The sequence below is a fragment of the Pseudomonas allii genome, from assembly GCF_055380095.1.
In genome coordinates this window covers 4446599-4503096 of record NZ_AP039450.1, presented here as the reverse complement: position 1 = coordinate 4503096, position 56498 = coordinate 4446599, and the positions used below count along the sequence as shown (strand labels likewise).

53 protein-coding genes, 9 tRNA genes and 3 pseudogenes (2 of these 65 running past the window's edge) are annotated in these 56498 nt (G+C 59.3%); 50 read left to right on the top strand and 15 right to left on the bottom strand.

Annotation, left to right across the window (positions count from 1 at the left end):
• From uvrB to ACZ445_RS20485, 12 genes are all read left to right on the top strand, one after another.
• On the top strand, positions 1-450 hold the 3' portion of the coding sequence (uvrB, locus tag ACZ445_RS20540; protein WP_028617131.1) for an excinuclease ABC subunit UvrB. It extends 1566 nt beyond the left edge of the window; 450 of the gene's 2016 nt are visible here — the last part of the coding sequence; its start codon lies off the left edge, out of view; it ends in the stop codon at positions 448-450.
• 175 nt (positions 451-625) lie between these two features.
• Positions 626-2107, top strand: a complete 1482-nt coding sequence (gltX, locus tag ACZ445_RS20535) for a glutamate--tRNA ligase (protein ID WP_058427800.1) — start codon at positions 626-628, stop codon at positions 2105-2107.
• A 147-nt stretch (positions 2108-2254) separates the two neighbouring features.
• Positions 2255-2330, top strand: a tRNA-Ala gene (locus ACZ445_RS20530).
• 78 nt (positions 2331-2408) lie between these two features.
• Positions 2409-2484, top strand: a tRNA-Glu gene (locus ACZ445_RS20525).
• Positions 2485-2534: 50 nt separating this feature from the next.
• A tRNA-Ala gene (locus ACZ445_RS20520) sits at positions 2535-2610 on the top strand.
• Between the two features lie 77 nt (positions 2611-2687).
• Positions 2688-2763 (top strand) — tRNA-Glu (locus ACZ445_RS20515).
• A gap of 181 nt (positions 2764-2944) precedes the next feature.
• Positions 2945-3484, top strand: a complete 540-nt coding sequence (locus ACZ445_RS20510; protein WP_058426896.1) for a TetR/AcrR family transcriptional regulator — start codon at positions 2945-2947, stop codon at positions 3482-3484.
• A 14-nt stretch (positions 3485-3498) separates the two neighbouring features.
• Positions 3499-4332, top strand: coding sequence for an alpha/beta hydrolase (locus ACZ445_RS20505; protein ID WP_058426895.1), 834 nt, complete (start codon positions 3499-3501; stop codon positions 4330-4332).
• A gap of 40 nt (positions 4333-4372) precedes the next feature.
• A complete protein-coding gene (locus ACZ445_RS20500) occupies positions 4373-4807 on the top strand; it encodes an acyl-CoA thioesterase (RefSeq protein WP_058426894.1) in 435 nt (144 codons plus the stop codon).
• A 55-nt stretch (positions 4808-4862) separates the two neighbouring features.
• A complete protein-coding gene (locus ACZ445_RS20495; RefSeq protein WP_179029469.1) occupies positions 4863-5822 on the top strand; it encodes a tRNA dihydrouridine synthase in 960 nt (319 codons plus the stop codon).
• 555 nt (positions 5823-6377) lie between these two features.
• Positions 6378-7604: a hypothetical protein gene (locus ACZ445_RS20490; protein WP_058426892.1), complete on the top strand. Its 1227-nt coding sequence runs from the start codon at positions 6378-6380 to the stop codon at positions 7602-7604.
• A 134-nt stretch (positions 7605-7738) separates the two neighbouring features.
• Positions 7739-9037, top strand: coding sequence for a hypothetical protein (locus tag ACZ445_RS20485; RefSeq protein WP_058426891.1), 1299 nt, complete (start codon positions 7739-7741; stop codon positions 9035-9037).
• A gap of 3 nt (positions 9038-9040) precedes the next feature.
• Here ACZ445_RS20485 and ACZ445_RS20480 read toward each other — a convergent pair whose 3' ends face one another.
• Both ACZ445_RS20480 and ACZ445_RS20475 read right to left on the bottom strand, forming a co-directional pair.
• Entirely contained in the window at positions 9041-12319 is a 3279-nt protein-coding gene (locus tag ACZ445_RS20480) for an EAL domain-containing protein (protein WP_058426890.1), read from the bottom strand.
• A gap of 66 nt (positions 12320-12385) precedes the next feature.
• Positions 12386-13276: a LysR family transcriptional regulator gene (locus tag ACZ445_RS20475; protein ID WP_058426889.1), complete on the bottom strand. Its 891-nt coding sequence runs from the start codon at positions 13274-13276 to the stop codon at positions 12386-12388.
• 140 nt (positions 13277-13416) lie between these two features.
• Here ACZ445_RS20475 and leuC point away from each other — a divergent pair, with 140 nt between their 5' ends.
• The 19 genes from leuC (at position 13417) to ACZ445_RS20380 (ending at position 32283) form a co-directional block, all read left to right on the top strand.
• Positions 13417-14835, top strand: a complete 1419-nt coding sequence (gene leuC / locus ACZ445_RS20470) for a 3-isopropylmalate dehydratase large subunit (protein ID WP_058426888.1) — start codon at positions 13417-13419, stop codon at positions 14833-14835.
• Between the two features lie 10 nt (positions 14836-14845).
• A complete protein-coding gene (leuD, locus tag ACZ445_RS20465) occupies positions 14846-15490 on the top strand; it encodes a 3-isopropylmalate dehydratase small subunit (protein WP_058426887.1) in 645 nt (214 codons plus the stop codon).
• Between the two features lie 128 nt (positions 15491-15618).
• Complete coding sequence (locus ACZ445_RS20460) at positions 15619-16383, top strand: class I SAM-dependent methyltransferase (RefSeq protein WP_058426886.1); 765 nt, start codon at positions 15619-15621, stop codon at positions 16381-16383.
• A 53-nt stretch (positions 16384-16436) separates the two neighbouring features.
• Entirely contained in the window at positions 16437-17519 is a 1083-nt protein-coding gene (leuB, locus tag ACZ445_RS20455) for a 3-isopropylmalate dehydrogenase (protein ID WP_017530190.1), read from the top strand.
• Between the two features lie 64 nt (positions 17520-17583).
• The gene (gene asd, locus ACZ445_RS20450; protein WP_058426885.1) at positions 17584-18696 is read left to right on the top strand and encodes an aspartate-semialdehyde dehydrogenase; all 1113 of its coding nucleotides are present in this window, start codon (positions 17584-17586) and stop codon (positions 18694-18696) included.
• A gap of 239 nt (positions 18697-18935) precedes the next feature.
• A complete protein-coding gene (locus tag ACZ445_RS20445) occupies positions 18936-19946 on the top strand; it encodes an aspartate-semialdehyde dehydrogenase (RefSeq protein WP_058426884.1) in 1011 nt (336 codons plus the stop codon).
• Between the two features lie 162 nt (positions 19947-20108).
• Positions 20109-22658 (top strand): FimV/HubP family polar landmark protein, encoded by a 2550-nt coding sequence (locus tag ACZ445_RS20440; protein WP_058426883.1) that lies wholly within the window; start codon positions 20109-20111, stop codon positions 22656-22658.
• A gap of 141 nt (positions 22659-22799) precedes the next feature.
• Positions 22800-23624: a tRNA pseudouridine(38-40) synthase TruA gene (truA, locus tag ACZ445_RS20435; protein WP_058426882.1), complete on the top strand. Its 825-nt coding sequence runs from the start codon at positions 22800-22802 to the stop codon at positions 23622-23624.
• Positions 23625-23687: 63 nt separating this feature from the next.
• Positions 23688-24320: a phosphoribosylanthranilate isomerase gene (locus tag ACZ445_RS20430; RefSeq protein ID WP_058426881.1), complete on the top strand. Its 633-nt coding sequence runs from the start codon at positions 23688-23690 to the stop codon at positions 24318-24320.
• Between the two features lie 244 nt (positions 24321-24564).
• The gene (gene accD / locus ACZ445_RS20425) at positions 24565-25485 is read left to right on the top strand and encodes an acetyl-CoA carboxylase, carboxyltransferase subunit beta (protein ID WP_058426880.1); all 921 of its coding nucleotides are present in this window, start codon (positions 24565-24567) and stop codon (positions 25483-25485) included.
• On the top strand, positions 25482-26789 hold the full coding sequence (gene folC / locus ACZ445_RS20420) for a bifunctional tetrahydrofolate synthase/dihydrofolate synthase (protein ID WP_179029473.1): 1308 nt from the start codon (positions 25482-25484) through the stop codon (positions 26787-26789). Before accD ends, folC begins: the two co-directional genes overlap by 4 nt.
• The gene (locus ACZ445_RS20415; RefSeq protein WP_058426878.1) at positions 26773-27432 is read left to right on the top strand and encodes an SPOR domain-containing protein; all 660 of its coding nucleotides are present in this window, start codon (positions 26773-26775) and stop codon (positions 27430-27432) included. The genes folC and ACZ445_RS20415 overlap by 17 nt, the downstream gene beginning before the upstream one ends.
• A gap of 195 nt (positions 27433-27627) precedes the next feature.
• The gene (locus ACZ445_RS20410) at positions 27628-28185 is read left to right on the top strand and encodes a CvpA family protein (RefSeq protein ID WP_003192538.1); all 558 of its coding nucleotides are present in this window, start codon (positions 27628-27630) and stop codon (positions 28183-28185) included.
• 41 nt (positions 28186-28226) lie between these two features.
• Complete coding sequence (purF, locus tag ACZ445_RS20405) at positions 28227-29732, top strand: amidophosphoribosyltransferase (protein ID WP_058426877.1); 1506 nt, start codon at positions 28227-28229, stop codon at positions 29730-29732.
• 65 nt (positions 29733-29797) lie between these two features.
• A complete protein-coding gene (locus ACZ445_RS20400) occupies positions 29798-31009 on the top strand; it encodes an O-succinylhomoserine sulfhydrylase (RefSeq protein ID WP_078833162.1) in 1212 nt (403 codons plus the stop codon).
• An 11-nt stretch (positions 31010-31020) separates the two neighbouring features.
• On the top strand, positions 31021-31785 hold the full coding sequence (locus ACZ445_RS20395) for an SDR family oxidoreductase (RefSeq protein ID WP_310864163.1): 765 nt from the start codon (positions 31021-31023) through the stop codon (positions 31783-31785).
• A 107-nt stretch (positions 31786-31892) separates the two neighbouring features.
• A tRNA-Val gene (locus ACZ445_RS20390) sits at positions 31893-31968 on the top strand.
• A gap of 55 nt (positions 31969-32023) precedes the next feature.
• Positions 32024-32100: transfer RNA gene (locus ACZ445_RS20385), tRNA-Asp, on the top strand.
• 106 nt (positions 32101-32206) lie between these two features.
• Positions 32207-32283, top strand: a tRNA-Asp gene (locus tag ACZ445_RS20380).
• Positions 32284-32444: 161 nt separating this feature from the next.
• Here the strand turns inward: ACZ445_RS20380 and ACZ445_RS20375 are convergent.
• On the bottom strand, positions 32445-33728 hold the full coding sequence (locus ACZ445_RS20375) for an NAD(P)/FAD-dependent oxidoreductase (RefSeq protein WP_310864161.1): 1284 nt from the start codon (positions 33726-33728) through the stop codon (positions 32445-32447).
• Between the two features lie 184 nt (positions 33729-33912).
• On the opposite strand from ACZ445_RS20375, the gene ACZ445_RS20370 reads away from it, so the two are divergent.
• Positions 33913-33989, top strand: a tRNA-Val gene (locus ACZ445_RS20370).
• Positions 33990-34078: 89 nt separating this feature from the next.
• On the opposite strand, the gene ACZ445_RS20365 is transcribed toward ACZ445_RS20370, so the two are convergent.
• On the bottom strand, positions 34079-34375 hold the full coding sequence (locus ACZ445_RS20365; RefSeq protein ID WP_235595006.1) for a tyrosine-type recombinase/integrase: 297 nt from the start codon (positions 34373-34375) through the stop codon (positions 34079-34081).
• Between ACZ445_RS20365 and ACZ445_RS20360 the strand changes: the two are divergent.
• The 12 genes and pseudogenes from ACZ445_RS20360 to ACZ445_RS20305 all read left to right on the top strand — a co-directional run.
• A pseudogene (locus ACZ445_RS20360) lies at positions 34284-34948 on the top strand (phage minor tail protein L); the annotation flags it as partial. The gene ACZ445_RS20365 and the pseudogene ACZ445_RS20360 sit on opposite strands and share 92 nt — an antisense overlap.
• Positions 34949-34950: 2 nt before the next feature.
• Positions 34951-35724 carry a C40 family peptidase gene (locus ACZ445_RS20355; protein WP_058426807.1) on the top strand — a complete coding sequence of 258 codons (774 nt, stop codon included), beginning with the start codon at positions 34951-34953 and terminating at the stop codon, positions 35722-35724.
• 149 nt (positions 35725-35873) lie between these two features.
• Positions 35874-36650, top strand: a pseudogene (locus tag ACZ445_RS20350) (PAS domain-containing protein); the annotation flags it as partial.
• 99 nt (positions 36651-36749) lie between these two features.
• A complete protein-coding gene (locus ACZ445_RS20345; RefSeq protein ID WP_425274726.1) occupies positions 36750-37187 on the top strand; it encodes a methyl-accepting chemotaxis protein in 438 nt (145 codons plus the stop codon).
• Positions 37188-37427: 240 nt separating this feature from the next.
• Positions 37428-37850: pseudogene (locus ACZ445_RS20340) on the top strand (hypothetical protein).
• Between the two features lie 108 nt (positions 37851-37958).
• Complete coding sequence (locus ACZ445_RS20335; protein ID WP_058426805.1) at positions 37959-38984, top strand: IS110 family RNA-guided transposase; 1026 nt, start codon at positions 37959-37961, stop codon at positions 38982-38984.
• 279 nt (positions 38985-39263) lie between these two features.
• Complete coding sequence (locus ACZ445_RS20330; protein ID WP_058428001.1) at positions 39264-39797, top strand: glycoside hydrolase family 19 protein; 534 nt, start codon at positions 39264-39266, stop codon at positions 39795-39797.
• Complete coding sequence (locus ACZ445_RS20325; RefSeq protein ID WP_179028391.1) at positions 39794-40312, top strand: lysis system spanin subunit; 519 nt, start codon at positions 39794-39796, stop codon at positions 40310-40312. Before ACZ445_RS20330 ends, ACZ445_RS20325 begins: the two co-directional genes overlap by 4 nt.
• Positions 40313-40812: 500 nt before the next feature.
• Positions 40813-40983, top strand: a complete 171-nt coding sequence (locus ACZ445_RS20320) for a hypothetical protein (protein ID WP_160329176.1) — start codon at positions 40813-40815, stop codon at positions 40981-40983.
• A complete protein-coding gene (locus tag ACZ445_RS20315) occupies positions 40973-42304 on the top strand; it encodes an ABC transporter ATP-binding protein (protein ID WP_310864198.1) in 1332 nt (443 codons plus the stop codon). The genes ACZ445_RS20320 and ACZ445_RS20315 overlap by 11 nt, the downstream gene beginning before the upstream one ends.
• A 4-nt stretch (positions 42305-42308) precedes the next feature.
• The gene (locus tag ACZ445_RS20310; RefSeq protein WP_058426275.1) at positions 42309-43019 is read left to right on the top strand and encodes a sulfotransferase family protein; all 711 of its coding nucleotides are present in this window, start codon (positions 42309-42311) and stop codon (positions 43017-43019) included.
• Positions 43020-43481: 462 nt separating this feature from the next.
• A tRNA-OTHER gene (locus ACZ445_RS20305) sits at positions 43482-43589 on the top strand.
• A gap of 75 nt (positions 43590-43664) precedes the next feature.
• Here the strand turns inward: ACZ445_RS20305 and ACZ445_RS20300 are convergent.
• A complete protein-coding gene (locus tag ACZ445_RS20300) occupies positions 43665-43823 on the bottom strand; it encodes a hypothetical protein (RefSeq protein WP_160329175.1) in 159 nt (52 codons plus the stop codon).
• A 9-nt stretch (positions 43824-43832) separates the two neighbouring features.
• Positions 43833-44378: a DUF4410 domain-containing protein gene (locus tag ACZ445_RS20295; protein WP_179029786.1), complete on the bottom strand. Its 546-nt coding sequence runs from the start codon at positions 44376-44378 to the stop codon at positions 43833-43835.
• A gap of 340 nt (positions 44379-44718) precedes the next feature.
• Between ACZ445_RS20295 and ACZ445_RS20290 the strand changes: the two genes are divergently transcribed.
• The 3 genes from ACZ445_RS20290 to pcp are packed head-to-tail and all read left to right on the top strand — an operon-like array spanning position 44719 to position 47031.
• A complete protein-coding gene (locus tag ACZ445_RS20290; RefSeq protein WP_058426273.1) occupies positions 44719-45435 on the top strand; it encodes a DUF969 domain-containing protein in 717 nt (238 codons plus the stop codon).
• Positions 45432-46382, top strand: a complete 951-nt coding sequence (locus ACZ445_RS20285; RefSeq protein ID WP_058426272.1) for a DUF979 domain-containing protein — start codon at positions 45432-45434, stop codon at positions 46380-46382. Before ACZ445_RS20290 ends, ACZ445_RS20285 begins: the two co-directional genes overlap by 4 nt.
• A gap of 7 nt (positions 46383-46389) precedes the next feature.
• Positions 46390-47031 carry a pyroglutamyl-peptidase I gene (gene pcp / locus ACZ445_RS20280; RefSeq protein ID WP_058426271.1) on the top strand — a complete coding sequence of 214 codons (642 nt, stop codon included), beginning with the start codon at positions 46390-46392 and terminating at the stop codon, positions 47029-47031.
• A gap of 15 nt (positions 47032-47046) precedes the next feature.
• Here the strand turns inward: pcp and ACZ445_RS20275 are convergent, their stop codons facing one another.
• The 5 genes from ACZ445_RS20275 to ACZ445_RS20255 form a co-directional block, all read right to left on the bottom strand.
• Positions 47047-47271 (bottom strand): hypothetical protein, encoded by a 225-nt coding sequence (locus tag ACZ445_RS20275; protein WP_058426270.1) that lies wholly within the window; start codon positions 47269-47271, stop codon positions 47047-47049.
• 124 nt (positions 47272-47395) lie between these two features.
• On the bottom strand, positions 47396-48796 hold the full coding sequence (locus ACZ445_RS20270; RefSeq protein ID WP_310864199.1) for a heavy metal sensor histidine kinase: 1401 nt from the start codon (positions 48794-48796) through the stop codon (positions 47396-47398).
• Positions 48793-49464, bottom strand: coding sequence for a heavy metal response regulator transcription factor (locus ACZ445_RS20265; RefSeq protein ID WP_015884955.1), 672 nt, complete (start codon positions 49462-49464; stop codon positions 48793-48795). Before ACZ445_RS20265 ends, ACZ445_RS20270 begins: the two co-directional genes overlap by 4 nt.
• A gap of 42 nt (positions 49465-49506) precedes the next feature.
• A complete protein-coding gene (locus ACZ445_RS20260; protein WP_310864200.1) occupies positions 49507-49752 on the bottom strand; it encodes a DUF2790 domain-containing protein in 246 nt (81 codons plus the stop codon).
• 111 nt (positions 49753-49863) lie between these two features.
• On the bottom strand, positions 49864-50634 hold the full coding sequence (locus ACZ445_RS20255; RefSeq protein ID WP_058426268.1) for an alpha/beta fold hydrolase: 771 nt from the start codon (positions 50632-50634) through the stop codon (positions 49864-49866).
• Between the two features lie 205 nt (positions 50635-50839).
• Here ACZ445_RS20255 and ACZ445_RS20250 point away from each other — a divergent pair, with 205 nt between their 5' ends.
• Positions 50840-51517, top strand: coding sequence for an HAD-IA family hydrolase (locus tag ACZ445_RS20250; RefSeq protein WP_058426267.1), 678 nt, complete (start codon positions 50840-50842; stop codon positions 51515-51517).
• Positions 51518-52020: 503 nt separating this feature from the next.
• On the opposite strand, the gene csrA is transcribed toward ACZ445_RS20250, so the two are convergent.
• The gene (gene csrA, locus ACZ445_RS20245) at positions 52021-52215 is read right to left on the bottom strand and encodes a carbon storage regulator CsrA (RefSeq protein WP_058426265.1); all 195 of its coding nucleotides are present in this window, start codon (positions 52213-52215) and stop codon (positions 52021-52023) included.
• 263 nt (positions 52216-52478) lie between these two features.
• On the opposite strand from csrA, the gene ACZ445_RS20240 reads away from it, so the two are divergent.
• Positions 52479-52844 (top strand): hypothetical protein, encoded by a 366-nt coding sequence (locus ACZ445_RS20240; RefSeq protein WP_058426264.1) that lies wholly within the window; start codon positions 52479-52481, stop codon positions 52842-52844.
• A 31-nt stretch (positions 52845-52875) separates the two neighbouring features.
• Here ACZ445_RS20240 and ACZ445_RS20235 read toward each other — a convergent pair whose 3' ends face one another.
• The 3 genes from ACZ445_RS20235 to ACZ445_RS20225 all read right to left on the bottom strand — a co-directional run bounded on the left by ACZ445_RS20235 (position 52876) and on the right by ACZ445_RS20225 (position 55083).
• Entirely contained in the window at positions 52876-53565 is a 690-nt protein-coding gene (locus ACZ445_RS20235; RefSeq protein WP_058426263.1) for an endonuclease, read from the bottom strand.
• A 4-nt stretch (positions 53566-53569) separates the two neighbouring features.
• Positions 53570-53821, bottom strand: coding sequence for a DUF1654 domain-containing protein (locus ACZ445_RS20230; protein WP_081049315.1), 252 nt, complete (start codon positions 53819-53821; stop codon positions 53570-53572).
• A gap of 173 nt (positions 53822-53994) precedes the next feature.
• Positions 53995-55083, bottom strand: coding sequence for an asparaginase (locus ACZ445_RS20225; protein WP_058426261.1), 1089 nt, complete (start codon positions 55081-55083; stop codon positions 53995-53997).
• A 554-nt stretch (positions 55084-55637) separates the two neighbouring features.
• Here ACZ445_RS20225 and ACZ445_RS20220 point away from each other — a divergent pair.
• A protein-coding gene (locus tag ACZ445_RS20220) for a sugar ABC transporter substrate-binding protein (RefSeq protein ID WP_058426260.1) crosses the window boundary here: on the top strand, positions 55638-56498 show its 5' portion. 96 nt of this gene lie beyond the right edge of the window; 861 of the gene's 957 nt are visible here — the first part of the coding sequence; the start codon lies at positions 55638-55640; its stop codon lies beyond the right edge, outside the window.

The window sequence follows — 56498 nt, the reverse complement described above, 5'->3', positions numbered from 1 at the left end:
AAAGAAGGCTTTTTGCGTTCCGAGCGCTCGCTGATCCAGACCATCGGCCGCGCCGCGCGTAACCTCAATGGCCGGGCGATCCTGTACGCCGACCGCATCACCGGTTCCATGGAGCGGGCGATCGGCGAGACCCAGCGCCGGCGCGACAAGCAGATCGCGTTCAACCTGGAAAATGGCATCACGCCCAAGGGCGTGTTCAAGGACGTCGCCGACATCATGGAAGGCGCCACTGTGCCGGGCTCTCGCAGCAAGAAGCGCAAGGGCATGGCCAAGGCTGCCGAGGAGAGCGCCAAGTACGAGAACGAACTGCGCTCGCCGAGTGAGATCACCAAGCGGATCCGGCAACTGGAAGAGAAGATGTACCAGTTGGCGCGGGACCTGGAGTTCGAGGCGGCGGCGCAGACGCGGGATGAGATTGGCAAGTTGCGGGAGCGCTTGCTGGCCGTTTGATTGGTGGTGGTTTCATCGGGGGCAAGCCCCCTCCCACATTTGACGGTGTTCACATATCGACTGTGGGAGGGGGCTTGCCCCGATAGCCGCGCCTCGGTTTTCCAGAAATCCCCCAGGCTGTTACCATTCGCCCCTTGTTTCAATTTTCAGTTTTATCGCCCATTCGAGACCTGCCATGACCACCGTCCGCACGCGCATCGCGCCATCGCCTACTGGGGATCCCCACGTCGGCACTGCTTACATCGCCTTGTTCAACTACTGCTTTGCCAAGCAGCACGGCGGTGAGTTCATCCTGCGGATCGAAGACACCGACCAACTGCGCTCCACCCGCGAGTCGGAACAGCAGATTTTCGACGCCTTGCGCTGGCTGGGCATTACCTGGGCGGAAGGCCCGGATGTCGGCGGTCCGCACGGCCCGTATCGCCAGAGTGAGCGCAGCGACATCTACAAGCAGTACACCCAGCAACTGGTCGACATGGGCCATGCGTTCCCGTGCTTCTGCACCGCCGAAGAACTGGACCAGATGCGCGCCGAGCAACAGGCCCGCGGCGAAACCCCGCGCTACGATGGCCGCGCGCTGCTGCTGTCGAAAGAAGAAGTGGCCCGTCGCCTGGCTGCGGGCGAGCCTCACGTGATCCGCATGAAGGTGCCGAGCGAAGGCGTGTGCGTGGTGCCGGACATGCTGCGCGGTGACGTCGAGATCCCGTGGGACCGCATGGACATGCAAGTGCTGATGAAGACCGACGGCCTGCCGACGTACTTCCTGGCGAACGTGGTCGACGACCATCTGATGGGCATCACTCACGTATTGCGCGGCGAAGAATGGCTGCCGTCGGCGCCGAAGCTGATCCTGCTCTACGAGTACTTCGGCTGGGAACAACCGCAGCTGTGCTACATGCCGCTGCTGCGTAACCCGGACAAGAGCAAGCTGTCCAAGCGCAAGAACCCGACCTCGGTGACCTTCTATGAGCGCATGGGCTTCATGCCGGAAGCGATGCTCAACTACCTGGGCCGTATGGGCTGGTCGATGCCGGACGAGCGCGAAAAGTTCTCGCTGCAGGAAATGGTCGATAATTTCGACCTGTCGCGTGTGTCGCTGGGCGGGCCGATCTTCGACATCGAGAAGCTGTCGTGGCTCAACGGCCAGTGGTTGCGCGATCTGCCGGTGGAAGAGTTCGCCAGCCGTGTGCAGCAGTGGGCGTTGAACCCTGAGTACATGATGAAGATTGCGCCGCTGGTGCAGGGCAGGGTGGAGACGTTCAGCCAGGTCGCACCGTTGGCCAGCTTCTTCTTTGCCGGGGGCGTGAACCCGGATGCCAAGTTGTTTGAATCCAAGAAACTTTCGGGTGACCAGGTTCGCCAGCTGATGCAGTTGATCCTGTGGAAGCTCGAAAGCCTGCGCCAGTGGGAGAAGGATGCGATCACTGCGACGATCCAGGCGGTGGTGGAGTCCCTCGAATTGAAGCTACGCGACGCCATGCCGCTGATGTTTGCCGCGATCACCGGGCAGGCCAGTTCGGTGTCGGTGCTTGATGCGATGGAAATCCTCGGTCCGGACCTGACCCGTTTCCGTCTGCGCCAAGCCCTTGATTTGCTTGGTGGTGTATCGAAGAAAGAAAACAAAGAGTGGGAAAAGCTGCTGGGCGCCATCGCCTGAGCAAGCGGTTGAAACGACGAAACCCCGGTTTTCCGGGGTTTCGCCGGTAAGTGATTGTTATCCCGGCAAAAAATTTTGGAAATTGTTGAAAATAAATTTGACACACTTCCAAACCGCCATTAAGATTCGCCCCGTCCTCACCGATGAGGGGCTATAGCTCAGCTGGGAGAGCGCTTGCATGGCATGCAAGAGGTCAACGGTTCGATCCCGTTTAGCTCCACCAATTTACAGGTTCAAGGTCTGGCCACACCGTCCTTGAATCGATCAGTTCTCAGCGCTGATCAGATGTACAGAAGGTTTTGTCCCCTTCGTCTAGTGGCCTAGGACACCGCCCTTTCACGGCGGTAACAGGGGTTCGAGTCCCCTAGGGGACGCCAGTTTCACAAAGCAGTTCGAAAGGGCTGCTGCGTCGCGAGACGAAAAATCAGGGGCTATAGCTCAGCTGGGAGAGCGCTTGCATGGCATGCAAGAGGTCAACGGTTCGATCCCGTTTAGCTCCACCAATTTACAGTTCCAAGGTTCCGGCCACACCGTCCTTGGATCGATCAGTCTCAGCCTGATCAGAGTACAGAAGGTTTGTGTCCCCTTCGTCTAGTGGCCTAGGACACCGCCCTTTCACGGCGGTAACAGGGGTTCGAGTCCCCTAGGGGACGCCACGATTACCCGCTCTGCGGGATTTTTAAGGGTCATTCAATTATTGAATGGCCCTTTTGTTTGTCTGGCGTTTGGCCAATTCTTTTCCCCTCCTTGCTTTTTCTTCTGACCAGCGGTCATGCCTGTCGCTTGCCAAATATTATTATGGTAATAATATTCAACCCATGAACATCGGAGGCAATGATGAGCGATAAAAAAGCGCAAACCCGCGAACGCATTTTGCAGGCCGCCAGCGCCGCGCTGATCCAGCGTGGCCCGGCTGAACCGAGTGTGGGCGAAGTGATGGGCGCGGCGGGGCTGACGGTCGGTGGTTTCTATGCGCACTTCGAAAGCAAGGATGCATTGATGCTGGAGGCCTTCACTCAGTTGCTGGCCAAGCGTCGTGCGTCGATTGATGACATGGACTCACAGCTGACCGGAGAGGAGCGCAGAAGCCTGGTGGCGGCGTTCTACCTGTCGCGCAAGCACCGCGACTCCACCGCCCAGGCCTGCCCGATTCCCGCCACGGTCGGCGAAATGAGCCGCCTGCCGGATGAGTTCCGCCAGGCACTGAATGAGCACTGTGAGCTGATGGCCGCTCAGTTGGCTGCCAGCCCCGAGGACACCGACAAAGCCCTGGCTGACATGGCGCTGATGATCGGTGGCCTGGCCCTGGCCCGCGCGTTGGGACCGGGCGAGTTGTCTGACCGTGTGTTGCGCGCCGCCAAGTCGGCCGTGCGCTAGAAGAGGGCTGCATGATGGGCACGCTCACCTGGATTCGTCGCTTCAACGGCACGCTGGGGCACCTGGCACCACAAACGGTGGCCAACCGCATGCGTCGCGCCTTCATGACGCCCCGCGACCTGCCGCTACGTGACTGGGAACTGCCGCTGCTGGCGCAATCGGAGCGCATCACCTTGCGCTTCGGCTTGTCCGCGCTGCGCTGGGGTCAGGGGCCTGCCGTGTTGTTGATGCACGGTTGGGAAGGCCGACCTACCCAGTTTGCCAGCCTGATCAGCGCATTGGTCGATAACGGCTACTCGGTGATTGCCCTTGATGGTCCTGCCCATGGCCGTTCGCCGGGGCGTGAAGCCCATGTGCTGCTGTTTGCCCGCGCCATGCTTGAAGCTGCCGCCGAGTTGCCGCCGCTGCACGCCGTGATCGGCCACTCCATGGGCGGTGCCAGTGCGATGTTGGCGGTGCAGTTGGGGCTGCGCACTGAGGCGTTGGTGAGCATTGCTGCACCCTCACGGTTTCTGGATGTATTGCGCGGCTTTACCAAGATGGTCGGGTTGCCGGCGCGGGCACGTTCGGCGTTTATCCAGGAGGTCGAGTTGACCTTCGGTATGCCGCTCAAGCACTTGGACGTGGCCCACTACCAGATGAATATCCCGGGCCTGATCGTGCACGCCGAAGACGATACCTTCGTTCCGGTCAAAGCCTCCCAGGCCATTCACGAAGCCTGGTTCGACAGTCGCCTGTTGCGCCTGGAGCAGGGCGGTCACCAGAAAGTCCTGGCCGATCCGCGCGTGATCGATGGTGTGCTGGCCTTGCTGGCCGGCGCTCGTTTACAGGAGCGGCAAACCGCCTGATACACTCTCCCCGCCGACATTAATCGACTGGGAGCAAGGCATGGGCTGGGATTTGGCAACGCCGTTTATCATCGATCTGCAGGTCGCCACTGAAGACATCGACGGCTTGGGGCACGCCAATAACGCGGTGTACGTGTCCTGGCTGGAGCGCTGCGCCTGGCGCCACTCCCAGCGGCTGGGCCTGGACCTGAGCGAATATCGCCGGCTGGACCGTGCCATGGCGGTGGTGCGCCATGAGATCGACTACCTGGCCGCCGGTTATGAAGGCGACGAGCTGCAACTGGCCACCTGGATCGTCGACTGGGACCAGCGCCTGAAAATGACCCGGCGCTTCCAGCTGGTCCGCCCCCGCGACGGCGCGACCCTGTTACGTGCGCAAACCACCTTCGTCTGCATTGAGTTGTCTTCCGGCAAGCCCAAGCGCATGCCGGCTGAATTCCTCGACGGTTATGGCCCCGCCCTGACAGGGGGTTAACGGTTGCTGTGGGAAACCCAGTAAACTGCGCCACGATTTTTGTTGAGTGTTTTCCATGCAAATTGCTTTGGCGCCCATGGAGGGGTTGGTCGACAACATCCTGCGGGACGTGCTGACCCGCGTCGGCGGTATCGACTGGTGCGTGACCGAGTTCATCCGCGTCAATGACCGCCTGCTGACCCCCGCGTATTTCCACAAACTCGCCCCGGAACTGCTGCACGGTGCCCACACTGCTGCCGGTGTGCCGCTGCGCGTGCAGTTGCTCGGCTCCGACCCGGTGTGCCTGGCGGAAAACGCTGCCCTGGCCTGTGAGCTCGGTTCGCAGGTCATCGACCTCAACTTCGGCTGCCCGGCCAAGACCGTCAACAAGTCCCGTGGCGGTGCGGTGCTGCTCAAGGAGCCGGAGTTGCTCAACCAGATCGTCGAGCACGTACGCCGTGCTGTGCCGGCGCACATCCCGGTGACGGCCAAGATGCGCCTGGGTTTCGACAGCCCGGACGGCGCCCTGGTCTGTGCCACCGCGTTGGCCGAAGGTGGTGCGGCGCATATCGTGGTGCATGCGCGTACCAAGACGGATGGCTACAAGCCGCCCGCGCACTGGGAATGGATTCCGCGGGTGCAGGATGTGGTCAAGGTGCCGGTGTTCGCCAATGGCGATATCTGGAGCGTCGAAGACTGGAAGCGTTGCCGCGAAATCAGCGGTGCCGAACACATCATGCTGGGCCGTGGCTTGGTGGCGCGCCCGGACCTGGCGCGGCAGATCGTTGCGGCGCGTGCGGGTGAGGAGGTGGTTGAAATGACCTGGGCGCAGATGCAGCCCATGCTCCAGGACTTCTGGGCCCAGTCGGTGGCGCAACTGACCGAGCGTCAGGCACCAGGTCGTTTGAAGCAATGGCTGGCGATGCTGACGCGCAACTATCCGGAAGCGGTGGAGCTGTTTACGGCCATGCGCCGGGAAACCGAGTTGGCCCAAGTGAGTCGTTTGCTCGGTATGGTGCCGGGAGACACGCAGTGAGTGACGGCGCTGAAGAATAGCGTTCATATTTAATAAGTTTACAAAAGCATCGATGAGTGGGCGCCCTTGGCGCCTTTTTTTGTGCGCTGTTTAAGTGAGTGTTCCGGGGCCTGAAGGGGAAGCGCATTCATGTTTACTGATGCTGATTGGGGGAGCGTGAATGTATGCAGTTATTTGATTGCTGCTTTAATTTTCCAAGGTAAACGCAATTTGATTTTTTTCTGATGCGTGCTTGTGCGCAATTAGCATAAGTGTTGGGTTTTGTTGGGGGTTAATGGTTTCATTGTTTTCGATTTAGGCTTGGTTGTTACCTTGTTTGTCCATGCGGCGTTCGTTGGCGCAGTGGGTTTAGAGCGTTTCCTCAAATAGCCATAGGCTAAAATCTGATTTTAAATTTTGTTTGCCTTATGTGAAGTCGGATTATTGGAACTTGATCGCGTTTTGGTCCACGAAAATAGGGACTGCGAGATGATGATTGTTTCCAGTTTTATATTAATTGCTGTCCGAGTTTCCAAATGCTTCGAGGCAGCACATAGCTAATCATGAGGTTACAAGATGTCCAATGTATCGCTTGGCACGCCTAAGGCTTTTTTTTCGGAACTCCAATCGGCAAGCCAAAGTTCTACTGGTCTGGTGAAAGATGTCGAGCGCGTCAGCACGCTCGCTACGGATCTTGGTATTAAAGGGGCTGCACGAGACGTTAATCAAACTTTAACGGGGGCAAAGGAAGTTTCCGTTAACTCTGATGCACTGGAAAAATTATTTGAGATGTTTGATCTGGTCTTCAAAGCCATGCGCAGCCTGTTGTCCGGCAGGGGATTCAGTTCTCACGCCGCGACGGTAGTACCACATGCAGCAAAGGCGGAGAGTGATGTTGAAGTGTCCGTGGAGGGCGGGTTGAATTCCAAAGGGAAGCCGTCACCTTTTGCCAGGAAAGGTGAGCAGGTCTCCGGCGGCATTGCGGACGTGAGTATCAATGCAGACCGCTCCACGCAAATTAAGATTGCTGGCGATAGTACTAAATCGACAGTCACTGTGGATAAGGAGGCTAAAGTCAGTGTGGGTGCTGACGGCGCCGTGCAAGTTAAAACCACAGGCGATAATAAAGCGGCGACAGTCACTGTGGGCAAGGACGGTAATGTCAAGGCTGACGCGAGTGGCGGCGCGCACATGAAAATCACGGGTTTTAGCAATAGTTCGTCGGCAGAGACTGTCGGAAATAGTGTTCAGGGGAAAGTTGGTGGTGACGCGCAGTTGGGCACGTCGGGTGTTGATGCCCAGGTGCAGGTTATGCCGGATGGCAGTACGCAAGTGAGCGTTACAGCTGAGGAAGGTAAAGAGTTCAGGGTACGTGTGGAGGCCGGTGTCAACGTGCGGATTAGTTCCGAGGGTTGCGGGGAGAACCAACCAGTAACAATCCGTGACATTACCCCGAGGCAGTCGACGCGTGTGGCGCTGGATACGCAGCCGGAGGCGGAAGTAAAGACCATTTCTGAGTTGAAGGCAGAGGCGAGAGTGGGTACTGAAGCCAGGGTGAATAGCGAGTCGAACGAGGAGCAAAAGGCTGAGGTAGCGGTCGGTGCAGAGCCGAAGGTACAGACGCAGGCCACTCCGGAGCAAAAGGTCGAGGTAAAGGTCGAGACTGAGCCGAAGATACAGACGCCGCACACTCCAGAGCCACAACCTTCGGACAAGGTCGATGCAGAGCCAACTGTAGAAGTGAAAACCCCCACCCCCCCTCGCAGGGTCATGAATCCTCGATTGGAAGGGGTACGGGCCTGAGCTGCAGACCAGTCTTGATGTCAGCTGGCTCGTCTTAAAAGCTTGATGAGGGATCCAGCCTCCCCGATCACAGGTGCGATTGGGGAGGGCTGGTTGGGGTTTTTCCACTCAATCAATTTGGTTTCGGAGGGTTTATGACCTTTGCTGTTTTTGCTCCTCCTGTCGGTTGGGGGAATTCACCGGACCACAGGCACGTTACCCACGCTACGGAAAAGGCGGTTGCCAAACCGACCACAAAGGGCGTCGGCTTTGAAGCTTCTCGGCGTCATTTTGGCGAGAATTTTGATACCAGCACCCATGCGGCGGTTATCAAGATGATGATGGCAACCTTTGGGTCAAGTCCGAAAGATATGTTTGCCCGATTCGCGCCGGTTGCCGGGGGGTACGCCATCACCATGAAAGACGAGTTCAAGGTGGTGATTTCCCAGCATGAACTTGAACAGACAAGCCGCGCTTCCCGCTTCACCGGTGCGGACAGTGGCGCCGTCGACAGCGCCAACGTCGCGCTTGCCGCCTATGTCAAGCGCAAGCAGATTACGGGCGGCTATCACAGTTTCGACGGCGCCTTGGCTGATACCTTGCAGGGTGAGACGACCCTGCGGTGCCTGCGGGGCATGGGCTTGTACGGGCTGTCGCAATATGTTCCGGCTCATCAGATGGTCGGGGATGGGGTGGCGGGAGTGCTTGAGACGCATAACCGAGGCAGTGCGTTTGTCCTCGGTGGGATCGTGCACGACTACACCGAAAGGCGCCGTGTTGACCGAGGTTACGGCTACCGCCTGTTCAACAGCAAACCCCGGCCCGAAACGGTTCCGCCTGTCAGCAATGACACGGTTGTTTCACAGCTGCCAGTCGGTATGAAACCCAAGGATATATGGGGCGGCTTTTATCAGGGGGCCGAGGGCAATTGCGTCACGGTATCGGCGATCAAGGCCGCGATGATGAGGTTTGGTCAGAATCCCGCAGGCATTTACAAAAACATCAGTGCTGTACTGGATGGTTTTGAGGTGATCATGCGTGACGGCTTCAAGCTGTTTCTCAGCCATGACGAGCGGCGCAAAGCTGCGCAGGGGTCGAACCTGAACGGTTCTGACCAGGCGCTCAAGGACGACGCCAACTTTTTGTACGCTGTGAGCGCCAAGCGTGCGCAACTGGAAAACAACGATATGCGTGCCGGTCGCAGTTTCGAAGACGCCATGCACTCGTTGAACGACGGAGAAGCGCCAGGCCAGGCGTTGCGCAGATTGGGGTTGATTGCCCATGTGCGGCAGAGCAGTGCGCAAGAGTTGGCCGGCGGTGCCATTGGCACTCTCGCTGACAATTTGCACTCGGTGCTGGCAATAAACGGCTCGGTGGACATGTTCGGCCAAAAGCTCGGCTTGATGTCATCGGGGTGGTCCGGTAGATCAATGTGGGCATTGAAGTTGGTGTGAGGGCTACCTCAGCAGTTGCCGGAATCCCTCGATCGGCAAGGGGCGGCTGTGCAAATAACCCTGGAACAGATGGCAGCCCAGTTTTTGCAGGAACGCCAGTTGCTCCGGGGTCTCCACGCCTTCGGCAATCACCTCCAGATTCAAACTGCGCGCCATGGCCACAATCGCACGGATGATTTCAGCGTCGTTGGGGTCATGGGTCGCGTCGCGCACAAAGGACTGGTCGATCTTCAGCGCATCCACCGGCAGCCGCTTGAGGTAAGTGAGCGATGAATAGCCGGTGCCGAAGTCGTCCATGGCAAAACTCACGCCGAGTTTTTTCAGGCGGCGCATTTTGCTGATGGTGTCGTCCAGATTCTGGATCACGATGCCTTCGGTGATCTCCAGTTTCAAAAGGCTGAACGGCAACTGATGTTGCTTGAGGCTGCGCTCCACCCGCTCCACGAAGTCGTTCTGGCGAAACTGCCGGGGGCTGATGTTCACGCACAGGCTGAAATTCAATGGGTCTACCAAGCCTTCGTGGATCAGTTGTTGAAAGGCCGCGCAGGCTTCATCCAGGATCCAGGTGCCCACCTCAAGGATCAGGCCGCTGTCTTCCAGCACCTTGATGAATTCGGAAGGCGACTGCGCGCCTAGTTGCGGGTGTTGCCAGCGCACCAGGGCTTCGGCGCCGACGATCTTGTTGCCGCGCGCGTCCACCTGGGGTTGGTAATGCACACTGAACTCGCCACGTGACAAGGCCAGGCGCAAGTCTGTCTCCATGCGCAGGCGTTCGCTGGCGGTTTTTTGCATGCTGTTGTGAAACATCTGCGTGGTGTTGCGCCCCGAATCCTTGGCGCGATACAGGGCGATATCGGCACGCTTGAGCAAGTCCGCCGGCGTGGAGCCGTGATCGGGAATCAGTGCCACGCCGATGCTTGGCGTGACCTGCAGGCGATGACCGTCCAGGAACATCGGCTCCGAGAGCAACTCACGCAAGGTGTCAGCCAACGCCTGCACCTGGCCGCTGACTTCCATGCGTGACCCTTCCAGGCCGCTGAGCAGCACCACAAACTCATCCCCCCCCAGGCGCGCCACGGTGTCTTCCATGCGCACGCTGGCTTCCAGGCGCGCGGTGACAATCTTCAACACGGTGTCGCCCACCGGATGACCGAGGGAGTCGTTGATGTGCTTGAAGTGGTCGAGGTCAAGAAACAGCAGCGCGCCGCGCAGGTTATGCCGCTTGAGCAGGGCAATCTGCTGGCTCAGGCGGTCCATCAGCAGGGCGCGGTTGGGCAGGTTGGTCAACGGGTCGTGATAGGCCAGGTGGCGGATCTGCGCCTGGGCGTTTTTCAGCAGGCTCACGTCGCGGGCGGTCAGCAACAGGCACGGGGTTTCATTCAGGGTGATGGGCTCCACCGAGACTTCCACCGCCAGCAACTCGCCGCGCTTGTTGTGCCAGAGCATTTCCAGATGATGAATGCGGCCCTTGATCTGCAACTCGGCCAGCAGCGCGGCGCGCTGGTTTTCATCGGCCCAGATGCCGATCTGATACAGCGTCAGGCCGATGGCCTCCTCGGCGCGATAGCCGGTCAGGCGGCAGAAGCCGTCGTTGACCTCCACATATCGACCGGTGTCGCGCTCAGTGATGGAAATGGCGTCGGGGCTGGAATGGAAAGCCTTGGCGAACTTCTCTTCGCTGGCCTTGAGCGCCGCTTCCGAACGCTGCTGCTGGGTGATATCGCGCAGCGTGGTGACGATGCACGGCTGGTCGCCCACTTTGATCAGGCGGCTGGAAATCACGCAGGTCAGGCTTCGGCCGCTTTTGTGATGCACCACGATCGCCACATTGTTCAATGCCTGCTCGCGGATCATCCGCTCGATACGCTGCAGGCGCTTGCTCGACTCGTCCCATAGGCCGATCTGCTCGGCACTTTTGTCGATGATCTCGGCAGCCGTCCAGCCAAAGGTCTGGGTAAACGCGGGGTTGATCTCGATAAACGCGCCGCCCTCCAGGCAGGTGACGCAGATCGGGTCCGGGCTGGCCTGGAACAGGCTGGCAAATTTCTCTTCGGAGGCGGTCAGGCGTTGTTCGCGTTCCACCTGGTCGGTGATATCCAGCAGAGTGCCGGCCATACGCAGCGGCGCGCCGTGCTCATCACGGTACAGGCGGGCACGGCTTTCGAGGTAGCGTGAACTGCCGTCTTCCATGGGCACGCGATACGTCAGCTGATAATTGCCGGCCGGGCCTTCGCGCAGGGTGCGGTAGGCGTTGCGCATGCTCTCGCGCTCGTCATTGGGCATTCCGTCAAAAAAGGCGTCGAAGAACTCATGGAACGGCTCCGGCGGCAGGCCATGCAATTGGGCGGCGCGGGCCGAGCCATAGAGCATGCCGGTGGGGATGTGCCAGTCCCAGGTGCCCAGTTGCGCCGAATCCAGGGCCAGGTCGAGGCGTTCCTGGCTGTCCTTGAGGGCCTGCTCGGCTATTTTGCGCTCTGTGGTGTCCAGGAACGTGCTGAGCAGGTAAGCCTCGCCGTCCAGCTCCACCTTTTGTGCGCTGAGGGTGCCGTCGTGGATCTGGCCGTTGCTGGCGCAGAACTGCACCTCCATGGTGATGGGTAGGCCCTTGCGTTGGGTGGCCTTGACCAGTTGCGCGCGCTGTTCGGGATGGCGCCACAGGCCCAGGTCCAGGGTGGTGCGGCCGATGGCATCGGCGAGCGGCCAGCCGAAGAGCATTTCGAAGTATTGGTTGGCCTCGCTGATCAATCCGTCGGACTGGCGGGTCAGCAGGACCATGTTCGGGCACAGGTGAAACAGCGTGGCGAAGCGTTTTTCGGAGTGACTGAGGGCGCTTTCCCGCTCGCGCTGGTGGGTGATCTCGCGGATCACCCCGATCATGCGGCGACGCCCGGCTTTGTCCGGCAGCAGGCTGCCGTTGATTTCCAGCCAGTGGAAGCTGCCGTCAGGCCATTGGATGCGGTGGTGCATGGCCTGCTCGAACGGCTCGCCCGCCAATACCGCATGAAACGCCCGTACCACCCTGGCGCGATCCGCGGGGGCCAGCAGGTCCAGATAGTCCAGGTCCTTGGGTAGCGGTTGGCGCGGGTCAAAGCCGAACAGCGCCTGGGTGCCCCGCGACCAGCTGATCCTGCCGGTGTCGATTTCCCAGCACCAGGCGCCCAGCCGGGCAGCATTGAGCGCGGCCAGCAGTTGCGGGGCACTGTCCCAGCTTTGTTCCGCCTCTTGGGGGTCCAGGGCGTAAATGCGGGGCAGGGGTGGCACGGAGTCGACGGGGTTGCGCATTATCAAAGGGCCTTGGCTCGATGGGCGTAAGGCGCGGTACAGTTCAGACCTTGAGGCCGCACGGTTTCATGCCGGTATCCCTGGCAGATCGACCTGTGCATCCAATAGGCTCATGAAAGCCCGCGCAGCATTCGACAGCGTCCTTTCGGTGTGCACGATATAGCCTAGCTGGCGACTGAGCTGTATGCCCGGCAAAGCGATGCTTGCCACCTGATCATCGAGCATGGTGCGCGGCAAGACGCTCCAGGCCAGGCCGATGGACACCATCATCTTGATCGTTTCCAGGTAGTTAGTGCTCATCGCGATATTCGGCGTGAGGCCCTGGGCCTCGAACAGCCGGCTGACAATATGGTGGGTGAAGGTGTTGCCGCCGGGGAACACCGCCGGGTGCCCGGCAATATCGGCCAGGCTGACGTGGCCGTTGCTGATCAGGCTGTGCTCCGGCGCCACCACGAAATCCAGCGGGTCGTCCCACACCGGAGTGGCACGCACCAGATGGTGGGGATCGGGTGCCAGGGTGATCACCGCCACTTCGGCACGGCCGTGGAGGATTTCCTCGTAGGCCACTTCCGAATCGAGGAACTGAATATCCAGCGCCACATTCGGGTATTCCCGGGTGAATGCGCGCAGCACCGGCGGTAAACGATGCAGGCCGATATGGTGGCTGGTGGCCAGGGTCAGGCGCCCGCTGACTTCGCCGGTGAGGTTGGTGAGGGCGCGGCGGGTGTCGTCCAGCACATTGAGGATCTGATAGGCGCGTGGCAGCAGGGCCCGTCCGGCCTCGGTCAGGCCGACTTCACGGCCCAGGCGATCGAACAGGCGCACCTTCAATTGTTGCTCCAGGCCGGCAATGCGCTTGCTGATGGCCGGCTGGGTCAGGTGCAGGCGCTCACCGGCGCCGGAGAAGCTACCGGTCTCGGCGATGGCGATAAAAGCATTGAGGTTGGCCAGGTCCATGGTTGTATTCCAGTTGGTAATCCAAAGCATAAAAAATATGAATTTGAGTTATTTAATGTAGCGCCATACCATCAGCCTCACAAGCCAAAGGGTTATTGAAAAGCCCGGCATAGAGAAATACCGCTGATGAGGACCGACTGATGGCCGGCAAAACGCTTTACGACAAGCTTTGGGATTCCCATGAAGTGAAACGGCGCGACGATGGCTCGTCGCTGATCTATATCGACCGTCACATCATCCATGAAGTGACCTCGCCCCAAGCGTTCGAAGGCCTGCGGCTGGCCGGGCGCAAGCCTTGGCGCGTCGACTCCATCATCGCCACCCCGGACCACAACGTGCCGACCACCCCTGAGCGCAAGGGCGGCATCGAAGCCATTGCCGACCAGGTGTCGCGTTTGCAGGTGCAGACCCTCGACGACTACTGCGACGAATATGGCATCACTGAATTCAAGATGAATGACGTGCGTCAAGGCATCGTGCACGTGATCGGTCCGGAGCAGGGCGCTACCTTGCCGGGCATGACCGTGGTGTGCGGCGACTCCCATACGTCCACCCACGGTGCGTTCGGCGCCTTGGCCCACGGCATCGGCACCTCTGAGGTGGAACATGTGTTCGCCACCCAGTGCCTGGTCGCCAAGAAAATGAAGAACATGTTGGTTAAAGTCGAAGGCCAGTTGCCGTTCGGCGTGACCGCCAAGGACATCGTGCTCGCAGTGATCGGCAAGATCGGCACCGCCGGCGGTAACGGCCATGCCATCGAGTTTGCCGGCAGCGCGATTCGCGACCTGTCCATCGAAGGCCGCATGACCATCTGCAACATGTCCATCGAAGCCGGTGCCCGCGTGGGCATGGTGGCGGCGGACGAAAAGACGGTTGAGTACGTCAAGGGCCGTCCATTTGCCCCACAAGGCAAGGATTGGGACGCCGCTGTCGAAGCCTGGAAAGACCTGGTCTCCGACGCCGATGCGGTGTTCGACACCGTGGTCGAGCTCGACGCTGCCCAGATCAAGCCGCAAGTCAGCTGGGGCACTTCGCCGGAGATGGTCCTTGCCGTCGACCAGAACGTGCCGGACCCGGCTCAGGAAGCTGACCTGGTCAAGCGCGGCTCCATCGAGCGCGCCTTGAAGTACATGGGCTTGAAAGCCAACCAGGCGATCACCGACATCCAGTTGGATCGCGTGTTCATCGGTTCCTGCACCAACTCGCGGATCGAAGACCTGCGCGCCGCGGCGGTGATCGCCAAGGGTCGCAAAGTGGCTTCGACCATCAAGCAAGCCATCGTGGTGCCGGGCTCGGGCCTGGTGAAAGCGCAAGCCGAGGCGGAAGGCCTGGACAAGATCTTCCTCGAAGCCGGTTTTGAATGGCGTGAGCCAGGCTGCTCGATGTGCCTGGCGATGAACCCGGACCGCCTGGAGTCGGGTGAGCATTGCGCGTCCACTTCCAACCGTAACTTCGAAGGGCGCCAGGGCGCCGGTGGGCGTACCCACCTGGTCAGCCCGGCCATGGCCGCCGCCGCTGCCGTCAACGGTCGTTTCATCGACGTTCGCGAATTGATCTGAGGAATACCCGATGCGTGCTTTTACCCAACACACCGGCCTTGTCGCCCCTTTGGATCGCGCCAACGTCGACACCGACCAGATCATCCCCAAGCAGTTCTTGAAGTCGATCAAGCGCACCGGCTTCGGCCCGAACCTGTTCGATGAGTGGCGCTACCTGGACGTGGGCTACGCCTACCAGGACAACTCCAAGCGCCCGTTGAACAAGGACTTCGTGCTCAACGCCGAGCGTTACCAGGGCGCCAGCGTCTTGCTGGCGCGGGAAAACTTCGGTTGCGGTTCCAGCCGTGAACACGCGCCGTGGGCTCTGGAAGAGTATGGCTTTCGCAGCATCATCGCGCCGAGCTATGCCGATATCTTCTTCAACAACAGCTTCAAGAACGGCTTGCTGCCGATCATCTTGAGCGATGCCGAAGTGGACGAGCTGTTCAAGCAGGTGGAAGCCGAAGAGGGCTACCAACTGACTGTCGACCTGGCCGCGCAGACTGTGACCCGTCCAGACGGCAAGGTGTATCACTTTGAAGTGGATGCGTTCCGTAAGCACTGCCTGATCAACGGCCTGGACGATATCGGCCTGACCTTGCAGGACGGCGATGCGATTGCCGCGTTTGAAGCCAGGCACCGGGCGAGCCAGCCTTGGTTGTTTCGCGATGCCTGATTGGCGGTAACCGTGCGGGCCCCATCGCGGGCAAGCCCGACTTCCACATTGGAATGCATTCCAACTGTGGGAGCTGGCTTGCCTGCGATAGCGCCAGTACCAACACCCCAAAACCCAAGGAAACCGCCATGACCACCACCGCCCACACCCAAGTCGTGCAAAAACAATTCGGCGAGCAAGCCTCCGCCTATCTGAGCAGTGCCGTGCACGCCCAGGGCACCGAGTTCGCGCTGCTCCAGGCCGAACTGGCCGGGCAGGGCGGAGCGCGACTGCTGGATTTGGGCTGCGGTGCCGGTCATGTCAGCTTCCACGTTGCGCCACTGGTCAAGGAAGTGGTCGCCTACGACCTGTCCCAACAGATGCTCGACGTGGTCGCCGCTGCTGCGACGGACCGTGGCCTGGGCAACATCCGCACCGTGAATGGCGCCGCTGAGCGTCTGCCGTTCGCCGATGGCGAGTTCGACTTCGTGTTCAGCCGCTACTCGGCCCACCACTGGAGCGACCTCGGCCTGGCCCTGCGTGAAGTGCGCAGGGTGCTCAAGCCGGGCGGCGTGGCGGCGTTCGTGGATGTCTTGTCACCGGGCAGCCCGCTGTTGGACACTTACCTGCAAACCGTCGAAGTGCTGCGCGACACCAGCCACGTGCGCGACTACGCCGCTGCCGAGTGGATGCAGCAGCTCAGCGAGTCCGGCCTGCATGTACGCACCAGCAGTCGGCAACGTCTGCGCCTGGAATACACCTCGTGGGTCGAGCGCATGCGCACGCCGCAGGTCCTGCGCGCCGCGATCCTTGAGCTGCAAAACGCGATGGGCCAGGAAGTGCGCGATTATTACGAAATTCAAGCCGACGGCACCTTCAGCACCGACGTGCTGGTGGTGTTTGCCGAACGCTGATTGATTTTTCCCGACCTGCCCACGGGCGGGTCGCTTGATGAAATGAGGAACCCATGAGCAAGCAGATTCTGATTCTCCCTGGCGACGGTATTGGTCCGGAAATCATGGCCGAAGCGGTCAAGGTGCTGGAACTGGCCAATAGCAAGTACAGCCTGGGCTTCGAACTGAGCCACGACGTGATCGGCGGCGCTGCCATCGACAAGCACGGCGTACCGCTGGCCGACGAGACCCTGGACCGCGCCCGCGCGGCCGACGCCGTGCTGCTCGGTGCTGTGGGTGGCCCGAAGTGGGACAAGATCGAACGTGACATCCGCCCTGAGCGTGGCCTGCTGAAAATTCGCGCGCAACTGGGTCTGTTCGGTAACCTGCGCCCGGCGATCCTCTATCCGCAACTGGCCGACGCCTCGAGTCTCAAGCCGGAAGTGGTGGCGGGCCTGGATATCCTGATCGTGCGAGAGCTGACCGGCGGTATCTACTTCGGCTCGCCACGCGGCGTGCGCGAGTTGGAAAATGGCGAGCGCCAAGCCTACGACACCCTGCCGTACAGCGAGAGCGAAATCCGCCGTATCGCCCGTGTCGGTTTCGACATGGCTCGCGTACGTGGCAAGAAGGTCTGCTCGGTGGACAAGGCCAACGTACTGGCCTCCAGCCAACTTTGGCGCGAAATCGTCGAAGAAGTGGCCAAGGACTACCCGGACGTCGAGCTGAGCCACATGTACGTCGACAACGCCGCCATGCAACTGGTGCGTGCACCGAAGCAGTTCGACGTGATCGTCACCGACAACCTGTTCGGCGACATCCTGTCGGACCAGGCGTCGATGCTCACAGGCTCCATCGGTATGTTGCCGTCGGCGTCTCTGGACACCAACAACAAGGGCATGTACGAGCCGTGCCACGGTTCGGCGCCGGACATCGCGGGCCAGGGCATTGCCAACCCGCTGGCGACCATTTTGTCGGTGTCGATGATGCTGCGTTACAGCTTCAACCTGAGCGATGCGGCGGATGCCATCGAGAAAGCCGTGAGCCTGGTGCTGGACCAGGGGCTGCGCACCGGTGACATCTGGTCACAGGGTTGCACCAAGGTCGGTACGCAAGAAATGGGCGACGCAGTAGTCGCCGCGCTGCGGAATCTGTAATCTCTCGGGCCCGCTTGCAGTTGTTGCTGCAAGGCGGCCCACTTTTTAACAAGGTGTAGTTGCGATGAAACGTGTAGGTCTGATCGGTTGGCGCGGTATGGTCGGTTCCGTGCTCATGCAGCGGATGCTGGAAGAGCAGGATTTCGATCTTATTGAGCCGGTGTTTTTCACCACTTCGAATGTGGGTGGCCAGGGGCCGTCCGTGGGCAAGGATATTGCTCCGCTCAAGGACGCCTACAACATTGAAGAGCTGAAAACCCTCGACGTGATTCTGACCTGTCAGGGTGGCGACTACACCAGCGAAGTCTTCCCCAAGCTGCGCGAAGCCGGCTGGCAGGGCTACTGGATCGACGCCGCCTCGAGCCTGCGCATGCAGGATGACGCGGTGATCATCCTCGACCCGGTCAACCGCAAGGTCATCGACCAGCAGTTGGATGCCGGCACCAAGAACTACGTCGGCGGCAACTGCACCGTCAGCTTGATGCTGATGGGCCTGGGCGGCTTGTTCGAAGCTGGCCTGGTCGAGTGGATGAGTGCCATGACCTATCAGGCGGCCTCGGGTGCCGGCGCGCAGAACATGCGTGAGCTGATCAAGCAGATGGGCGCGACCCACGCCGCCGTCGCCGATCAACTGGCAGACCCTGCCAGCGCGATCCTCGACATCGACCGCCGCGTGGCCGAAGCCATGCGCAGCGATGCCTACCCGACCGAAAACTTCGGCGTGCCGTTGGCCGGTAGCCTGATCCCGTGGATCGACAAGGAACTGCCGAACGGCCAGAGCCGCGAAGAGTGGAAGGCCCAGGCCGAGACCAACAAGATCCTCGGCCGCTTCAAGAGCCCGATTCCGGTAGACGGCATCTGCGTGCGTATCGGCGCGATGCGCTGCCACAGCCAGGCGCTGACCATCAAGCTGAACAAAGATGTGCCGATCGCCGATATCGAAGCGTTGATCAGCCAGCACAACCCATGGGTCAAGCTGGTGCCGAACAACCGTGATATCAGCATGCAGGAGCTGAGCCCGACCAAGGTCACCGGTACCCTGAATGTACCGGTGGGCCGTCTGCGCAAACTGAACATGGGCAGCCAGTTCCTCGGTGCATTCACCGTGGGCGACCAGCTGCTGTGGGGCGCGGCCGAACCGCTGCGCCGCATGTTGCGGATTTTGCTGGAGCGTTGATCGCGTAAGGCAATGAGAGAAACCCGCGTTCTGGTGACAGGCGCGGGTTTTTTGTTGTTTGGTCGGGCCTCATCGGGGGCAAGCCCCCTCCCACACTCGAACGGGTTCGCAGGTCAAAATGTGGGAGGGGGCTTGCCCCCGATAAGGCCATCAGCCCCACCGCAAACCCCAGCTTAATTGCCTCACCCCCCACCACCCGGTAAAGTGCCGCTCCCCCCGCAATGCCCGAGGCAGTCCCCATGACCCAGACCTTTGAAATCGCCGTGATCGGCGCCACCGGCACCGTCGGTGAAACCCTGGTGCAGATCCTCGAAGAGCTGGATTTTCCGGTAGGCACCCTGTATTTGCTGGCGGGCAACAACTCGGCCGGCGCCTCCGTTCCCTTTCGCGGCAAGAATGTGCGGGTCAAGGAAGTCGACGAATTCGACTTCAGCAAGGCGCAGCTGGCGTTCTTTGCGGCGGGGCCGGCGGTCACCCTGAGTTTTGCGCCGCGTGCCACGGCGGCGGGGTGCTCGGTGATCGACTTGTCCGGCGCGTTGCCGGCCGAGCAGGCGCCGCAGGTGGTGCCGGAGGCCAATGCCCACGTGCTGGAGGGCCTGAAGAAGCCGTTCCAGTTCGGCAGCCCAAGCCCATCAGCGACCAACCTGGCGGTGGTGCTGGCGCCGTTGCGGGGCTTGCTGGATATCCAGCGGGTGAGCGTCACCGCCAGCCTGGCGATGTCGGCCCAGGGGCGTGAAGCCGTCAGCGAACTGGCTCGGCAAACCGCCGAGCTGCTGAATATGCGCCCGCTGGAGCCGAAGTTCTTTGATCGGCAGGTCGCCTTCAACCTGTTGGCGCAGGTTGGCACGCCAGACGCTCAGGGGCATACGGCCCTGGAAAAACGCCTGGTCCACGAGTTGCGCGCAGTGCTTGAATTACCTTTGCTAAAGATTTCCGCAACCTGCGTTCAAGCCCCGGTGTTTTTTGGCGATAGCCTGACAGTGTCCTTGCAACTGGGCGCGGCGGTCGATCTGGCTGCGGTGAACCGCGCACTTGACGCTGCGCCGGGAATCGAGCTCGTGGATGAAGGGGATTTTCCTACAGCAGTCGGCGATGCGGTGGGCCAGGATGTAGTCTACGTCGGTCGCGTCCGGGCAGGTGTGGATGACCCGGCGGAACTAAATCTGTGGCTGACGTCAGATAACGTACGCAAAGGCGCCGCACTCAATGCCGTACAACTGGCGCAGTTGTTGATAAAAGGCCTTGCGTAAAAGATACTTGGCGGCAATTTGTAGATTGATTCTAGCCAAGCGCTATGCTTGGCCCCAGGCAGGAAAAGTTGCGCGTCGGTGACCTATCGGCTCGCCATGCCTTATGGCAGCGGTTACCAACCTTCTCGCAGGCCGGGGAGTGTTCAAACAAAGGATGAGGCTATGGTTCAAGTTCGCAAACTGGTGTTAGCAATAGCGGCCGCCTCGGCGCTGTCCTCCGGTATGGCGCAGGCGCTGCAGCTGGGGGAGATGACCCTCAAGTCGAAGTTGAACCAGCCGTTGGCGGTGGAAATCGAATTGCTCGATGTCGGTGGTCTCACGGCCTCCGAGATCACGCCGAGCCTGGCTTCGTCCCAGGCATTTGTGGACGCGGGCGTTGATCGCCAGGCGTTTCTCGATGACCTGACGTTTACCCCGGTGGTCAATCCAAACGGCCGCAGCGTGGTGCGCGTCACCTCCAGCAAGCCGTTGCCTGATTCCTACGTGCGTTTCCTGTTGCAGGTGCAATGGCCTAATGGCCGTTTGATGCGTGACTACAGCGTGTTGCTCGACCCGGCCAAGTTCGAGCAGTCGGCACCCACCGCTGCCGCGCCTGCGCCGCGTCTGGCTGCGCCGGCCAACGCCGCGCCCGCCGCGAGCAAACCGGCACAGCACACCACCACCTCCCGCGACACCCTGTGGGAAATCGCCGCGAAGCACCGCAATGGCGGCTCCGTGCAGCAAACCATGCTGGCGATCCAGGCGCTGAACCCGGATGCGTTCATCGACGGCAATATCAACCGGCTGAAAACCGGCCAGGTACTGCGCCTGCCGGACGCCGTACAAAGCACTGCGCTGCCGCAACCCCAGGCAATTGCTGAGGTGAGCGCGCAAAATGCCGCCTGGCGGCAGGGCCGACGCGCCGCCACCAACCCGGCAGCGGGCAAGCAGCAACTGGACGCCACCAAGCGCACCCAGGCCGGTAACGCGCCTGCAAGCACTAACGCTAAGGACAACTTGAGCCTGGTGTCGGCCGAAGCTGCCAAGAAGGGCGCCAAGGGCAAGGTGGGCGACAGCGCGGCACTCAGCGACAAGCTGGCGATGACCCAGGAGCAACTGGACACCACCCGTCGCGACAACGAAGAGCTGAAAAGCCGCGCGGCAGACCTGCAAAGCCAGTTGGACAAGCTGCAAAAACTGATTCAACTGAAAAACGATCAGCTCGCCCGCTTGCAGGCTGAAAAGGGTGCTCCGGCAGCCCCCGCCACGGCGGCGATGCCGGCGCAACTGGCGGGCGAGCCGTCCGCCGCGCCTGTTACGCCCGACGCTGTCACCCCTGCACCCGTCGCGCCAGCGCCTGAGCCGGTCAAGACAGACGTGGCACCGGCCAGCTCCGACGGCAAATTCAACGAACTGCTGACCAACCCGATCGTACTCGGTGTGATCGGCGGCGCAGCGGGCCTGCTGGTGTTGTTGCTCCTGTTATTGTGGGCGCGCCATCGCAATGCGCGCCGCGAAGAGGAAAAACACCTGCGCATGGCGCGGGCCCTGGCTGAAGAGCCGGAGTTCACCTCGAACCTCCATGATGACCTACCGCCGAGCAGCTTCGAAGGCCTGGAGACGCCGCCGCCCAGCGTAAAGCTGGCCGCCGCACCGGCCCCGGCTCCGGTGGTTGAACCGGCGGCTGTTGTGCCGACTGTTGCTTCCGTACTGGCGCCGCTGGCGGTTGCCGTGGCTCCGGTGAACTCAAACGATGCGCTGGCCCAGGCCCAGTCCCATATCGACCGTGGTCACCTGAACCAGGCTGCCGACGTACTGGAGCAAGCGATCAAGCATGAGCCCAAGCGCAGCGACCTGCGCTTGAAGCTGATGGAAGTCTACGGCCTGCAAAACGACAAGGACGGCTTCGTGACCCAGGAGCGTCAACTCGTGGCCAATGGTGAAAACCATGCCCAGGTCGAGCAGCTCAAGAGTCGCTTCCCGGCCATGGCGGTGTTGGCGGCGGGTGTCAGCGCCGCAGTGGCTGCAGCTGCCCTGGACGCTCAATACGTCAAGGATTTGCTGGAAGACAAGCCGGCTGCGCCTGCGCCCGAGGCCTTCGACACCGATTTCGATCTGAGCCTCGACGAGCTTGAGCAGGCGTCCCCGGCCGAGGTCAAGGACGATCAGCAGACGTTCGAGTCGCTGCTGCAGCAGCAGACCGAAACCAAGGCCGCTACGGATGACTTGTCGGACTTCGATCTGGACCTGCAACTGGATGCCCCGGCTTCGGCACAATCCGATGACGACTTCCTCTCCGGCCTGGAAGAGCAGATGAAGGACGTGCCGGCCGTCGAACCACCGACCCTCACGCCTGCTGCGTTGGATGACTTCGATTTGCCGGAAGATTTCGACCTGTCCCTGGCCGATGAGCCGGAAGCCGCCGCCAAGCCCGATGCGTTCACGTCGGAGCTGGATGATGTCAACGCCGAGTTGGATCGCCTGTCCCAAAGCCTGGAACATCCGTCCATCGAGCCGTCCTTTACCGCAGAAGACGCGGCGCTGGGCGATGATGAGCCGGAATTCGATTTCCTCTCCGGCACGGATGAGGTGGCCACCAAGCTCGACCTGGCCCAGGCCTATATCGACATGGGTGATGCGGATGGTGCGCGGGATATCCTTTCCGAAGTGTTGACCGAAGGCGATGAGGTTCAACGCGGCGAGGCCAAGGAAATGCTCGGTCGGTTGGCGTAACAGCCCGTTGTTCAAACAGCGGCGACCTTCGGGTCGCCGTTTTGCTTTTGTGGGCTCCCCTGCAAACCGGCATAATGGCCGCCTTCGCGCAACTCATCAGGCTCTCAGTTCTTGGCAAATATAGATAACCCGGCCGCCGAAATGGCGGCCGCAGGCTTTTACCGCATCGCCTTGGGCGTGGAATACAAGGGCTCGCGCTATCGCGGCTGGCAGCGTCAGGCGTCCGGCGTGCTGACGGTGCAGGAGACCCTGGAAAATGCCCTGTCGAAAGTCGCTGATTCACCGGTATCGCTGATGTGCGCCGGGCGTACCGACGCCGGTGTGCATGCGTGTGGCCAGGTGGTGCACTTCGACACTCAGGCCGAGCGGTCAATGAAGGCCTGGGTGATGGGCGCAAACATCAATTTGCCCCATGACGTCAGCGTCAGTTGGGCCAAGGTCATGCCGGCGCACTTTCATGCGCGTTTCAAGGCCATCGCCCGGCGCTATCGCTATGTGATCTACAACGACCAGATCCGCCCGGCGCACCTCAACGAAGAAATCACCTGGAACCACCGCCCGCTGGATGCCGAGCGCATGGCCGAGGCCGCGCAGCACCTGGTGGGTGTGCATGATTTCAGCGCTTTCCGTGCCGGCCAGTGCCAGGCCAAGTCGCCGATCAAGGAAGTCCACCACCTGCGGGTGACCCGCCACGGCAAGATGATCGTGCTGGATATCCGCGCCGGGGCCTTCCTGCATCACATGGTGCGCAACATCGCCGGGGTGCTGATGACCATTGGTACCGGCGAGCGCCCGGTGGAGTGGGCCAGGGAAGTGCTGGAAAGCCGCGTTCGTCGCACGGGTGGGGTCACGGCACATCCGTTCGGCCTGTACCTGGTGGATGTGGAGTACCGCGACGAGTTCGAGTTGCCGGACCGCTTCATCGGGCCACACTTCCTAACAGGTTTCAGCGAACTTGGCGGCTGACGCCCGGAATAGCTTTTGTTACCATCCGGGACTTTCTCGGCCCAACCCTGGAGTTTCCACGACATGTCAGCCGTTCGCAGCAAGATTTGCGGGATTACCCGCATAGAAGACGCGCTGGCGGCGGTCGAGGCAGGGGCGGATGCCATCGGTTTCGTGTTTTACGCCAATAGCCCGCGGGCAGTGAACGTACTGCAGGCGCGAGCGATCGTCGCCGCGTTGCCGCCGTTCGTGACCACCGTGGGCTTGTTCGTCAACGCCAGCCGCTGCGAACTCAACGAAACCCTGGATGCCGTACCCTTGGACATGTTGCAGTTCCATGGCGACGAAACGCCTGAGGAATGTGAAAGCTATCAGCGTCCGTATATCAAGGCGCTGCGCGTCAAGGCTGGAGATGATATTGCAGCGGCGTGTGCCGCCTACGGTGGCGCTCGCGGGATTCTGCTGGACACCTATGTCGAAGGCGTACCCGGCGGTACCGGCGAAGCATTCGACTGGTCGCTGATTCCCGCAGGCTTGAGCAAGCCGATCATCCTGGCCGGCGGGCTCAACCCCGCGAATGTCGGGGCGGCAATCGGGCAGGTGCAGCCGTATGCCGTGGATGTCAGCGGTGGGGTAGAGCAGAGCAAGGGTATCAAGGACCACAGCAAGATTCGCGCGTTCATGCAGGCCGTGCGCAACAGCAGTGGCAGGATGTGACGGCTGGCAGTCTGCCGCCGTCCATAACTACCACTGTGTAAAACAGCCCGGCGCCGCCTGTGGGTGGCCTGGAAACGAAGTGGCAACCCTGCGCTGGCAGGTTGTCTGGAAGGCTGAGGATACAGGCAGGAAAAGGCCGGTCGAACGTCTGACCCCGTCCAGCTTGTGTCACCGCCACATATGAATTTAGCTCAAGGGCATACGCGGGGCTGTGTTCAAGCCACCGGTACTGGAGAAAGAAAGCATGAGCAACTGGTTAGTAGACAAACTGATCCCTTCGATCATGCGTTCCGAGGTAAAGAAAAGCTCGGTTCCTGAGGGTCTGTGGCACAAGTGCCCGTCCTGCGACGCGGTGCTGTACCGTCCGGAGCTGGAAAAGACCCTGGACGTTTGCCCCAAGTGCAACCATCACATGCGTATCGGCGCTCGCGCCCGCATCGATATCTTCCTGGACGCCGAAGGCCGTAACGAGCTGGGTGCTGACCTGGAGCCGGTTGACCGTCTGAAGTTCCGTGATGGCAAGAAGTACAAGGACCGCCTGGTCGCCGCGCAGAAGCAGACCGGTGAGAAAGACGCACTGATTTCCGTCAGCGGCAAGCTCCTGGGCATGCCGGTCGTGGTGTCGGCGTTCGAGTTCTCCTTCATGGGTGGCTCCATGGGTGCCATCGTCGGTGAGCGCTTTGTCCGCGCCGCCAACTACGCCCTGGAAAACCGTTGCCCGATGATCTGCTTCGCGGCCTCTGGCGGTGCGCGCATGCAGGAAGCCCTGATCTCCCTGATGCAAATGGCCAAGACTTCTGCGGTGCTGGCGCGTCTGCGTGAAGAAGGCATCCCGTTCATCTCCGTGCTGACCGACCCGGTCTACGGTGGCGTATCCGCCAGCCTGGCGATGCTGGGTGACGTGATCGTCGGCGAGCCCAAGGCGCTGATCGGCTTTGCCGGTCCTCGCGTGATCGAGCAGACCGTGCGTGAAAAACTGCCGGAAGGTTTCCAGCGCAGCGAGTTCCTGCTTGAGCACGGTGCGATCGACCTGATCATCCCGCGCGGTGAGCTGCGTCCACGCCTGGGTAACCTGCTGGCGCAAATGATGGGCCTGCCGACCCCGGTGTACGTCGCGCCTAAAGTCGAGCCGATCGTCGTGCCGCCGGTGCCTGCAAACCTATGACCCAACGTACCCTGGGCGAGTGGCTCGCCTACCTTGAGCAGTTGCATCCGTCCGCCATCGACATGGGCCTGGAGCGCTCGCAACAGGTAGCCGCTCGCCTCGGGTTGGGCCGGCCGGCGCCGCGTGTGATTACGGTGACCGGCACCAACGGCAAAGGCTCTACCTGTGCCTTTGTCGCGGCGCTGCTGCAGGCCCAGGGGCTGAAAGTCGGCGTCTATAATTCTCCGCACCTGCTGCGTTACAACGAGCGGGTGCAGCTCAATGGCGTCGAAGCCACGGATGAGCAACTCTGCGAAGCCTTCGCCGCACTCGATGCGGGCCGGGGCGAGATCTCCCTGACTTACTTCGAGATGGGCACCCTGGCGGCGTTCTGGCTGTTCGAGCGTGCGCAACTGGATGTCGTGGTACTGGAAGTCGGCCTGGGTGGGCGCCTGGACACGGTCAACGTGGTGGATGCCGACTTGGCATTGGTCACCAGTATTGGGGTGGATCACGCCGACTACCTGGGCAATACCCGTGAGTCCGTGGCCTATGAAAAGGCCGGGATCTTCCGTCAGGGCAAGCCGGCGTTGTGTGGTGATCTTGACCCGCCGCACACCTTGCTGGACAAGGTGCGTGAGCTGGAGTGCCCGTTTTTCCTGCGTGGCCGCGAATTCAGCCTTGAGATCGGTGATCAGCACTGGCAATGGTGTGGGCGCGATGCGCGTGGCCAGGCCGTAGAGTTGCGCAATTTGCCGCTGCTGAACCTGCCGATGGAAAACGCCGCGCTCGCGTTGCAAGCGTATCTGTTGCTTGATCTGCCGTGGAATGCCGAGCAGATCGCCACCACCTTGCTGGCGACTCGCGTCGTCGGACGTCTGGACCGTCGTGAATTCGAATGGCAGGGCAAGCGGCTGAACCTGCTGCTGGATGTGGGGCATAACCCCCATGCGGCCGAGTACCTGGCGCAACGCTTGTCGCGTACGCCGCCGGTCGGTCGTCGCCTTGCCGTATTTGGTTTGCTGGCCGACAAGGACCTGGACGGTGTGGTCGCGCCCTTGCTGGGGAGTGTCCAGGCCTGGGCCGTCGCGCCGTTGGATACTTCGCGTAGCCGCCCGGCCGCCGAGCTGGAAGTGGCCTTGCAGAACCTTGCTGCGCCCGTGACGTCGTATGCAAGCGTCACCGATGCCCTTGAAGCACAGTGCGCCATTGCCACGCCCGACGATGAGATTCTGTTGTTCGGGTCATTTTATTGTGTTGCCGAGGCGCTTGAGTGGTTGGCCCGGCGCTCCACGGAGGAAGCTGCACATGGCATTACTGGATAGCGCATACAAGCAGCGAATGGTCGGTGCCCTGGTGCTGGTGGCATTGGCGGTGATCTTCCTGCCGATGCTGTTTTCCCGCCAGGACGAAGAGCGTCAGGTCGTTGTCGAGGCGCCGGCCGCACCCCAGGCGCCTGCAGTGCCTCAGGTGCAGGTTCAGCCGGTGGTGGTGCCTGAGCCCCAGGCGTTACCCGAGGACGAGCCCGTGCCGACCAATGATGAGGTGGCTGCACAGCAGGCACCGTCGATGCCGGTACAGCCAAGTGTGCCGGTGGTGAAGCCTGCGCCTGCGCCGACTGTAGTGGCCAAGCCTGCTGCGCCCGCACCTGCGCCCAAGCCGGTTGCGCCGCAGCCTGCCGCGCCAGGCAAGCCGGACGTCGGCCAGAGCCGCATCGATCCGAATGGCTTGCCGATCAGTTGGTCGATCCAGGTGGCCAGCCTGGGTAACCGCGAGGGCGCAGACGCGTTGCAGAAGAAGCTGCGTAGTCAAGGCTATAACGCCTATATCCGCAGCGCAGATGGCAAGAACCGCGTGTTTATCGGACCGCTGATTGAGCGTGCCGAGGCGGACCGCCTGCGCGATTTGCTGGATCGCCAGCAGAACCTCAAGGGTTTTGTGACCCGGTTCCAGCCTGAGCGCGGTTGATTTCGCAGCGGTTTGAGTTTGAAGCGCGGTCAAGTGTGGGAGGGGGATTGCCCCTCCCACACTTGTTTTGGGGTGTGCTTGAAATTGGATTCACTCGTCCCAAACTACTGATTTACAAGGCAGCCACAATCACAGCTTACCGACAGCCCGACGCTCTGCTAAAATGCGCCGCCTCATCTGTCCGTAGGCTAAAACGTGCCATTTACCTGGGTTGATTGGGCGATTGTTGCAATCGTCGCCATCTCCGCTTTGATCAGTCTAAGCCGCGGCTTCGTCAAAGAAGCACTGTCGTTGCTGACCTGGATCATCGCAGGAGTCGTAGCCTGGATGTTCGGTGGTTCATTGTCGGTCTACCTGGCTGGATACATCGAGACACCTTCGGCTCGCGTCATCGCGGGCTGCGCCATCATGTTCATCGCCACGCTGCTGGTGGGGGCAATGGTCAATTATCTTATTGGCGAGTTGATACGTGTCACCGGCCTCTCCGGGACCGATCGATTTCTCGGCATGGCCTTCGGTGCCGCGCGTGGCGCGTTGCTGGTGGTCGTGGCGGTCGGGCTGTTGAGCCTGGGGCCGGTACAGCAGGATTCGTGGTGGCAGGAGTCGGTACTCGTGCCAAAATTTCTATTGGTTGCAGACTGGTCCAAGAACCTCATTCTGGGGTGGAGCAGTCAGTGGCTGGCCAGCGGAATCAGCGTACCCGCTGATCTTCCGTTCAAGGAACACCTCTTGCCGGCCAAAACGCCTCAGTAAGTTGTGTTCAGTCAAGATTCATTAAGTAGGGGTTGCGTCGCATGTGTGGCATCGTCGGTATCGTCGGTAAGTCGAACGTCAATCAGGCGCTGTATGACGCGCTAACCGTCCTCCAGCACCGCGGCCAGGACGCTGCCGGTATTGTGACCAGCCACGACGGCCGGTTATTCCTGCGCAAGGACAATGGCCTGGTACGTGACGTGTTCCATCAGCGTCACATGCAGCGCCTGGTCGGGCACATGGGTATTGGCCATGTGCGTTATCCGACTGCCGGTAGCTCGACTTCGGCCGAAGCTCAACCGTTCTACGTCAACTCGCCTTACGGCATTACCCTGGCGCACAACGGCAACCTGACCAACGTTGAACAACTGGCCAAGGAGATTTACGAATCTGACCTGCGCCACGTCAACACCAGCTCCGACTCGGAAGTGCTGCTCAACGTGTTCGCCCACGAGCTGGCCCAGCGCGGCAAGCTGCAGCCGACCGAAGAAGACGTGTTCGCTGCCGTCACCGATGTGCATAACCGTTGCGTCGGTGGTTACGCGGTCGTGGCCATGGTCACTGGCTATGGCATCGTCGGCTTCCGTGACCCGCACGGCATCCGCCCGATCGTGTTCGGCCAGCGCCACACCGACGAAGGCGTCGAGTACATGATCGCTTCCGAAAGCGTGTCCCTGGACGTGCTGGGCTTCACCCTGATCCGCGACCTCGCGCCGGGCGAAGCGGTGTACATCACCGAAGACGGCAAGTTGCACACCCGCCAATGCGCCGTGGCGCCGAAACTTACCCCGTGCATCTTCGAACACGTCTACCTGGCGCGTCCGGATTCGATCATCGACGGCGTTTCGGTCTACAAGGCGCGCCTGCGCATGGGCGAGAAGCTGGCCGAGAAGATCCTGCGCGAGCGTCCCGAGCACGATATCGACGTGGTGATCCCGATCCCGGACACCAGCCGTACCGCTGCGCTGGAGCTGGCCAACCACCTGGGCGTCAAGTTCCGCGAAGGCTTCGTGAAGAACCGCTACATTGGCCGCACGTTCATCATGCCGGGCCAGGCAGCGCGCAAGAAGTCGGTACGCCAGAAGCTCAACGCCATCGAGCTGGAGTTCCGCGGCAAGAACGTGATGCTGGTGGATGACTCCATCGTGCGTGGCACCACCTGCAAGCAGATCATCCAGATGGCCCGCGAAGCCGGTGCGAAGAACGTGTACTTCTGTTCCGCAGCGCCTGCCGTGCGTTACCCGAACGTGTACGGCATCGACATGCCGAGCGCCCACGAGCTGATCGCGCACAACCGTTCGACCCAAGACGTGGCCGACCTGATCGGCGCGGATTGGCTGATCTACCAGGACCTGCCGGACCTGATCGAAGCGGTCGGCGGTGGCAAGATCAAGATCGAGCAGTTCGACTGCGCGGTGTTCGACGGCAAGTACGTGACCGGCGACGTTGACGAGGCCTACCTGAACAAGATCGAGCAGGCGCGTAATGACTCGTCGAAGATCAAGACCCAGGCGGTCAGCGCGATCATCGACCTGTACAACAACTGAGTGACAACCGGCCCTGAGGGGCCGGTTTTGTATCTTAAATAAAGAATTGAGTAAGGAGTGGCAGCATGAGTCAGGAATGGGATGCCGGTCGGTTGGACAGCGACCTCGATGGCGTAGCTTTCGATACCCTGGCTGTGCGCGCTGGCCAGCACCGCACCCCGGAAGGTGAGCACGGTGATCCGATGTTCTTCACCTCCAGCTACGTGTTCCGTACTGCGGCTGATGCCGCTGCGCGCTTTGCTGGCGAAGTGCCGGGCAACGTCTATTCGCGTTACACCAACCCGACCGTGCGCGCGTTCGAAGAGCGTATCGCGGCGCTGGAAGGCGCTGAACAGGCGGTTGCAACGGCGACCGGCATGGCAGCCATCCTGGCGGTGGTGATGAGCCTGTGCAGTGCTGGCGACCATGTGCTGGTGTCGCGCAGTGTGTTCGGGTCAACCATCAGCCTGTTCGAGAAGTACTTCAAGCGCTTCGGCATTGAAGTGGACTACGTGCCCCTGGCGGACCTGTCCGGCTGGGATGCGGCGATCAAGGCCAACACCAAGCTGCTGTTCGTCGAGTCGCCGTCCAACCCATTGGCCGAACTGGTGGATATCGCGGCGTTGTCCGAAGTGGCGCATGCCAAGGGCGCAATGCTGGTGGTCGACAACTGCTTCTGCACCCCGGCGCTGCAACAGCCGTTGAAGCTGGGCGCGGATATCGTTGTGCACTCGGCCACCAAGTTCATCGACGGCCAGGGCCGCTGCATGGGCGGTGTGGTTGCGGGGCGCAGCGAACAGATGAAGGAAGTTGTCGGCTTCCTGCGCACCGCTGGCCCGACCTTGAGCCCGTTCAACGCCTGGATCTTCCTCAAAGGCCTGGAAACCCTGAGCCTGCGCATGAAGGCCCATTGCGCCAACGCCCAGGCCCTGGCCGAGTGGCTGGAGCAACAGGACGGTATCGAGAAGGTGCACTACGCCGGCCTCAAGAGCCACCCGCAACACGAATTGGCTCAGCGTCAGCAGCGCGGTTTCGGTGCTGTGGTGAGCTTTGAAGTGAGGGGCGGCAAAGAGGGCGCCTGGCGCTTTATCGATGCGACACGCCTGATCTCCATCACTGCCAACCTGGGTGACAGCAAGACCACCATTACCCACCCGAGTACCACCTCCCACGGTCGCCTGGCGCCGCAGGAGCGTGAGGCAGCGGGTATCCGTGACAGCCTGATCCGCATCGCGGTAGGCCTGGAAGACGTGGCTGACTTGCAAGCTGACCTGGCTCGCGGGCTGGCGGCCTTGTGATCGAGTGGTCCATGGAAGCGGCAGCGGCCAGTAACGGGCGTGTCGCGCTGGTGACGGGTGCTGCACGGGGCATTGGCCTCGGGATTGCCGCGTGGCTGATCAGCGAAGGTTGGCAGGTGGTGTTGACCGACCTGGACCGCGAGCGCGGTTCCAAGGTGTCCAAGGTACTGGGAGACAACGCCTGGTTTATCAGCATGGACGTGGCCGACGAGAAGCAAGTCGCCCAGGGTGTTGCCGAGGTGTTGGGGCAGTTTGGGCGCCTGGACGCGTTGGTCTGCAACGCGGCGGTGGCCGACCCGCGTAACATCACGCTGGAAAGCCTGGACCTGGCGTACTGGAATCGGGTGCTTGCGGTGAACCTCAGTGGGCCGATGTTGTTGGCCAAGCACTGTGCGCCGTATCTGCGTGCCCACGGCGGCGCCATCGTCAACCTGGCGTCGACCCGGGCTCGCCAGTCGGAGCCGGACACCGAGGCCTATGCCGCGAGCAAGGGTGGCCTGCTGGCCCTGACGCACGCCCTGGCGATAAGCCTGGGGCCGGAAGTGCGGGTCAACGCGGTCAGCCCCGGCTGGATCGATGCGCGTGACCCGGCGGCCCGGCGTGCCGAGCCGTTGAGTGACGCCGATCACGCCCAGCATCCGGCGGGCAGGGTCGGGACCGTGGAAGACGTGGCGGCGATGGTGGCGTGGTTGCTGTCGCGCCAGGCGGGGTTTGTCACCGGGCAGGAGTTTGTCGTGGACGGTGGCATGAGCAAGAAGATGATTTACAGCGAGTAGGTCGGATAGCCGTCTTGAAGCAATTTTGTCTTTTTCAGAAAAACTTCAAGCAGGCTATTGACTTAGGTCTGCTACCTGCGTAAATTTCGCGGCCTCAACGAAGCAAAGGGTGATTAGCTCAGCTGGGAGAGCATCTGCCTTACAAGCAGAGGGTCGGCGGTTCGATCCCGTCATCACCCACCACTTCTTGAGAGTTTTGCTTCAGGGCAAGACGCAACGTTAAAGGTTGCACCGACGCGCAGCGGTAGTTCAGTCGGTTAGAATACCGGCCTGTCACGCCGGGGGTCGCGGGTTCGAGTCCCGTCCGCTGCGCCATATTTTACAGGTTCGATGTGTCGGACTTGAGATTGAACAGCCAAGGCTGAACGATCAGATGTTTTAAAGACGGTTGAGGCTTTATGTTCAGCCGGTCAAGCGATACGCAGCGGTAGTTCAGTCGGTTAGAATACCGGCCTGTCACGCCGGGGGTCGCGGGTTCGAGTCCCGTCCGCTGCGCCATATCTGCATCAAGGCCCACTGAACGCCTTGGAGCACAAAGTCAGCCTTTGGCTACTTTGATCCGATAGCAAAGACCCTGGTCGAAAGGCCGGGGTTTTTTGTGTCTGCGATTTGATAATGAAACCTGTAGGAGCCCGCAAACGAGCTCCTGCAGATTTGAGTCAGAATCCCAATTTGTCGCGTAGCCCATAGTACCAGGCGCCCATTGCCGCAAACGGTGTGCGCAACAGTTGCCCGCCCGGGAACGGATAGTGTGGCAGGTCGGCAAACGCGTCAAAACGCTCTGCCTGGCCTCGCAATGCCTCCGCCAGTACCTTGCCCGCCAGGTGCGTATACGTCACGCCATGGCCGCTGCAGCCCTGTGAGTAGTAGATGTTGTTGCCCAGGCGACCCACCTGTGGCAAGCGCGACAGGGTCAGCAGGAAGTTTCCGGTCCAGGCATAGTCAATCTTCACGTCTTTGAGCTGTGGGAAGGCCTTGAGCATCTTCGGGCGGATGATCGCTTCGATGTTTGCCGGGTCGCGCGCGCCATACACCACGCCACCGCCGAAGATCAGGCGCTTGTCGTTGGTGAGGCGGTAGTAGTCGAGCAGGTAGTTGCAGTCTTCGACGCAGTAATCCTGCGGAAGCAAAGTTTTCGCCAGCTCATCGCCCAAGGGGGCGGTGGTGATCACTTGTGTGCCGCACGGCATCGACTTGGCGGCCAACTCCGGCACCAGGTTGCCCAGGTACGCATTCCCCGCGACGATGATGAACTTGGCCCTGACCTTGCCCTCGGCGGTATGCACCACCGGGTTGGCGCCGCGCTCGATACGCACGGCAGCGGATTGCTCGTAGATCTTACCGCCCAGGGACTCCACGGCGGCCGCCTCGCCGAGTGCCAGATTGAGCGGGTGAATATGCCCGCCGCTCATGTCCAGCAGGCCGCCCACATAGTTGTCACAGGCCACGACCTCGCGAATACGACGCTCGTCCAGCAGCTCCAGTTGAGTGTGGCCGTAGCGCTCCCACAGGCGCTTCTGTGACTCCAGGTGGCTCATGTGCTTGCTGTTGAGCGCGGCAAATACACCGCCGTCCTTCAGGTCGCACTGAATCTGATACTTGGCCACGCGCTCGCGAATAATCTTGCCGCCCTCGAACGCCATCTGCCCCAGCAGTTGCGCCTGCCTGGGCCCAACACTGCGCTCGATCACATCGATATCCCGGCTGTAACTGTTGACGATCTGCCCGCCGTTACGGCCCGAGGCGCCAAAACCCACCTTGGCGGCTTCCAGCACCGTTACGCGAAAACCGTTCTCCAACAGGAACAGCGCACTGGAGAGGCCGGTGTAGCCTGCGCCAATCACGCACACATCGGTTTCGACTTCGCCTTGCAGGACCGGGCGAGGTGGAACGGCATTCGCGGAAGCGGCGTAATACGACTGGGGGTAGGGGGTGTTCGCCATCCTGGAACCTCTGTTTTATATTTTTTACGAGTGTCCCGATCCTACCTGAGTTGAAAATTGCCTGCCAGCCACCCGAAATCCGCGGGTGTGCCCCGCGCAAATAAAAAATTCGCATATTCATAGGGTTAGCTGCAAAAAAGATGTTGACACCCCTCCGGAATTCCGTAGAATGCCGCCTCACAGCAGGCACGTAGCTCAGTTGGTTAGAGCACCACCTTGACATGGTGGGGGTCGTTGGTTCGAGTCCAATCGCGCCTACCAAACAAAATCCGCTCTGCTGGGCGGTCTAGAAGGGCTCACCGAAAGGTGTGCCCTTTTTTGTTGCCTGCGATTTGCAAAACCCCCCCACCTCAGAACGCCAATTCGGCGCCCACCTCCAGGTACTCGATCTTCTTTTCGTCGTGCCCCTCCTGATAGTGCTTCGTCATCTTCTCGTCCGCGTGCCCCATGAGCGCCTGGATGTATTCCTGTGGGAATTTCTGCTGCTCATACAGCCAGGCACCCAAGGCGCGGATCTCGTGAAAAGTGGGGCGCTCTCCGGCCGGCACGTGGTCGTACCTGCGCTTCCACGGGCACGCCATCCCGCACACGCCAGAGGAATTGCTCGCGTACGAGGGCTCCGAAGAGGATCTGCCCGCCAAGTCGATTATCTGGCAGGGCCAGGAGTACGCGGCCTGGCCGGTGCAGATTGAGGGTATTTCTTCGAGCAGCGACGGTACCGCCTCTCGGCCGACTTTCGCCGCCGGCAACGTCAACGGGCGTGTCACAGCCCTGTGCCTGGCCTTCGAGGACATGCTCAAGTTCAAGCTCACAGTCCGCGAGACCCCTCCCTGTATCTGGACGCGGCCAACTTTCCAGACGGCAACCCAACCGCTGATCCTACTCAGGAAGCTTTGGAAATCTGGTACATCGACCAGAAAACCAGCGAGGACGGCGAGGCGGTGGTCTGGGAGTTGTCTTCCCCGGGCGAGATCTATAACCACGGTTTGCCCGGCCGCCAGATGACGACGTTTTGCCACTGGGCCATGACGAATGGATATCGCGGACCGGACTGCGGATACACCGGTGCTGCCATGTTCGATGACGAGGACAACCCTACGGATGACCCGGCCCTGGACCAGTGCAAGGGCTGCCTGTCGTCCTGCAAGTTGCGCTTCGGCGAGAACAACGAACTGTCCTTCGGTGGGTTTCCCGCCGTTTCCCTGATTGCCCGGAGCTGACCATGCGCAAGAACATTATCGCGGCCATCCAGGCGCACGCGGCGGCCCAGTATCCGAAAGAATGTTGCGGCTTGCTGCTGGCCATCGGACGCAAGCAAAAGTATTTCCCGTGCCGGAACATCGCCACGGAGCCGAACGAAGAGTTTCGGCTTGATCCAGAGGACTACGCGGCGGCGGAAGACCTTGGTGAGGTGATCGGGATTGTTCACTCGCACCCGGACGCCACCAGCAGGCCTTCGCCGCATGACTTGGCCATGTGCGAGGCCACGGCGCTGCCCTGGCACATTTTGTCCTGGCCCGAGGGAGACATGCGCACGATCACTCCGACGGGCAGCACGCCGCTGATCAATCGGCCATTCGTACACGGCGCCTGGGACTGCTGGCAGGTCTGCGCTGACTGGTATGCCCCCGAGTGGGGCCTTGAATTCGAGACCTTTCAGCGCACCGACGGTTGGTGGGAGAGCGCGGAAAACGCAAGCTTGTACGAGAAGCACTACGAGGCGGCCGGCTTCGTGCGCGTAGACCGGCCGGAGCGCGGTGATCTGATCGTCATGCACGTCGGGCGGACTGTTCACCCCAACCATGCCGGGATTTACCTGGGTATCGATCCTGCGCTGCCCGGCGAAGATTCCGGCGCGTTCGGGCCAGGCCCGTTCCTGCTGCACCACCTGTACGGCAGGCCGTCCGAGATAATCGTCTACGGCGGCCCTTGGAATGACCGGACACGCCTGATCCTCAGGCACAAAGATGCGCAGAACCATAAAGTTTCCATATAGGCACAGTGAGATCGAGTTCTTCAGCTTCAGAGTGTCGCAACGGCTTTGTTTAACTGCGCTTTGCGTAGCAAAACTGTTTTTCCTCGGATGCCCTCAATTTGCGCAAGGAGATGCCGATAGGATTGCTATGACCTGAGAGGCGATTTCCTATGTTCAACGCTAAGCTTAAAAAGCAGCTTCAATCACAAGAAAGCGAATTGTTTGAGCTACGCCAGCTACGCGATGGCCTGAACCGTGAAATGTTGACGTTGAGTATTGACTCGACGTTTAAAATTACGAGATGCAACGAAAACTTTGGAGCGGCGTTGGGGTACCCCCCGGATCGACTTCTAGGTCGTGCCATGGCAGAGATTGTTCCACCGTACGTCTCCCAGTTGCCGTGCTTTCATAACTTCCGAGCAGCAGTTGCTGCAGGCAAGTCTATAACTGACGATTACAGGTACCTTCATGCCGATGGTTCATTGGTATGGATTCATGCTCATTGGCAGCCGATCATGGATGCGAGCGGCCAATTGAGTCATGTCACTTGCTATGCGACAAATATTACGTCACGAGTTGAAAAAGCCTCAGAAAATGCTTCATTCATTGAGGCGTTATTACGTTCTACGGCGGTAATCGAGTTTGATCTCTCTGGGCATGTACTAATGGCAAACGATCAATTTTTACAAGCCATGGGTTATAGCCTGGGACAAGCGAAAGGGAGCCACCACCGTATTTTCTGTAAACCAGAACAAGTTTCTTCCCAAGAGTACAAGGATTTCTGGTCAACTTTGAACAGGGGTGAGTTCGTTGCTGGCCGATTCGAACGTATAGACAGCCGCGGCCAAACGGTATGGCTGGAGGCAACCTATAACCCGGTTTACGACACCGAAGGGAAGCTTTGCAAAGTGGTTAAGTTCGCGACGGTAGTATCCGATCAGGTGGCCCGCGAGCAAGAAGTCAGCGGGGCAGCTCAAACAGCATTTGAAATATCTCAGCAAACTGATGTCAGCGCACAGCGAGGAGCAGTCGTAGTCAACGATACTATGCATACAATGCGCAAAATTGCCGTTGACATGCAGGCGGCCTCCGGGGGAGTAGAAGCGCTGGGCAAGCAGTCGCTGTTGATCAGCTCCATTATTCAGACAATCAGTAGTATCGCCCAGCAAACCAACCTTTTGGCTTTAAACGCAGCGATTGAAGCTGCTCGCGCAGGCGAGCAAGGTCGAGGCTTTGCCGTTGTGGCTGATGAGGTTCGCCAGTTGGCTGGGCGCACCAGCACGGCGACTGAAGAAATCGCGTCGGTTGTTTTGCAGAATCAGAAACTGGTAGATGAAACCGTCGCGGAGATGGCGAATAGCAAATCCCAAGCCGAGCAAGGCCTTGACCTTGCCACCCAGGCAGGCCAAGTCATTGTTGAAATTCAAGATGGAGCCAAGCGCGTGGTTGAGGCTGTGGGTAGGTTCGCTACGCAGGTGGCTTAGCAATTGAATGGGCGCTATAAAACCTTCAGCTAGGGTTTGACGTTCATCTTATCGGGAAATCATCGCAAGGAAACATTGCCAATGTCTCAATGCTTACATTTGGCGATGTCAGACGCAAATATCACGTCGACTAAATGCCGGTTAACCTCTTGTGAACCCCAAGAGCCACGCATATGTGAGGTTTTCGTGTTGCTTCGTTGTTGGTGATAAAGTCTTGCCATATCTAAACGAGGGAACGACATGCGGATTTTGATAGCGGCGGTAGCGGTGGCGATGCTGGCGGGGTGTGCCTCATCGGCGATCTCGGTGCGGGATGCAAAGCCGGTTCCTTCGGACGAGGTCTATGCCTTCCAGACTAAACCGGCCGGCGAGAGCGGAAAAATTACCGTGGTGCGCGACTCCGGCGCGGTCGGCTCTGGTTGAGACATTGTTGTTTATGTCGACGGCCGCAGAGCTGCAAAAATCGGTACTGGTCAGCGTGCTACATTCTACCTTCCGCCGGGATCGCCAAATCTCGGCGCCGGCCTGGCGGGCTCGGGCTTGTGCGCAGGCGCCGCAATTCGAACCATCGCGGCTACGGTGCAGTCGGGCAAGGAAAGCCTTTACCGTATCAGCGGCGACATGGCCGGCTTTTACATAGGCCCCTACGTCGACTACAACTGAAAAACGAAACTATAAAGCCGCTTCCGGGCGGTTTAATGAGATGGTCACCCCCAACACCCTGTGAGGGCTACGCTTTCACAGGGTGTTTTGTTTTCGGAGGCCATCATCATGAGCGAGTCAGCACTGATCGGGATCGATCTCGGCAAACATAATTTCCACCTTCTCGGCCAAGACAAATCAGGCCGCGAGGTGTTTCGCAAAAAGCTCTCGCGAGCGCAGATGATGCGGTTTTTCGGCAACTTGCCGAGCTGCGTCGTGGTAACGGAAGCCTGTGCCGGCTCTCACTTCATCGCCCGTCAGCTTGCGGCGATGGGGCATACGACCAAGTTGATTTCACCGCAGTTTGTCCGCCCTTTCGTCAAGGGCAACAAAAACGACTTTATCGACGCAGAGGCTATTTGCGAGGCGGCTTCTCGTCCGTCCATGCGCTTCGTCACGCCTAAAACCGAGTCTCAGCAAACCCTGTCTGTTCTGCATCGCATGCGCGAGTCGTTGGTGCATGACCGCACCAAGACAGCCAATCAGATGCACGGTTTCCTGTTGGAATTTGGCATCAGCCTGCCCAAAGGCTTAGCCATCATGAAGCGTTTGGCAGCTGTTTTGGCCGAGCATGAGCTGCCTGCGCGGCTGACAGTGCTGTTGCAACGCCTGCACGATCACTTCGTTTACCTGGATGAACGGATCAAGGAACTGGACAAAGAACTGGCTTGCCAGCTGGCCGACGATGATCTGGGGAGTCGTTTGCTTAGCATGCCGTGTGTCGGCCCGATCACCGCCAGCCTTCTGGCTGTAGAAATGGGCGATGGCAAGCAATACCGATGCAGTCGCGATTTTGCGGCTTCTGTGGGCTTGGTGCCGCGACAGTACAGCACGGGCGGCAAAGCCAATTTGTTGGGGATCAGCAAGCGAGGTGACAAGCACCTGCGACAACTGTTGGTGCAATGCTCCAGGGTTTACATGCAGCGGCTGGATCACCAGAAAGGGGCTTTGGCCGACTGGGTGCGAGCGCTACTGCGCCGACGACACTCGAATGTGGTGGCCTGTGCCCTGGCCAACAAACTGGCGCGTATCGCTTGGGCGATAGCGGCTCATCATGCGCAATATGAAGCAGGGCCAGACGCCTTGAACGCCTGACCCTGCGGTTGTTGCAGTACCACGACTCACCCTTCAGGTTTTGCGATAGCTGAACAACGGATGACGTGAACGGCCTACCGGCCTGGCGAAGATCCTGACATAAAAATCGGCTTCAGAAGCCGACGGGTTTTTAAGGATCGTCAGGCGCGACTCTCATCGTGGCGCTGGGGCAAGCCCCAAACAGACGCCGGATAGATTTAAGCAAGCCAACCACACCACCCGTTAATCAGTATTGCAAAAATGGGGGTGACCATAGAATTTTTTTGCCTGGAGAAAAGTATGCCGATCACTGAGCAGCAGTTGCTGCAGATCCTCCCGAACGCCGGCCGCCAAGCCGGCGTTTTTGTTCCTGTGCTGAATACGGCCATGAACCGCTACGGCATCGTGGGCACCGCGCGTGCTGCGGCCTTCATCGCTCAGGTTGGCCATGAGTCCGGCCAGTTGCGCTATGTGCGCGAAGTTTGGGGGCCAACTGCGCAGCAGCTCACGTACGAAGGCCGTGTCGACTTGGGCAACACCGTCAAGGGTGATGGCTCGAAGTACCGGGGGCGCGGGCTGGTCCAGATTACCGGACGTGCCAACTATGCCGCCTGCGGTGAAGCCCTGGGCCTGGACCTGATCAACAAGCCAGAGCTTCTAGAGCTGCCACAGAACGCGGCGATGTCGGCGGCCTGGTTCTGGTCGACCCGTGGGCTGAACACCCTGGCCGACCAGAAGGACTTCGCGAAGATCACCAGGCGCATCAATGGCGGGCTCACCGGCCAAGCAGATCGCCAGGCCCTGTACGACAAGGCACTGAAGGTGCTGGCATGACGCCTGTGCAAAAGCTGGCCGCCCTGGTGGCGCTGGTCGTGGTGCTGATGGCAACCGCCTCCGGCGTGACCTGGCAGTTGCAGGACTGGCGGATGGGCAAGAAGCTCGCCGAGCAGGCCGGCCTGCACAAGGATGACCTGGCCGAGATCAGCAATGCCGCTGCCGCCCAGGCCCGCGCCGAGCAGGAAAAGCGCCCGGCGCTGGAGAATCAGCTCGCCATGCAGGACCAACAACACTCCAAGGAGTTATCCGATGAGAAACGCACGCAGGCTGTTATTCGCGATCGCCTTGCCACTTCTGATCTGCGGTTGTCAGTCCTTCTCGGCGCCACGGATTCAGCCAGTGGCTGCGACGTGCCTCCCACCCCCGGCGCCGTCGGCGTGGTTCATGCAGCCCGTCGAGCCCAACTTGACCCAGCGCATGCTCAACGAATTATCGCCATCACCGACGCCGGTGACCAAGGACTGATCGCACTACGTGCTTGCCAGTCGTATGTAAGCGCCATTGCTCGATGATGGCGGGGGGGCGTCATTCAGAAAAAATGAACTCGTCCGCTCCTAACCGATGGATACCGTAACCGATTCGATATGGCTTAACGAAGTTTTTCTGGGCATAGGCGGTCCGTAACCGTCCGGCCGAGTCATCTATCTGTGTTGAAACCCATCAGCCGCACGGCGCCGTCGAAGTTAATTGGCCAGCTGAAAATGCTACCGCCTGCGCGAACTTCTCCGATGATTGGCATCGACTCCTTACGGCTCGACACAGAGCCGATGGGCATGCGCGCAGGCACCGGAATGGCGTTACCATCAGAAATCGATTTGCGGTCGAGCGGGCATGTCGATCCCGCGTTCAACCTTGGCTCAATGGGGTGGTGTTACTGGCGTGCGTTTGCAGTTCCATGTGCTCTTATCTTAGAGACGTAGGGCAAACTATACTATCTCACGACCATTCTGCTTTTTCTGGCGCCTGTATTCTATCCGAAAGCAGTCTGCCAGCTTCCGTTCACCCTCTGATCATGGCTAATCCTTTGGCTTTTGTGATTGAACAGGCGCGCGATGTTTTGATTTGGGGCAGAATGTCGGAATTCACCCTCTTGACAAAATACTTGGCGATCTCCTTGGTGTTTCTCTGGGCAGGATTTGCTTTCTTCCAAACCGCGCGTAAAGGTTTTGCAGATGTGTTCTGAGTTTTCAATACAGGTTAAAAGTGTTAGCAAACATTTTCGAATATACGCCAGCCAGCGTGAGCGTTTGCTGCAGTTGTTCAGTAGCAAGAAGCATTACAAGGAGTTTGTGGCGTTAGATGATGTTTCTTTTGTGATAAATAAAGGCGAGACAGTTGGCATTGTTGGTCGCAATGGGAGTGGAAAGTCTACGTTGTTGCAGATGATTTGCGGCACTCTGACGCCTACTGCCGGTGAGATAACTACACATGGCCGTATTGCTGCGTTGCTAGAGCTGGGGTCGGGTTTCAACCCCGAGTTCAGTGGGCGAGATAATGTTTACATGAATGCTTCCGTACTTGGACTTTCCAATGCGGAAACTGCAGCTCGCTTTGAATCCATACTCGCGTTTGCAGAGATTGGAGACTTCATAGATCAGCCGGTCAAGAATTACTCCAGTGGCATGATGGTGCGGCTGGCTTTTGCTGTGGCTATCAATGCCGACCCGCAGATCCTGATTGTCGATGAGGCACTTGCTGTGGGGGATGAGCTTTTCCAGCGCAAATGCTTTGCGCGGATCGAGGCTATCAAGGCCCAAGGTGCAACCATTTTGTTCGTTTCACATGCTAGTAATACGGTTGTAGGCCTGTGTGACCGGGCGATTCTGCTGGATGGTGGAAAAAAAATCACTGAAGGCACGCCCAAATCAGTGGTTGGCAAGTATCAGCGGCTGCTGAACGCTCCTGCCGAGAAAGCCAAGGTCATGCGCGAACAAATGTTGGCTGGTATCGAGAAGTCTCTGAGTCCCGAGTCGGCTGAGCCTGGAGAAGTGGATGAGCCATGTCAGGAAATGGCGGGATATTTCGATCCCTACCTTGTTTCCAAGACTGTGCTGTCTTACGAAACTCGTGGTGCATTGATCTCTGATCCTCAGTTACTCAACATCCAAGGGCAAAAGGTCAATTGTCTCAAGGCAGGAGAAACCTATCGCTATACCTACCGTGTACGCTTTGATCGTGATGCTAGGAATGTTCGGTTTGGTATGCTGATCAAGACTCCCACTGGCGTGGAGTTGGGTGGTGCTACCTCAGCCAAGCAGGTCGAAGATGGAATCAGTGTTGTTTCATCCGGCTCTGTGCTGTCGGTGGAGTATAGTTTTGTCTGTCGCCTCAATGAAGGATTGTATTTTCTCAATGCGGGCGTATCCGGGGATTGTGGTGAGGGATTCCATCATCTTCATCGCGTCGTTGATGCGTTGTGCTTTCGCGTAAGTGCTGAAAGCAAGCAGTTCGGGCTTGGTCTAGTAGATTTCTCATGTGCGCCGGAATGGTCTTTGGTAGAGTGATTGGATGCTAAGGTTTATCGGAATTGGTGCCCAGAAAAGCGGCACCAGTTGGTTATACGAGGTGTTGAGCAAGCATCCAAATGTAAGCTTTCCAGCTGGCAAGGAAGTTCACTTCTGGGATGCTCATTACCTGAATGGTATTGGCTGGTACAGCAGTTTGTTCAGTGAAGAACGCTGCAATGGCGACATCACTCCAGCCTATGCGATTCTGCCACTCGACCGGATTCGTGAAGTGCACCAATACTTTCCAAGCTTACGTATCGTTTATGTGATGCGAAATCCGATCGAGCGAGCATGGTCTTCTGCCAGGATGGCACTGCGCCGAGCCGAAATGGAGTTTTCTGAAGCGTCCGATCAATGGTTCATTGATCATTTCAAATCGCAGGGATCGTTGCAGCGTGGTGACTACGCCAACTGCTTGAGAAACTGGATGTCGGTGTATCCTCGTGAGAGCTTTTTGATTTCTCGCTACGAAAAGATTGTGCAAGACCCAGTTGGTTTCGCCAACAGGGTACTGAATCACATTGGCTTGGGTGAGTTTTTCTCCGAGACTCAGCGTCCCGAGTTATCTCGGCCGGTTTTCGAGGGCTACAAATCTGCTATCCGACCGGAATTGTTACAAGTGTTGCATCGGCTCTATGCTGACAAGATCGACGCATTAGGCGAGCTGCTTGAGGCTGACTTCTCAGACTGGAAGAACAGTTGTTTGCGCTGATTGAAAACTGACCCACCGGTCACTCTGATCGACGACCACCTCCAGGCTTCTGACGTTTCCCCTCAGTTCAGATGTCTCGTGGTTGAACCTGCTGACGTTTGCGAGCGCATTTGCCATTGCTACCTCGGCACATGCTTTCCCGGCGGCCAGCTCATCTTCATTCGACTGGGTCTTGGATATTCCTGCGGGCGGCGCGCAGGTCGTTGCGCAGTGAAGCTATTTTGTCCTTAAGCATGGCGCATTGGTACTGGTACTTTTCCAGGGGCGTGGGGCATCCAAGCCACTTGCAAGTGTCTTCGTCGATGTTCATGGTGGGTCAGTTCGAGTGCTGTATGTGTATACAGTTCCGGGGTGTTGCGGATTTGGGAGTGGTGTTCGTCGGCAGGACGCCGGGGAGGGGACTACTGTAGGAATATCCAACGCTAAGTTATTGATTCTTATAGGTCGTATTGTGCGTTTTGAGGGCGCACGAAAAAGGAGCTTTTCCCTTTATTAACAGAAGCTTGCGTATTTTTCGTGGTCACCTTGACATGGTGGGGGTCGTTGGTTCGAGTCCAATCGCGCCTACCAAACAAAATCCGCTCTGCTGGGCGGTCTAGAAGGGCTCACCGAAAGGTGGGCCCTTTTTTGTTGCGATTGCAAAACCTATTCGCCAAGAAAAATCTGCAGCAAAACCAGTTCAACAACCGCCACCAGCAGCAAAAACATCACGAACCCAAATGAGAACACGCGTTTTCGCCGTGGTGGGGTGTAGTCGCCTGCGAACTCAAGCAGCTTCCAGATGAATTCGAGAAACTCGCTCACGATGGCGGCTTACTTGGCCTTGGCGTTCTTGATATCGCTGATCATCTGCTTGGCAATCGCCTGCACTTGCTTTTGGGTCATGGCCGAGGCAATGCCTTCCCAAGCGGATGACGAGGTGTCGTAGGTGCGCGAGCCAATCGGCGTGCCGGATTTCAGGTCGAAGTAATCCGCGCGGGAGAACACCCAGGCGTTGCCTACCAGCGCACCGGCTACATACCGTGAGCCCGGCTCGATGTAGCGAAACTTGCTCACATTGATCTTGATGCCGACACCTTCTTCACCACTCGGAACCACTGCAGGGCTTTCGGTGACGTTGAAGCCGGCCTCGCGGGCCTCCACTTGCAGCGCGTTGTTCCAGTCACGCTTGAGCAGGTTCCAGTCCGGGTTTTGCTCGACATGTCCTTCGCCCTTGATGCTGACCACGAGGTTGCGTTTCGCGGAGTCCGGGATCGCCAGCGCGGCGCTGCCGCCACTTTTTACCTTGGCGGCGCAACCACCCAGCATGGACAGCGCAACTGCGCAGGAGAGGGCGATCAGGACCTTTTGGGTTTTCATTGAATTTCCATATCCACAACAGTAATCGGGAAGAGTGTGCTGATTTGAGGTGCGCGCCTGATAAGACAGGCGGCGCTAAGATGCGCGAATCCCTGCGGGTCTGTCCACATCTCGTTACATGCAGGCTGTGCAATCACCCACAAAATTTATTGGTTCGCAGCAACAATTTTTCTTGTTGGACACCTCCCGCCCCCAGGCAGCAAAGTTGCCGCCACTGACGCTCGACCTTCCGGGTCAACAATAAAAAACCGAGCCGACTGCACGCCACTTCCTGCTGTGAACCCTTTGTTCACATCCTGCTGTAATGGCGCCGCAGCGCGCACTTAAGGACCTCACCGCCATGCAAACTGTTGTGAACTTATGGCCGTTGATCGGCGTACTTGTGATCGTGGTTGGCTTTGTTTTTCGCATCAACCCTCTGTTGGTGGTCACCGCGGCCGCTATCGCTACCGGGCTTGCCGCCCATTTCCCCCTGGAAAAAATTCTCGCCACCATGGGCGATGGCTTCCTTCAGACCCGTGCCCTGCAATTGATTCTGTTGCTGCCCCTGGCGGTCATTGGCCTTCTGGAGCGCCATGGGCTGCGCCTGCATGCGCAGAACTGGATTGCACGGTTCGAGCGCGCCACGGTCGGGCGCTTGTTGATCATCTATTTGTTTGTGCGTGAATCCACGGCCGCCATGGGCCTGACCAGCCTGGGCGGGCATCCGCAGATGGTGCGTCCGTTGCTGGCCCCGATGGCCGAGGGTGCAGCGGAAAAACGTTACGGCAAACTTCCCGAAAAACTGCGTCATAAAGTGCTGGCGATGTGCGCGGCGACTGACAATGTCGGCCTGTTTTTTGGTGAGGATATCTTTGTCGCCTTTGGTGCAATCGCCTTGATGCACACCTTCCTGCTGGGCTCGGGAATTGATGTGGAGCCGCTGCATATTGCGGTGTGGGGGATTCCTACCGCGATCTGCGCCTTCATCATTCACGCGATCCGCCTGCATCGGTTTGACCGCAGGCTCACCCGAGAGATGACGCCGGCCGCTGCATCCGTGGAGGCTGCACAATGATTATTTCCATTCAATACCTGTACTGGCTGGCCGGGGTCCTGCTGCTGATCACGGCGGGCATGATCCTGATGGACCGCACCCATCCCAAGCGTTGGTCCAGTGCATTGTTCTGGCTGTTGTTCGCCATTCCATTCCTGATCGGTGAGCGTCTGCCCTCGGTGGCTATCGGGGTCGGCATAGTGGTCATGGCTTTGATTGCCGGCATGGGCGGCGTCGGCCGTGGCAAGCATGCCGAGTTGCACGACAAGGCATCCCGTGCCAGTGCGGGTCGCCTGGGGCACAAGCTGTTCATCCCGGCGTTGGCGATTCCGCTGACCACGGTGATCGGCTCGGTATTGCTCAAGCACACCGAGATCGGCGGAGTGCCGTTGCTGGACCCGAAAAACACCACCTTTGTCTCCCTTGGTATCGGCTGCCTGATCGCCCTTGGCCTGGCGTGCTGGTTGACCCGCGATACGCCGGCGCAAGCCTTGCGTGAATCCCGTCGCCTGACTGAAGCGCTGGGCTGGGCCATGGTGCTGCCGCAGATGTTGGCAATGCTGGGCTTACTCTTCAACGAAGCCGGGGTTGGTACGGCTGTCGCGCATGTCACCACCACTTATATCAACCTGGATTACAAGTTGGTGGCGGTGATGGTCTACGTGCTGGGCATGGCGTTGTTTACGGTGATCATGGGTAATGGCTTCGCGGCTTTCCCGGTGATGACCGGCGGCGTCGGCGTGCCGGTGCTGGTCGGAATCTATGGTGGTAACCCGGCGGTGATGGCGGCGATCGGCATGTTCTCCGGCTACTGCGGTACCCTGATGACCCCTATGGCCGCCAACTTCAATATCGTCCCGGCGGCATTGCTTGAGCTGCCGGACAAGAACGCGGTGATCAAGGCACAGCTGCCGACCGCGTTGATGATGCTGGTGGTCAATATTGTGCTGCTTTATCTGTTGATGTGAGGCCGTGATGCAAATTGTACTGCTGACGGGTTTCGAGCCCTTTGATCAAGACCGGGTGAACCCCTCCTGGGAAGCCGTGCGCCAACTGGACGGCGTGCGACTGGGGAGCGATGTGCAGATTGTTGCGCGATTACTGCCTTGCGCATTTGCCACGGCGGGCGCGTGCCTGACCGGGCTGATCGACGAGTTGCACCCGGCGATGGTGATTGCGACTGGCCTGGGGCCTGGGCGTAGCGATATCTCAGTCGAACGGGTGGCGATCAATATCAATGATGCACGCATCCCCGATAACCTCGGGGAGCAGCCTATCGATACGGCTGTCGTAGCCGGCGGCCCGGCGGCCTACTTCACGACCTTGCCGATAAAGGCGATGGTCAAGGCTGTGCGCGACGCGGGAGTCGCGGCCTCGGTATCGCAGACGGCTGGGACATTTGTGTGTAACCAGGTATTTTATTTGTTGCAGCATGCGCTCGCAGGTTCTGGGGTACGCAGTGGGTTTATCCATGTACCTTTTCTGCCAGAGCAGGTGGCAGATTCACAGCGGCCCTCAATGGCGTTGGATACGTTGGTTGCGGGGCTGCAGACAGCTGTGCTGGTGGCGTGGCAAACACCGGTGGATGCAGAGGAAGCGGGCGGGCAGGTCAGCTGATCGGCCCGACGCTCCTCAAATCGCAAACAGTCGAGTAAGCCCGAAGGTGATAGCGCAAGCCAGGCCTGTCATGGCGAATGCGGTTGCCACGTACCATTTGATAAGGTTCAGTTCAGTAGTTGCCAGGTCTGCCTTGGAAGCGAAGTGCTTGTCCATGGCGTCTGCCTTGCTCGAAACGGTGATCAGCTTCTCATTCATTTCAGCCAGCCCCTTTTCCAGTAAACCTAATCGCATTTCCATTTCAGGATCTCCATAATTTTACCGCTGCCGGCTCTCCCTTGAGCCCCTTGGGAAGCGAGACTAGTCTGGCTTGCGACCAGTGTTAAGAGACAAACCTTTGCAAAATAACACCGGGCGTTTGCGCTCAATCTTCCCGTCTAGGAAAGAACAACTCAAAACACGTCACACCTGCCTCACTGCTTACGCTGTACCGCCCGTTATGCAGTTGCATGATGGTTGCAACAATCGATAATCCCAACCCGTTGGACTGTGCAGAACGTTCCCGTGACTCATCCACCCGGTAAAACCGTTCGAACAGCCGCGGCAGATGCTCGGCGGCGATGGTCTCGCCCTGATTGCTGACCCTCAGGTGAATGCCATCGGTGCTTGGCACGGCGCGGATCTCTAGCTCGGTACTTGGCGCACCATATTTGATGGCGTTGGCGCACAGGTTCGCCAGCGCCCTGCGCAGCAGCATCGGCTCCGCCCAGATCACGCCTTCACCTTCGGCGTGAATGCTGATATCCGCATCACCCGCCAAGCCCTCAAAGTACTCGGCGATGCGTTCCACCTCATCCACGGCACTGAGTTCCTGGCGTTGACGCAAAGCGCTCGCCGGGTCGGTGCGCGCGAGGAACAGCATGTTATCGAGCATCCGCGCCAGGCGTTCAAGCTCTTCCACATTGGACGCCAACAACTGCTGATAACTTTCAATGCTGCGGTGCTGTTGCAGGGCGACCTGGGTTTCCCCCAGCAAATTGTTGATGGGTGTGCGCAGCTCGTGGGCCATGTCGGTGGACACCTGACCCAGTTGGACAAAGCCCTTGGCCAGCCGCTCAAGCATGGTATTGAATGAATCAATCATCGGCAGCAGTTCCTTAGGCGCACCGTGGCTGTCGAGGCGTTCGGCGAGGTTGCCGACGCCAATGCCTTGAGCGTGCCGGGCCAGGCGTCGCAACGGTAACAGCCCGCGATGAACCAGCAGGTAGCCGACCAGGGCCAGGATGATTGCGGCAATGCTCGCCAGGATATAAACGCTCAGGCGATAGCTAGCGAGTACGCTGGTGCGCTCGGTCATCAGGCGCCCCGTGGTGACTTGCAGGCTGCCCAGGTCGCCGGAGTCGATGGACGCGGCGACGGTGGCGAAGGGTACGCCGTTGATGCTGGGAAAATGGTGTACGTCGGCGAGCGTCAGTTCGTGGTTCTTGGGGACCGGCGGTATGGAAGGCAGGTCGATATTGCCGGGATTGACCGTCAGCAATGGCTTCTGTCCTGGCGCGGCGATGCTCAGTACCGATTCGCGGTTGCCGAGCATGTTCTGGAACAACTCCGGCTTGGTCTTGATCAGGTCCAGGGTGTTGCTGTCATTGAGCAGGTTGCGCAACTGATCGATGCGGTAGATCAAGGCCGCGTCGTCACGCATGATCAGTTCACGCTCCAACTCGCGATACAGCGCCACACCGAGGGTCGCCAGCAGGGCGAAGGCGAGCAGAGCGAAGATCAACGCCAGGCGCAGGGTCAGGGAGTAATGACGGCGTTTGTTCATGGCTGGGTATCGAAACGGTAGCCGATGCCACGCACGCTGTGGATCAGCTTGAGCTGGAACGGGTCGTCGATTTTCAGGCGCAGGCGCCGTACGGCCACGTCGACCACGTTGGTGTCGCTGTCGAAATTCATGTCCCACACCCGCGAGGCGATCAGCGAGCGGGACAGCACCTGGTCCTGATGAGTTGCGAACAGGTGCAGTAAGGCGAACTCTTTGTTGGTCAGGGTGATACGCGTGCCGGCCCGGGTGACGCGACGCTTGAGCACATCGATTTGCAAGTCGGCGATCTGCAGTTGTTCCTCTTCGCGGCTTGGGCCGCGACGGGTCAGGGTTCGCAAGCGTGCCACCAGTTCAGCGAAGGAAAAAGGCTTGATCAGGTAATCATCGGCACCCAGCTCCAAGCCCTTGATGCGGTCGGCAATGTCATCGCGAGCCGTCAGAAAAAGTACCGGCGTATCCGCTTCCTTGCGCAGGCGACGCAGCACTTCCCAGCCGTCCATTTTCGGCATCATCACATCCAGCACGATCACGTCGAACGGTGTTTCCAGGGCCTGGTGCAAGCCGTCCACGCCATCACGGGCGAGGCTGACGGAGTAACCCAGCTCCTGCAGGCCGTTGAGCAGGTAATTGCCGGCCTTGGGTTCGTCTTCGACTACAAGAATGTTCATGGGAAGTGCCCTGTCTCAATGCGTGGCGCAAGTGTAGCCCGATCAATTGTCACTGGCGCAACCGATGCCCTGGACCTGGTAGTCCAACACATGTTCGCGCCCCTGGCTGTCCAGGTAGTCGAGGCGCGCCGGGACGATGCCGCATTGGCCGTATGTGTCGGTGCTCGACAGCACTTTGGCCACATCCAGATGTACGAAGAAGCCGGTTTTGTCATGGATCACAGGTTTGGCAGCAAACACGGAACCGGTAGCGAGCAGAGCGGCAAAGCCGAGGATAAACAGTTTCATGGGGGTTTCTCTCTTAAGGGGTTGGCTGCCAGATCGTGGCGGTGAGTTCACAGTAACCAGGCACCCCGAACAGCCAACCAACAGGATGATGACAAGTTTGTAATGCAGGGCTCAGGGCTGGCGGCCAGAGGCTTCGAGGATCAGGTCGGTGATTTCCTTGGCGTGGGACACCAGCGACAGGTGGCTCGAAGGCAGCTCAATGGTGGTAGCGTTCATGCGCTTGGCAAGGAAGCGTTCCAGGTCCGGATTGATGGTCTGGTCATTCGCCGACACCGCGTACCAGGAAGGCTTGGTGTGCCAGGCGGCGTTGACGGTGCGACCGCTGAACAGGGTCTTGGTGATGGGCTGCTGCACGGCGTACAACTCCAGGGCCTTGGCATGCGGCACATCGCCGGCAAAATACTTGAGGAAGGCCTCCTGGCTCAGGGTGAGGTAGCCGTCGTGGTCTTCAACGCCGGCCCGCACCGGCATGCTCGGATACTTTGCCGAGAGCGCGACAAAGTCTTCATTGGCGTCAGGCGCGCGTGCGGCCACGTACACCAGGGCGCTGACCTTCGGGTTGGCCCCGGCGTCGCTGACCACGGTGCCGGCGTAGGAGTGGCCGACCAGCACAGTGGGGCCGTCTTGCTGGGCCAGTACACGGTTGGTGGCGGCGACATCGTCGGCCACCGAGGTCAGCGGGTTCTGCACTGCAGTGACATGCAGACCAGCGGCCTGGAGGCGGGTGATCACCTCGGACCAACTTGAACCGTCAGCCCAGGAACCATGCACCAGCACCACGTTATTGGCTTTGACCGGCGCCACGGTGCCGGCCATGGCGGTACCTGTGCCCAGCATCAGCAGGCTGGCGGCGATCAGGCAGAGTTTGCTTGCAGGTTTCATGGGGGGACCCTTTTCATCAGTAGGAAGTGGCGTCATCCGGTGTGGGTGACTGACGACTCCACTGTATGAAGTGAGGGTGCTGCTAAAACTTACCGCGCCATTACAAACCTGTAATGCAATCGACCTCGGTAGCGTTTACAAGCACCGAGGTGATCCGTAGATTGCATCGGGCCTATCATTTTTCCGCCCATGAGGAATTCGCTCAGTGTCTATCCGAGGTTCAGCCGTGTTCAATCGCCGTTACCGTGCCTTTTTGTTTGATATGGATGGGACCTTGCTCAACTCCATTGCCGCTGCCGAGCGGGTGTGGAGCCTCTGGGCTGAACGTCATGGGCTGGATGTGGCGGCCTTTTTGACGACTATTCACGGCGCCCGCGCGATCGACACCATCACGCGCCAGGCATTGCCGGGCGTCGATCCCGAGGTTGAAGCGCAGTGGATCACCGAGGCTGAAATCAATGATGTCGAAGGTGTTGTGGCGATTTCTGGCGCCGTGGCGTTCCTGAACCGCCTGCCGGGTGATCAATGGGCGTTGGTCACTTCTGCTCCAAGGGAGTTGGCGTTGCGTCGACTGCAAGCAGCGGGCATTGCGCCGCCGGCGGTATTGGTGACGGCTGAAGATGTGGCCCTCGGCAAGCCGAATCCGGCTTGTTACGTTTTGGGGGCGCAACGCCTGGGTGTGCCGGTGCAGGAATGCCTGGTGTTTGAAGATGCAACGGTGGGTATTCGTGCGGGAGAGGCCGCAGGCGCGGATGTGATGGTCGTGACGTCGACTCATTACACGCCTATGACCACTGACCATCCTTCGATAGACGGGTACCAGCAGTTGGACGTACAGCGTGACGCAGAAGGCTTGTTGTACTTGCAGAGTGGGGCGGGCTGATACGAAAAGACGACGCTGTTGATGCCGGTGTCTGCTGGCGATGAGCGCGATGTCACTGACGCGTTTGCCGACACAACCTGCGTTGCACGGACTTCTGGATAGGTTTGATACAGAACAGGAACAAGTACCCGCAAAGCAGCAGCGCCAAGTCCAGCCCTGAACGGGGGGCGGCGGAGCCGGAGCCTTCGATTGCATACTTCAAACCATAGGCCAGCCCTGCGAAGACCCATCCTATCGATAAGGCGATCATCCAAGACGTGTAGGCAAATGGCGGTGGGGTCCTTGGCCGCATCGACGTGCTCCTGAATGCACACGGATGGCTGAGTGTCAGTCAGAAGATTCGGCTGAGAATGAAACAACAAGTTCCGGGCGTGAAGACAGTTTCATCTTTCCATGAAGATGAACGCATTGGTGGCGTCAGTCACGCGGCAATGACAAGAGCGGTGTGAAGAGGTTTTCGCCAGCCATTACAGTGCACGAAAAGGCTGGCTACTGAGGGTGCTTCAAGGCGTCTGGTTTTTGTCCGGGGCAGTCAAACCGGCCTGGATGCGCTGGTAGATTTCCTCGCGATGCACGGCAACATCCTTGGGTGCGTTGATGCCGATTCGTACTTGCTGGCCGCTGACGCCCAGGATGGTGACCGTGATGTCATCACCGATGTTTATGCTTTCACCAACTTTGCGGGTGAGTATCAGCATGGACTTCTCCTTGATTACTTTTAAGGACACATGTTTCAGACAGGGCAGGTGTCGGATGTGTGTAGCTTACTGCTAAGCGCTTCCCTGTGACTGCCTCTTTTTAGGACGCATAGAGGCGACATTAATTCCCATGGCGGCATCATACAGGTCTGCGATACATGATTCGCATTGTTTAAGCGAAGGTTTATGACGGCCAGAATAGACAGTGAATGATAAAGTCGCCTCTTTATCTTTAAAGGAGCAGGGCAGTGCGTAAAGTAGCGATGGCAATGGCGGTGTTGGCATTGGCCGGTTGCGGTGAGGGCAAACGCGTCGAGGCCCCCAGGAGCAAGCCTGTCGTGACCGAAAACCAGCCTCAAACCGGCGCGATTGCTGCGCAGGAATGGGATGTATGGGTCGGGCCGCCGGACCACAAGCTACAGGCCATCACCGACCTTACGGCCTGGTTGCTGGAACATGGTTTCAACTTTTACATCGTGAAGGTTGACGGCAAGGACGAAGTCCTGCTCGGGCCGTTCGCGACCAAGGCTGAAGCCGAGGCCAAGCAGGCACTGCTCAACGAGAAAATGGCGCGCGCCAAGAAAACCGATACCGAATCGCAGGTTATCGAGCACAAGGCTGCACAGTAACGCGCCGGGTGGGCGGGAGTTTCGCCCATTTTCAACTACAGGCTTTCAGACTCACCGGGCCAACAAACTCATTGCCGCGCCCCATCACGCACGCCACTGTCTGGTTACGCTGGCGCTCCCAGGCCTGCACCGGGTAGGTCTTGTTCCAGGCTTCGTATAACTGGCGATCCTGTTTCGACAGTCGCAAGCCGTACTGTTTGCTCATATAAAAATAGGTGCGGGCGATCATTCCCCGGATGGAAGGGCGCGGCATGACCTTCTTGGCCTTGAAATCCACTTGAGTCAGGCAAGACCCGTACTGCCCGCTTTGTACCGGCAGCCAGCCAAAACTGAAGTTATTACGGTCACCGTTGACCTCTCCGATGCTTGGCACCAGGTTATGCAGGTCCGCTTCGGCACGCTTGAACACGTCATCATGGCGCGTGCAGTTCTTACGCCCACCGTCCTGCCAGCATTGGCGCTGATGCCCGATCTGCCAGGCGGGAACAATGTGCTCCCATTCGATGCGTGCGGCACGATTGGCGTTTTTGCGGGGGATGTAGCCACAGGCTTTCAAGTCCACGCGATTGCCCGTGTACTTGCAGCCGCAATAGAACTCGGTGGATTGTGGAGCGTAGAGCTTCCAGGCGATTTTCTTGGCTTCACTGAACGTGCGTGGCGCCTGGGCGTGGGCGGTGACGGCAAAAAACAGGCAGCACACCGCCATAAAACGGACATTCATTGAATCAATCTTCCTTCGGTACAACCCAGAAAATCTGTACGCCACCGTCGTCACGATAGGCGAGGGTGACGTTATCGTTCTCTGCGATTTCCTCAAGCAAGCGCGCCCATTCATCCTCAGGCTCGTCCGGCAAACGGAAGATCAACGCTGCCTTGGCTTTCTGGGCGTTGGTTGAATTGATGATCTTTTGCACGCGAATAGCCAGGCGTTCGTAGGCATCAGGTGTGGTTGGCGCTGCGGAAGAGGACTTTGCCACGGAGTATTTCCTAATAAGCTGTACGCACATACAGTATTTAACTGTAGGCAATTTCGCAACTACTTAAAATTCAAGAAGTTCGTCTTACAGCAATTCAGGCAATTGGGTGTAGGGCGGAGCGTGAGGGTGTAGGAGCGAGCAAACTCGCTCCTACAGGGGAGGGCAGTCAGGAATCAGTATTCCCAGAACATCCGCTGCAGCTCTTTGCTGTCTTGGGTCTTGGTCAAGGCGACCATGGCCAGGATGCGGGCTTTCTGCGGGTTCAGGTCGAGCGCAGCGACCCAATCGTATTTGTCGTCAGGCTGTTCGGCGTTGCGCAGAACCATGCCGCCGGCATTCACGTGGGAAGAGCGAATGATCTGTACACCCTGCTTGCGCAGTTCCACCAGGGCAGGTACGACTTTGGAGGACACGGAGCCGTTGCCAGTACCGGCGTGGATGATGGCTTTGGCGCCTGCTTGAGCCAGGGCCTTGTAGGCAGTGTCGCTCACGTTGCCGTAGCCATAGGCGATCTCGACGTCCGGCAGGCTCTTGATGTTCTTGATATCGAATTCCGAATCCATGGTGTGACGCTTGGCCGGCAAGCGGAACCAGTAGGATTTGCCTTCAACCACCATGCCCAGTGGGCCCCATGGACTCTTGAACGCTTCGGTCTTGATATTGATCATCTTGCTGACGTCGCGACCCGACTGGATCTCGTCGTTCATGGTGACCAGCACGCCTTTGCCGCGTGCATCCTTGCTGCCGGCCACGGCGACGGCGTTGTACAGGTTGAGCATGCCGTCCGCCGACATGGCGGTGCCTGGGCGCATGGAGCCGACTACCACGATTGGCTTGTCGGTTTTCTCCACCAGGTTCAGGAAGTAGGCGGTTTCTTCCAAGGTGTCGGTACCGTGGGTGATCACGATGCCGTCCACGTCCTTGCTGTCGGCCAGTTCGGCGACGCGGCGGCCCAGTTGCAGCAGGTTTTCATTGTTGATGCTTTCGGACGCAATTTGCATCACTTGCTCGCCACGCACATTGGCGATCTGGCTAAGCTCAGGAACACCGGCGATCAATTGCTCGATACCGACTTTCGCTGCCTGGTAGGTGGCGCTGTTGGCTGCGCTGGCGCCGGCGCCGGCAATGGTGCCGCCGGTGGCGAGGATCACCACGTTAGACAGTTTGGTCTTGGTTTCAACTTCCTTTGCCTGGGCGGCAACGGGGAACAACAGCAGGAGGGCTAACGCGCCCGGAACAAAAGTCTTCAGTGCAGATTTCATTATTTTTCTCTCTGGTTTTTGATGAGTGCTGTAGCAAGTTCATCTAGAACACCCGGGCGGTTCTGAATGCCACGAGGTGATGGGGTAGAGCAGGATCTGTACCAGGCTCAACGTGAACGATAAAACAATTTAAATAATTGATTTATAACAATTAATATTGATTTTTCTGGCTTGTTTCCCATGTGGGTGTCCGGCTTTCCGAACATCGGACTGCATTGTGTTCGGTTGTCCGAAAAAGTTGACCGCCAGGCTTTGGCGGATGCATGAATGATGCGCCCCAAGCCTGTCGTTTTAGAGAACGACCGGGAGGGTGCGATGTTTAACTGCGCTTATGCTCAGGCGTGAGGGAGGGCGTGGATGAAAGGCTGTTTACAACCGTTGACAAATCTCGACAAGGTTCTCATAGTTTGAACAACGCAAACGTTTGCGAGATGTTTCACGGAGCACTCCCTGAGTATCGTGACAGCTCGTATCAGCCGCCCGGGTGGGAAGGCTGCCGAAGGGGTCTTCGGTGCAAGCGTTGCTCACAATAATCATAAGATCGGAGTGAACCCATGAAGCTGCCATTCGCTGGACGTCTTCTTGCTGTCGCTGTGCTTGCTGCTGCATCTGCTGCCCTGCCTCTCTCCTCTGCATTTGCCGATGACGCCGCCAAACCCAAGGTCGGCCTGGTCATGAAATCCCTTGCCAATGAATTCTTTGTCACCATGCAGGATGGTGCAAAGGCGTATCAGAAAGAACACGCCTCCGATTTCTACATGATCACCAACGGTATCAAGAACGAAACCGATACCAGCGCGCAGATCGACATCGTCAACCAGATGATCCTCGCCAAGGTCGACGCCATCGTCATCGCGCCTGCTGATTCGAAGGCACTGGTCACCGTGCTCAAGAAGGCTTCCGATGCTGGGATCAAGGTCGTCAACATCGACAACCGCCTGGACCCGGACGTGCTCAAAAGCAAGAACCTCGACATCCCCTTCGTAGGTCCGGACAACCGCAAAGGCTCCAAGCTGGTCGGCGACTACCTGGCCAAGCAACTGGCCTCGGGTGACAAGGTCGGCATCATCGAGGGTGTGCCGACCACCACCAACGCCCAGCAGCGTACCGCAGGCTATAAGGATGCGATGGACGCTGCCGGCATGAAGATCGTCTCCACCCAATCCGGCAACTGGGAAATCGACCAGGGCCAGAAAGTGGCGTCCGCCATGCTGAGTGAATACCCCGACCTCAAGGCCCTGCTGGCCGGTAACGACAACATGGCCCTGGGCGCAGTCTCTGCCGTGCGTGCGGCCGGCAAGGCTGGCAAGGTGCTGGTCGTAGGCTACGACAACATCGAAGCCATCAAGCCGATGCTGCAGGACGGCCGTGTCCTGGCGACCGCCGACCAGGCTGCAGCCCAGCAAGCCGTGTTC

Coding starts and splice junctions, on each gene's coding strand:
- ACZ445_RS20315 (WP_310864198.1), top strand. CDS start 40,973: ATGTGTTCTGAGTTTTCAATACAGGTTAAAAGTGTTAGCAAACATTTT.
- ACZ445_RS20460 (WP_058426886.1), top strand. CDS start 15,619: ATGACCACCACCGCCCACACCCAAGTCGTGCAAAAACAATTCGGCGAG.
- truA (WP_058426882.1), top strand. CDS start 22,800: ATGGCGGCCGCAGGCTTTTACCGCATCGCCTTGGGCGTGGAATACAAG.
- gltX (WP_058427800.1), top strand. CDS start 626: ATGACCACCGTCCGCACGCGCATCGCGCCATCGCCTACTGGGGATCCC.
- csrA (WP_058426265.1), bottom strand. CDS start 52,215: ATGCTGATACTCACCCGCAAAGTTGGTGAAAGCATAAACATCGGTGAT.
- leuC (WP_058426888.1), top strand. CDS start 13,417: ATGGCCGGCAAAACGCTTTACGACAAGCTTTGGGATTCCCATGAAGTG.
- ACZ445_RS20325 (WP_179028391.1), top strand. CDS start 39,794: ATGACGCCTGTGCAAAAGCTGGCCGCCCTGGTGGCGCTGGTCGTGGTG.
- ACZ445_RS20330 (WP_058428001.1), top strand. CDS start 39,264: ATGCCGATCACTGAGCAGCAGTTGCTGCAGATCCTCCCGAACGCCGGC.
- ACZ445_RS20500 (WP_058426894.1), top strand. CDS start 4,373: ATGGGCTGGGATTTGGCAACGCCGTTTATCATCGATCTGCAGGTCGCC.
- ACZ445_RS20505 (WP_058426895.1), top strand. CDS start 3,499: ATGGGCACGCTCACCTGGATTCGTCGCTTCAACGGCACGCTGGGGCAC.
- ACZ445_RS20440 (WP_058426883.1), top strand. CDS start 20,109: ATGGTTCAAGTTCGCAAACTGGTGTTAGCAATAGCGGCCGCCTCGGCG.
- ACZ445_RS20375 (WP_310864161.1), bottom strand. CDS start 33,728: ATGGCGAACACCCCCTACCCCCAGTCGTATTACGCCGCTTCCGCGAAT.
- ACZ445_RS20480 (WP_058426890.1), bottom strand. CDS start 12,319: ATGCGCAACCCCGTCGACTCCGTGCCACCCCTGCCCCGCATTTACGCC.
- ACZ445_RS20510 (WP_058426896.1), top strand. CDS start 2,945: ATGAGCGATAAAAAAGCGCAAACCCGCGAACGCATTTTGCAGGCCGCC.
- ACZ445_RS20490 (WP_058426892.1), top strand. CDS start 6,378: ATGTCCAATGTATCGCTTGGCACGCCTAAGGCTTTTTTTTCGGAACTC.
- ACZ445_RS20255 (WP_058426268.1), bottom strand. CDS start 50,634: ATGAAACCTGCAAGCAAACTCTGCCTGATCGCCGCCAGCCTGCTGATG.
- asd (WP_058426885.1), top strand. CDS start 17,584: ATGAAACGTGTAGGTCTGATCGGTTGGCGCGGTATGGTCGGTTCCGTG.
- ACZ445_RS20260 (WP_310864200.1), bottom strand. CDS start 49,752: ATGAAACTGTTTATCCTCGGCTTTGCCGCTCTGCTCGCTACCGGTTCC.
- ACZ445_RS20275 (WP_058426270.1), bottom strand. CDS start 47,271: ATGGAAATGCGATTAGGTTTACTGGAAAAGGGGCTGGCTGAAATGAAT.
- ACZ445_RS20355 (WP_058426807.1), top strand. CDS start 34,951: ATGCGCAAGAACATTATCGCGGCCATCCAGGCGCACGCGGCGGCCCAG.
- ACZ445_RS20400 (WP_078833162.1), top strand. CDS start 29,798: ATGAGTCAGGAATGGGATGCCGGTCGGTTGGACAGCGACCTCGATGGC.
- ACZ445_RS20345 (WP_425274726.1), top strand. CDS start 36,750: ATGCATACAATGCGCAAAATTGCCGTTGACATGCAGGCGGCCTCCGGG.
- ACZ445_RS20335 (WP_058426805.1), top strand. CDS start 37,959: ATGAGCGAGTCAGCACTGATCGGGATCGATCTCGGCAAACATAATTTC.
- ACZ445_RS20270 (WP_310864199.1), bottom strand. CDS start 48,796: ATGAACAAACGCCGTCATTACTCCCTGACCCTGCGCCTGGCGTTGATC.
- ACZ445_RS20235 (WP_058426263.1), bottom strand. CDS start 53,565: ATGAATGTCCGTTTTATGGCGGTGTGCTGCCTGTTTTTTGCCGTCACC.
- pcp (WP_058426271.1), top strand. CDS start 46,390: ATGCAAATTGTACTGCTGACGGGTTTCGAGCCCTTTGATCAAGACCGG.
- ACZ445_RS20495 (WP_179029469.1), top strand. CDS start 4,863: ATGCAAATTGCTTTGGCGCCCATGGAGGGGTTGGTCGACAACATCCTG.
- ACZ445_RS20310 (WP_058426275.1), top strand. CDS start 42,309: ATGCTAAGGTTTATCGGAATTGGTGCCCAGAAAAGCGGCACCAGTTGG.
- ACZ445_RS20225 (WP_058426261.1), bottom strand. CDS start 55,083: ATGAAATCTGCACTGAAGACTTTTGTTCCGGGCGCGTTAGCCCTCCTG.
- ACZ445_RS20285 (WP_058426272.1), top strand. CDS start 45,432: ATGATTATTTCCATTCAATACCTGTACTGGCTGGCCGGGGTCCTGCTG.
- leuB (WP_017530190.1), top strand. CDS start 16,437: ATGAGCAAGCAGATTCTGATTCTCCCTGGCGACGGTATTGGTCCGGAA.
- ACZ445_RS20295 (WP_179029786.1), bottom strand. CDS start 44,378: ATGAAAACCCAAAAGGTCCTGATCGCCCTCTCCTGCGCAGTTGCGCTG.
- ACZ445_RS20415 (WP_058426878.1), top strand. CDS start 26,773: ATGGCATTACTGGATAGCGCATACAAGCAGCGAATGGTCGGTGCCCTG.
- ACZ445_RS20320 (WP_160329176.1), top strand. CDS start 40,813: ATGGCTAATCCTTTGGCTTTTGTGATTGAACAGGCGCGCGATGTTTTG.
- ACZ445_RS20485 (WP_058426891.1), top strand. CDS start 7,739: ATGACCTTTGCTGTTTTTGCTCCTCCTGTCGGTTGGGGGAATTCACCG.
- accD (WP_058426880.1), top strand. CDS start 24,565: ATGAGCAACTGGTTAGTAGACAAACTGATCCCTTCGATCATGCGTTCC.
- folC (WP_179029473.1), top strand. CDS start 25,482: ATGACCCAACGTACCCTGGGCGAGTGGCTCGCCTACCTTGAGCAGTTG.
- ACZ445_RS20240 (WP_058426264.1), top strand. CDS start 52,479: ATGGCAATGGCGGTGTTGGCATTGGCCGGTTGCGGTGAGGGCAAACGC.
- ACZ445_RS20445 (WP_058426884.1), top strand. CDS start 18,936: ATGACCCAGACCTTTGAAATCGCCGTGATCGGCGCCACCGGCACCGTC.
- leuD (WP_058426887.1), top strand. CDS start 14,846: ATGCGTGCTTTTACCCAACACACCGGCCTTGTCGCCCCTTTGGATCGC.
- ACZ445_RS20475 (WP_058426889.1), bottom strand. CDS start 13,276: ATGGACCTGGCCAACCTCAATGCTTTTATCGCCATCGCCGAGACCGGT.
- purF (WP_058426877.1), top strand. CDS start 28,227: ATGTGTGGCATCGTCGGTATCGTCGGTAAGTCGAACGTCAATCAGGCG.
- ACZ445_RS20290 (WP_058426273.1), top strand. CDS start 44,719: ATGCAAACTGTTGTGAACTTATGGCCGTTGATCGGCGTACTTGTGATC.
- ACZ445_RS20395 (WP_310864163.1), top strand. CDS start 31,021: ATGGAAGCGGCAGCGGCCAGTAACGGGCGTGTCGCGCTGGTGACGGGT.
- ACZ445_RS20430 (WP_058426881.1), top strand. CDS start 23,688: ATGTCAGCCGTTCGCAGCAAGATTTGCGGGATTACCCGCATAGAAGAC.
- ACZ445_RS20265 (WP_015884955.1), bottom strand. CDS start 49,464: ATGAACATTCTTGTAGTCGAAGACGAACCCAAGGCCGGCAATTACCTG.